The sequence below is a fragment of the Caballeronia sp. ATUFL_F1_KS39 genome (assembly GCF_023630985.1).
In the GTDB taxonomy this organism is placed as follows: Bacteria; Pseudomonadota; Gammaproteobacteria; order Burkholderiales; family Burkholderiaceae; genus Caballeronia; species Caballeronia zhejiangensis.
In genome coordinates this window covers 172,169-227,148 of record NZ_JALQDZ010000017.1, presented here as the reverse complement: position 1 = coordinate 227,148, position 54,980 = coordinate 172,169, and the positions used below count along the sequence as shown (strand labels likewise).

At 63.7% G+C, this 54,980-nt stretch carries 54 protein-coding genes (1 of these 54 cut by a window edge); 29 read left to right on the top strand and 25 right to left on the bottom strand.

Features of this window, described 5'->3' with window-relative positions:
- Positions 1-10: 10 nt before the first annotated feature.
- On the top strand, positions 11-637 hold the full coding sequence (plsY, locus tag NCR93_RS11110) for a glycerol-3-phosphate 1-O-acyltransferase PlsY (protein WP_008342743.1): 627 nt from the start codon (positions 11-13) through the stop codon (positions 635-637).
- 60 nt (positions 638-697) lie between these two features.
- Here plsY and NCR93_RS11105 read toward each other — a convergent pair whose 3' ends face one another.
- Entirely contained in the window at positions 698-1,183 is a 486-nt protein-coding gene (locus tag NCR93_RS11105) for a YajQ family cyclic di-GMP-binding protein (protein ID WP_008342740.1), read from the bottom strand.
- A 103-nt stretch (positions 1,184-1,286) separates the two neighbouring features.
- On the opposite strand from NCR93_RS11105, the gene murB reads away from it, so the two are divergent.
- Entirely contained in the window at positions 1,287-2,303 is a 1,017-nt protein-coding gene (gene murB / locus NCR93_RS11100) for a UDP-N-acetylmuramate dehydrogenase (RefSeq protein ID WP_008342739.1), read from the top strand.
- Between the two features lie 55 nt (positions 2,304-2,358).
- Here the strand turns inward: murB and NCR93_RS11095 are convergent, their stop codons facing one another.
- Both NCR93_RS11095 and argF read right to left on the bottom strand, forming a co-directional pair.
- On the bottom strand, positions 2,359-3,588 hold the full coding sequence (locus tag NCR93_RS11095) for an argininosuccinate synthase (RefSeq protein WP_008342738.1): 1,230 nt from the start codon (positions 3,586-3,588) through the stop codon (positions 2,359-2,361).
- Between the two features lie 163 nt (positions 3,589-3,751).
- A complete protein-coding gene (gene argF / locus NCR93_RS11090) occupies positions 3,752-4,681 on the bottom strand; it encodes an ornithine carbamoyltransferase (protein WP_175980455.1) in 930 nt (309 codons plus the stop codon).
- Positions 4,682-5,198: 517 nt separating this feature from the next.
- On the opposite strand from argF, the gene NCR93_RS11085 reads away from it, so the two are divergent.
- Complete coding sequence (locus tag NCR93_RS11085) at positions 5,199-5,537, top strand: DUF3579 domain-containing protein (protein ID WP_008342735.1); 339 nt, start codon at positions 5,199-5,201, stop codon at positions 5,535-5,537.
- A gap of 163 nt (positions 5,538-5,700) precedes the next feature.
- Here NCR93_RS11085 and rpsT read toward each other — a convergent pair whose 3' ends face one another.
- Complete coding sequence (rpsT, locus tag NCR93_RS11080) at positions 5,701-5,979, bottom strand: 30S ribosomal protein S20 (RefSeq protein WP_008342733.1); 279 nt, start codon at positions 5,977-5,979, stop codon at positions 5,701-5,703.
- Between the two features lie 369 nt (positions 5,980-6,348).
- On the opposite strand from rpsT, the gene murJ reads away from it, so the two are divergent.
- Both murJ and NCR93_RS11070 read left to right on the top strand, forming a co-directional pair.
- Positions 6,349-7,899 carry a murein biosynthesis integral membrane protein MurJ gene (gene murJ / locus NCR93_RS11075; RefSeq protein WP_008342730.1) on the top strand — a complete coding sequence of 517 codons (1,551 nt, stop codon included), beginning with the start codon at positions 6,349-6,351 and terminating at the stop codon, positions 7,897-7,899.
- Positions 7,899-8,741, top strand: a complete 843-nt coding sequence (locus NCR93_RS11070; RefSeq protein ID WP_008342728.1) for a SirB1 family protein — start codon at positions 7,899-7,901, stop codon at positions 8,739-8,741. Before murJ ends, NCR93_RS11070 begins: the two co-directional genes overlap by 1 nt.
- Positions 8,742-8,768: 27 nt before the next feature.
- On the opposite strand, the gene NCR93_RS11065 is transcribed toward NCR93_RS11070, so the two are convergent.
- The 5 genes from NCR93_RS11065 to lpxK all read right to left on the bottom strand — a co-directional run bounded on the left by NCR93_RS11065 (position 8,769) and on the right by lpxK (position 12,693).
- Entirely contained in the window at positions 8,769-9,527 is a 759-nt protein-coding gene (locus NCR93_RS11065) for a 3-hydroxyacyl-CoA dehydrogenase (protein WP_008342727.1), read from the bottom strand.
- A 198-nt stretch (positions 9,528-9,725) separates the two neighbouring features.
- Positions 9,726-10,391 carry an adenylate kinase gene (gene adk / locus NCR93_RS11060; protein WP_008342724.1) on the bottom strand — a complete coding sequence of 222 codons (666 nt, stop codon included), beginning with the start codon at positions 10,389-10,391 and terminating at the stop codon, positions 9,726-9,728.
- A 296-nt stretch (positions 10,392-10,687) separates the two neighbouring features.
- Positions 10,688-11,479 (bottom strand): 3-deoxy-manno-octulosonate cytidylyltransferase, encoded by a 792-nt coding sequence (gene kdsB, locus NCR93_RS11055; RefSeq protein WP_008342722.1) that lies wholly within the window; start codon positions 11,477-11,479, stop codon positions 10,688-10,690.
- A 10-nt stretch (positions 11,480-11,489) separates the two neighbouring features.
- Entirely contained in the window at positions 11,490-11,696 is a 207-nt protein-coding gene (locus NCR93_RS11050; protein ID WP_008342720.1) for a Trm112 family protein, read from the bottom strand.
- Complete coding sequence (gene lpxK / locus NCR93_RS11045; protein WP_008342717.1) at positions 11,677-12,693, bottom strand: tetraacyldisaccharide 4'-kinase; 1,017 nt, start codon at positions 12,691-12,693, stop codon at positions 11,677-11,679. Before lpxK ends, NCR93_RS11050 begins: the two co-directional genes overlap by 20 nt.
- A gap of 494 nt (positions 12,694-13,187) precedes the next feature.
- On the opposite strand from lpxK, the gene xseA reads away from it, so the two are divergent.
- The 4 genes from xseA to NCR93_RS11025 all read left to right on the top strand — a co-directional run bounded on the left by xseA (position 13,188) and on the right by NCR93_RS11025 (position 16,926).
- Positions 13,188-14,555 carry an exodeoxyribonuclease VII large subunit gene (xseA, locus tag NCR93_RS11040; RefSeq protein ID WP_175980453.1) on the top strand — a complete coding sequence of 456 codons (1,368 nt, stop codon included), beginning with the start codon at positions 13,188-13,190 and terminating at the stop codon, positions 14,553-14,555.
- Positions 14,556-14,764: 209 nt separating this feature from the next.
- Positions 14,765-15,346, top strand: coding sequence for a superoxide dismutase [Fe] (gene sodB, locus NCR93_RS11035; protein WP_175980452.1), 582 nt, complete (start codon positions 14,765-14,767; stop codon positions 15,344-15,346).
- Between the two features lie 217 nt (positions 15,347-15,563).
- The gene (locus tag NCR93_RS11030; RefSeq protein WP_008342712.1) at positions 15,564-16,694 is read left to right on the top strand and encodes an acyltransferase family protein; all 1,131 of its coding nucleotides are present in this window, start codon (positions 15,564-15,566) and stop codon (positions 16,692-16,694) included.
- 79 nt (positions 16,695-16,773) lie between these two features.
- Positions 16,774-16,926 carry a hypothetical protein gene (locus NCR93_RS11025; RefSeq protein WP_033537310.1) on the top strand — a complete coding sequence of 51 codons (153 nt, stop codon included), beginning with the start codon at positions 16,774-16,776 and terminating at the stop codon, positions 16,924-16,926.
- 1 nt (position 16,927) lies between these two features.
- Here the strand turns inward: NCR93_RS11025 and NCR93_RS11020 are convergent, their stop codons facing one another.
- The 4 genes from NCR93_RS11020 to NCR93_RS11005 form a co-directional block, all read right to left on the bottom strand.
- Positions 16,928-18,199, bottom strand: coding sequence for an EAL domain-containing protein (locus NCR93_RS11020; RefSeq protein WP_175980451.1), 1,272 nt, complete (start codon positions 18,197-18,199; stop codon positions 16,928-16,930).
- A gap of 227 nt (positions 18,200-18,426) precedes the next feature.
- Positions 18,427-19,860, bottom strand: a complete 1,434-nt coding sequence (mdtD, locus tag NCR93_RS11015) for a multidrug transporter subunit MdtD (RefSeq protein ID WP_175980450.1) — start codon at positions 19,858-19,860, stop codon at positions 18,427-18,429.
- A gap of 8 nt (positions 19,861-19,868) precedes the next feature.
- Positions 19,869-20,615, bottom strand: a complete 747-nt coding sequence (locus NCR93_RS11010) for a GntR family transcriptional regulator (RefSeq protein WP_008342704.1) — start codon at positions 20,613-20,615, stop codon at positions 19,869-19,871.
- A 224-nt stretch (positions 20,616-20,839) separates the two neighbouring features.
- The gene (locus NCR93_RS11005) at positions 20,840-22,054 is read right to left on the bottom strand and encodes an MFS transporter (protein WP_250518304.1); all 1,215 of its coding nucleotides are present in this window, start codon (positions 22,052-22,054) and stop codon (positions 20,840-20,842) included.
- Positions 22,055-22,389: 335 nt separating this feature from the next.
- Between NCR93_RS11005 and xdhA the strand changes: the two genes are divergently transcribed.
- From xdhA to xdhC, 3 genes are read left to right on the top strand one after another with little or no spacing between them, the layout of a single operon-like run.
- Positions 22,390-23,913: a xanthine dehydrogenase small subunit gene (gene xdhA, locus NCR93_RS11000; protein WP_008342701.1), complete on the top strand. Its 1,524-nt coding sequence runs from the start codon at positions 22,390-22,392 to the stop codon at positions 23,911-23,913.
- A gap of 18 nt (positions 23,914-23,931) precedes the next feature.
- Positions 23,932-26,295 (top strand): xanthine dehydrogenase molybdopterin binding subunit, encoded by a 2,364-nt coding sequence (gene xdhB, locus NCR93_RS10995; RefSeq protein WP_250518303.1) that lies wholly within the window; start codon positions 23,932-23,934, stop codon positions 26,293-26,295.
- A complete protein-coding gene (xdhC, locus tag NCR93_RS10990; RefSeq protein ID WP_008342699.1) occupies positions 26,292-26,798 on the top strand; it encodes a xanthine dehydrogenase accessory protein XdhC in 507 nt (168 codons plus the stop codon). The genes xdhB and xdhC overlap by 4 nt, the downstream gene beginning before the upstream one ends.
- Positions 26,799-26,812: 14 nt before the next feature.
- On the opposite strand, the gene NCR93_RS10985 is transcribed toward xdhC, so the two are convergent.
- From NCR93_RS10985 to NCR93_RS10970, 4 genes are all read right to left on the bottom strand, one after another.
- Positions 26,813-27,733 (bottom strand): AraC family transcriptional regulator, encoded by a 921-nt coding sequence (locus NCR93_RS10985; RefSeq protein ID WP_250532215.1) that lies wholly within the window; start codon positions 27,731-27,733, stop codon positions 26,813-26,815.
- A gap of 58 nt (positions 27,734-27,791) precedes the next feature.
- A complete protein-coding gene (locus NCR93_RS10980) occupies positions 27,792-28,778 on the bottom strand; it encodes a LysR family transcriptional regulator (protein WP_008342697.1) in 987 nt (328 codons plus the stop codon).
- A 133-nt stretch (positions 28,779-28,911) separates the two neighbouring features.
- Positions 28,912-29,571: a 2-hydroxychromene-2-carboxylate isomerase gene (locus NCR93_RS10975; RefSeq protein ID WP_008342696.1), complete on the bottom strand. Its 660-nt coding sequence runs from the start codon at positions 29,569-29,571 to the stop codon at positions 28,912-28,914.
- A 140-nt stretch (positions 29,572-29,711) separates the two neighbouring features.
- Positions 29,712-31,187 carry a TAXI family TRAP transporter solute-binding subunit gene (locus NCR93_RS10970; protein WP_250479432.1) on the bottom strand — a complete coding sequence of 492 codons (1,476 nt, stop codon included), beginning with the start codon at positions 31,185-31,187 and terminating at the stop codon, positions 29,712-29,714.
- Between the two features lie 627 nt (positions 31,188-31,814).
- On the opposite strand from NCR93_RS10970, the gene NCR93_RS10965 reads away from it, so the two are divergent.
- Both NCR93_RS10965 and NCR93_RS10960 read left to right on the top strand, forming a co-directional pair.
- On the top strand, positions 31,815-32,186 hold the full coding sequence (locus NCR93_RS10965; protein WP_008342692.1) for a BON domain-containing protein: 372 nt from the start codon (positions 31,815-31,817) through the stop codon (positions 32,184-32,186).
- Between the two features lie 225 nt (positions 32,187-32,411).
- Positions 32,412-34,556, top strand: coding sequence for a D-(-)-3-hydroxybutyrate oligomer hydrolase (locus NCR93_RS10960; RefSeq protein ID WP_250479431.1), 2,145 nt, complete (start codon positions 32,412-32,414; stop codon positions 34,554-34,556).
- 4 nt (positions 34,557-34,560) lie between these two features.
- Here NCR93_RS10960 and NCR93_RS10955 read toward each other — a convergent pair whose 3' ends face one another.
- Both NCR93_RS10955 and NCR93_RS10950 read right to left on the bottom strand, forming a co-directional pair.
- Positions 34,561-35,325, bottom strand: coding sequence for a DUF2242 domain-containing protein (locus tag NCR93_RS10955; protein WP_034471610.1), 765 nt, complete (start codon positions 35,323-35,325; stop codon positions 34,561-34,563).
- 171 nt (positions 35,326-35,496) lie between these two features.
- Entirely contained in the window at positions 35,497-35,847 is a 351-nt protein-coding gene (locus NCR93_RS10950; protein WP_250532214.1) for a DUF4148 domain-containing protein, read from the bottom strand.
- 384 nt (positions 35,848-36,231) lie between these two features.
- On the opposite strand from NCR93_RS10950, the gene NCR93_RS10945 reads away from it, so the two are divergent.
- Entirely contained in the window at positions 36,232-36,522 is a 291-nt protein-coding gene (locus tag NCR93_RS10945; RefSeq protein WP_006999126.1) for a co-chaperone GroES, read from the top strand.
- 96 nt (positions 36,523-36,618) lie between these two features.
- On the top strand, positions 36,619-38,259 hold the full coding sequence (gene groL / locus NCR93_RS10940) for a chaperonin GroEL (protein WP_008342681.1): 1,641 nt from the start codon (positions 36,619-36,621) through the stop codon (positions 38,257-38,259).
- Between the two features lie 98 nt (positions 38,260-38,357).
- Here the strand turns inward: groL and NCR93_RS10935 are convergent, their stop codons facing one another.
- From NCR93_RS10935 to thiD, 3 genes are read right to left on the bottom strand one after another with little or no spacing between them, the layout of a single operon-like run.
- The gene (locus NCR93_RS10935; protein ID WP_175980444.1) at positions 38,358-38,750 is read right to left on the bottom strand and encodes a hypothetical protein; all 393 of its coding nucleotides are present in this window, start codon (positions 38,748-38,750) and stop codon (positions 38,358-38,360) included.
- A gap of 24 nt (positions 38,751-38,774) precedes the next feature.
- Positions 38,775-39,554 (bottom strand): DUF72 domain-containing protein, encoded by a 780-nt coding sequence (locus NCR93_RS10930; protein WP_250518299.1) that lies wholly within the window; start codon positions 39,552-39,554, stop codon positions 38,775-38,777.
- A gap of 31 nt (positions 39,555-39,585) precedes the next feature.
- The gene (thiD, locus tag NCR93_RS10925; protein WP_250518298.1) at positions 39,586-40,461 is read right to left on the bottom strand and encodes a bifunctional hydroxymethylpyrimidine kinase/phosphomethylpyrimidine kinase; all 876 of its coding nucleotides are present in this window, start codon (positions 40,459-40,461) and stop codon (positions 39,586-39,588) included.
- A 309-nt stretch (positions 40,462-40,770) separates the two neighbouring features.
- On the opposite strand from thiD, the gene NCR93_RS10920 reads away from it, so the two are divergent.
- Together NCR93_RS10920 and NCR93_RS10915 are read left to right on the top strand one after the other, a co-directional pair.
- Positions 40,771-40,941, top strand: a complete 171-nt coding sequence (locus NCR93_RS10920) for a rubredoxin (RefSeq protein WP_008342674.1) — start codon at positions 40,771-40,773, stop codon at positions 40,939-40,941.
- A 352-nt stretch (positions 40,942-41,293) separates the two neighbouring features.
- Positions 41,294-42,688, top strand: a complete 1,395-nt coding sequence (locus NCR93_RS10915) for a hypothetical protein (protein WP_175980442.1) — start codon at positions 41,294-41,296, stop codon at positions 42,686-42,688.
- Here the strand turns inward: NCR93_RS10915 and NCR93_RS10910 are convergent.
- Positions 42,685-44,181: a cryptochrome/photolyase family protein gene (locus NCR93_RS10910; protein ID WP_250481603.1), complete on the bottom strand. Its 1,497-nt coding sequence runs from the start codon at positions 44,179-44,181 to the stop codon at positions 42,685-42,687. The two genes, NCR93_RS10915 and NCR93_RS10910, sit on opposite strands and share 4 nt — an antisense overlap.
- Before the next feature lie 30 nt (positions 44,182-44,211).
- Here NCR93_RS10910 and NCR93_RS10905 point away from each other — a divergent pair, with 30 nt between their 5' ends.
- From NCR93_RS10905 to NCR93_RS10880, 6 genes are read left to right on the top strand one after another with little or no spacing between them, the layout of a single operon-like run.
- On the top strand, positions 44,212-44,790 hold the full coding sequence (locus NCR93_RS10905) for a YqgE/AlgH family protein (RefSeq protein WP_008342667.1): 579 nt from the start codon (positions 44,212-44,214) through the stop codon (positions 44,788-44,790).
- Positions 44,787-45,233 carry a Holliday junction resolvase RuvX gene (ruvX, locus tag NCR93_RS10900; protein WP_244807555.1) on the top strand — a complete coding sequence of 149 codons (447 nt, stop codon included), beginning with the start codon at positions 44,787-44,789 and terminating at the stop codon, positions 45,231-45,233. The genes NCR93_RS10905 and ruvX overlap by 4 nt, the downstream gene beginning before the upstream one ends.
- Positions 45,220-45,735, top strand: coding sequence for a bifunctional pyr operon transcriptional regulator/uracil phosphoribosyltransferase PyrR (gene pyrR, locus NCR93_RS10895; RefSeq protein WP_244807554.1), 516 nt, complete (start codon positions 45,220-45,222; stop codon positions 45,733-45,735). Before ruvX ends, pyrR begins: the two co-directional genes overlap by 14 nt.
- Positions 45,736-45,778: 43 nt before the next feature.
- Positions 45,779-46,789, top strand: a complete 1,011-nt coding sequence (locus tag NCR93_RS10890) for an aspartate carbamoyltransferase catalytic subunit (RefSeq protein ID WP_008342662.1) — start codon at positions 45,779-45,781, stop codon at positions 46,787-46,789.
- Between the two features lie 10 nt (positions 46,790-46,799).
- On the top strand, positions 46,800-48,077 hold the full coding sequence (locus NCR93_RS10885) for a dihydroorotase (RefSeq protein ID WP_250518297.1): 1,278 nt from the start codon (positions 46,800-46,802) through the stop codon (positions 48,075-48,077).
- A 2-nt stretch (positions 48,078-48,079) separates the two neighbouring features.
- Complete coding sequence (locus tag NCR93_RS10880) at positions 48,080-48,880, top strand: lysophospholipid acyltransferase family protein (protein ID WP_250518296.1); 801 nt, start codon at positions 48,080-48,082, stop codon at positions 48,878-48,880.
- Here NCR93_RS10880 and NCR93_RS10875 read toward each other — a convergent pair.
- A complete protein-coding gene (locus NCR93_RS10875) occupies positions 48,849-49,685 on the bottom strand; it encodes a symmetrical bis(5'-nucleosyl)-tetraphosphatase (RefSeq protein ID WP_250518295.1) in 837 nt (278 codons plus the stop codon). The two genes, NCR93_RS10880 and NCR93_RS10875, sit on opposite strands and share 32 nt — an antisense overlap.
- 342 nt (positions 49,686-50,027) lie before the next feature.
- Between NCR93_RS10875 and rfbB the strand changes: the two genes are divergently transcribed.
- From rfbB to rfbD, 4 genes are read left to right on the top strand one after another with little or no spacing between them, the layout of a single operon-like run.
- Positions 50,028-51,089 carry a dTDP-glucose 4,6-dehydratase gene (gene rfbB / locus NCR93_RS10870; RefSeq protein ID WP_250440132.1) on the top strand — a complete coding sequence of 354 codons (1,062 nt, stop codon included), beginning with the start codon at positions 50,028-50,030 and terminating at the stop codon, positions 51,087-51,089.
- Between the two features lie 11 nt (positions 51,090-51,100).
- Entirely contained in the window at positions 51,101-51,994 is an 894-nt protein-coding gene (gene rfbA / locus NCR93_RS10865; RefSeq protein ID WP_250435059.1) for a glucose-1-phosphate thymidylyltransferase RfbA, read from the top strand.
- Positions 51,979-52,530, top strand: coding sequence for a dTDP-4-dehydrorhamnose 3,5-epimerase (gene rfbC, locus NCR93_RS10860; RefSeq protein ID WP_250440130.1), 552 nt, complete (start codon positions 51,979-51,981; stop codon positions 52,528-52,530). Before rfbA ends, rfbC begins: the two co-directional genes overlap by 16 nt.
- A gap of 7 nt (positions 52,531-52,537) precedes the next feature.
- Positions 52,538-53,422 carry a dTDP-4-dehydrorhamnose reductase gene (gene rfbD, locus NCR93_RS10855; protein ID WP_250440128.1) on the top strand — a complete coding sequence of 295 codons (885 nt, stop codon included), beginning with the start codon at positions 52,538-52,540 and terminating at the stop codon, positions 53,420-53,422.
- Between the two features lie 51 nt (positions 53,423-53,473).
- Here the strand turns inward: rfbD and NCR93_RS10850 are convergent, their stop codons facing one another.
- Positions 53,474-54,370 carry a glycosyltransferase family 2 protein gene (locus NCR93_RS10850; RefSeq protein WP_250518294.1) on the bottom strand — a complete coding sequence of 299 codons (897 nt, stop codon included), beginning with the start codon at positions 54,368-54,370 and terminating at the stop codon, positions 53,474-53,476.
- Between the two features lie 103 nt (positions 54,371-54,473).
- On the opposite strand from NCR93_RS10850, the gene NCR93_RS10845 reads away from it, so the two are divergent.
- Positions 54,474-54,980, top strand: partial view of a glycosyltransferase family protein gene (locus NCR93_RS10845; protein WP_250518293.1) — the beginning only. It continues 2,049 nt past the right edge of the window; 507 of the gene's 2,556 nt are visible here — the first part of the coding sequence; its start codon is at positions 54,474-54,476; its stop codon lies off the right edge, out of view.

The following is a 54,980-nucleotide window of genomic DNA, read 5'->3' as shown; positions in this document are numbered from 1 at the left end:
AAAAGACACCATGATTTTTCTGCTCGTCGCCGTCGCGTCCTATCTGATCGGATCGATTTCGTTTGCCGTCGTCGTGAGTCACGCGATGGGACTGGCCGATCCGCGCTCGTACGGCTCGGGCAATCCCGGCGCGACGAACGTGCTGCGCACCGGCAACAAGAAGGCTGCGATCCTGACGCTGATCGGCGATGCGTTCAAGGGCTGGCTGCCCGTGTGGATCGTCGCGCACTTCGGCGCGAGCTTCGGCTGGGATCAAACGGGCATCAACACGGCGACGGCGCTCGCGGCCATCGCCGTGTTCCTCGGGCATCTGTACCCGGTTTTCTTCAAGTTCCAGGGCGGCAAGGGCGTCGCGACGGCGGCGGGCGTGCTGCTCGCGATTCATCCGGCGCTCGGTATCGCGACGCTGCTCACGTGGCTCATCATCGCGTTCTTCTTCCGCTATTCGTCGCTCGCGGCGCTCGTCGCGGCCGTGTTCGCACCGTTCTTTCAGGTGTTTCTGTTCGGGCCGAGCCGCATCTCGCTCGCCGTGCTGGCGATGAGCCTGCTGCTCATCTGGCGGCATCGCGCGAATATTTCGAAGCTGCTGGCCGGCAAGGAAAGTCGCATCGGCGAGAAAAAGAAGGTCGCCGAATAATGCAAAAAGCCGTTCGGGCGCAAACCGGAACGGCTTTTTCGTTTCTGAAGCAATCAGGAATCAGTCGCGGAAGTTGTTGAAGTCGAGCGGCGTGTCCGTGACTTCCTTCTTGAGCAGCGCGATGGCGCTTTGCAGGTCGTCACGCTTCGCGCCTTGCACGCGCACAGCGTCGCCCTGAATGCTCGCCTGAACCTTGATCTTGCTGTCCTTCACGATCTTGACGATCTTCTTCGCCAGATCGCCCGACACGCCTTTTTTCACCGTGACGACTTGCTTCAATTTGTCGCCGCCGATTTTCTCCTGCTTGCCGTAGTCGAGGAAACGCACGTCGACGCCGCGCTTGGCCATCTTGTTCAGCAGAACGTCCTTCACCTGGCCGAGCTTGAAGTCGTCGTCGGCGTAGAGCGTGAGTTCGCGCTCCTTCTGCTCGACGCGTGAATCCGAACCCTTGAAGTCGAAGCGCGTCGAGATTTCCTTGTTCGATTGCTCGATCGCGTTCTTCACTTCGATCATGTTTGCTTCGCTGACGACGTCAAACGATGGCATCTGTCTTTCTCCTTCATTGAGGCGACGAGCGCGCCGGGCAGGCGTGGCTCGCGCAATCGCTATAATCACGGACCTGTCGTCATTCTACCGACGCGCTTCGTTCATGTCGCTCCAGCTCCTCTCCGATTTCTCTCTGCTCGCCCACAACACGTTCGGCTTCGACGCGCGCGCGCGTCACGCGATGCGTATCGATTCCGTCGATGCGGCCGCCGCGCTCGCCACCGATGCGCGCATCGCAAACATGCCGCAACTCGTGCTCGGCGGCGGCAGCAATATCGTGCTGACGCGCGATTTCGACGGCGTCGCGCTGATCGTCGGCATTCGCGGCAAACGCGTGATCGGCGAAGACGACGATGCGTGGCTCGTCGAAGCCGGCGCGGGCGAGAACTGGCACGATTTCGTCGCGTGGACGCTCGCGCAGGGCATGCCGGGGCTCGAAAACCTCGCGCTGATTCCCGGCACGGTCGGCGCGGCGCCGATTCAGAACATCGGCGCGTACGGGCTGGAAATGGGCGAGCGCTTCGAGCGGCTGACGGCGGTAGAACTCGCGACCGGCGCACGCGCGAAATTCGATCGCGCCGCGTGCGCCTTCGGTTATCGCGACAGCTTCTTCAAGCGGGCAGGGCGCGGGCGCTTCATGATTACGTCGGTCACGTTCCGGCTGCCGAAAGCGTGGACGCCGCGCGCGGATTACGCCGACGTCGCCCGCGCGCTCGACGGCGCCACGACGCCGGATGCGCAAGCCATTTTCGATGCGGTCGTCGCCGTGCGCCGCGCCAAGCTGCCCGACTGGACCGCGCTCGGCAACGCGGGCAGCTTCTTCAAGAATCCGGTCGTGAGTGCGCAGGCGTTCGAGGCGCTCAAGCGGCGCGAACCGGGCGTCGTTTCGTATCCGCAAGCCGACGGGCAAGTGAAGCTCGCGGCGGGCTGGCTGATCGACCAGTGCGGATGGAAAGGGCGCGGCATCGGCGGCGCGGCGGTGCACGATCGTCAGGCGCTCGTGCTCGTGAATCGCGGCGGCGCGACGGGCGCGCAGGTGCTCGAACTCGCCGAAGCCATCAGGCGCGACGTGCTAGCACGTTTCAATGTCGAACTGGAGATGGAGCCGGTGCGCGTCTGAAAACGAAAAAACCCGCCGCGGCGGGTTTTTTCTCGAGCCTGATTCCAACGAAAGATCAGTCCCCGCGCTGACGGCGCGCGTTCTCCGCGATACGCATGCGCAGTGCGTTCAGCTTGATGAAGCCGCCGGCATCGGCCTGGTTGTAGGCGCCGCCGTCGTCATCGAACGTCGCGATGGTCTTGTCGAACAGCGTTTCCTTCGAATCGCGAGCGACGACCGACACGCCGCCCTTGTAGAGCTTCACGCGCACCCAGCCGTTGACCTTCTCCTGCGTGTGGTCGATCAGCACCTGCAGCGCGCGGCGCTCCGGGCTCCACCAGTAGCCGTTGTAGATCAGCGATGCGTAACGCGGCATCAGATCGTCCTTGAGGTGCGCCACTTCGCGGTCGAGCGTGATCGACTCGATACCCCGATGCGCCTTCAGCATGATCGTGCCGCCCGGCGTTTCATAGCAGCCGCGCGACTTCATGCCGACGTAACGGTTCTCGACCAGATCCAGACGGCCGATGCCATGCTTGCCGCCGAGACGGTTCAGCTCGGTCAGCATCTCGGCGGGCGACAGGGGCTTGCCGTTCAGCGCGACCGGATCGCCCTTCTCGAATTCGATATCGACATATTCCGCCTGATCCGGCGCCTCTTCCGGCGACACGGTCCAGCGCCACATTTCGGCTTCGGCCTCGGCCTTCGGGTCTTCCAGATGGCGGCCTTCGAACGAGATGTGCAGCAGGTTCGCGTCCATCGAGTAGGGCGCGCCGCCTTGCTTGTGCTTCATTTCGATCGGAATGCCGGCCTTTTCCGCATACGCGAGCAGCTTTTCGCGCGAGAGGAGGTCCCATTCGCGCCACGGCGCGATCACCTTGATGCCGGGTTCGAGCGAGTAGTAACCGAGCTCGAAGCGCACCTGATCGTTGCCCTTGCCGGTCGCGCCGTGCGAGACGGCCTGCGCGCCGGTCGCGCGCGCGATCTCGATCTGGCGCTTCGCGATCAGCGGACGCGCGATCGACGTGCCGAGCAGATACTCGCCTTCGTAGATGGTGTTCGCGCGGAACATCGGGAACACGAAATCGCGGACGAACTCTTCACGCAGGTCTTCGATGAAGATGTTTTCCTGCTTGATGCCGAGCTGGAGCGCCTTCTTGCGCGCGGGCTCCAGCTCCTCGCCCTGACCGATGTCGGCGGTGAAGGTCACGACTTCGGCGTCGTAGTTGTCCTGCAACCATTTCAGGATGACGGAGGTGTCGAGACCGCCCGAATAGGCGAGCACGACTTTCTTGATATCGCTCATGGTGAACTCGTGTGCGGAAAAGCCGGTGCGGCGGTTGTGCGCCGCTTCGCGTCCGCCGGGCGCGCGACGGGCATGAAGTGCGCGGAAAAACTACTATTCTGACATTAAAAAGCCGCGCCTTCGCAAATTTGGGATGCGCGGCGAATCGGCAGCGCAGATTCGCTCAGTGATTCAGCTTGCCGAGCAGGAGATACTCCATCAGCGCCTTCTGCACGTGCAGACGGTTCTCCGCCTCGTCCCATACGACGCTTTGCGGACCGTCGATGACTTCCGCGCTCACTTCCTCGCCGCGATGCGCGGGCAGGCAGTGCATGAAGAGCGCATCGGGATGGGCGCGCGCCATCATCTCGGCATCGACGCAGTAGTCGGCGAACGCCTTCATGCGCGCTTCGTTCTCGGCTTCGTAGCCCATGCTGGTCCAGACGTCCGTCGTGACGAGATCGGCGCCGGCGCAGGCTTCGTTCGGATCGTCGAATTCTTGAAAAAACGGCTTGCTTTCCCCGGCAACCAGCGCGGGATCGAGCTTGTAGCCGAGCGGCGTGGAAAGACGCAGTTTGAAGCCGAGAATCTGCGCCGCTTCGATCCACGTGTACAGCATGTTGTTCGCGTCCCCGACCCACGCGACGGTCTTGCCGGAAATCGGACCGCGATGCTCGTAGAACGTGAAGATGTCCGCGAGCACCTGACACGGGTGATATTCGTTGGTCAGCCCGTTGATGACCGGCACGCGCGAGCTTTCCGCAAAACGCCGGATGATGTCCTGGCCGAACGTGCGGATCATGATGATGTCCACCATGCGCGAGATGACCTGCGCCGAATCCTCGATCGGCTCGCCGCGGCCGAGTTGCGTATCACGCGTGTTCATGAACACCGCATGGCCGCCGAGCTGGAAAATGCCCGCTTCGAACGAAAGGCGCGTGCGCGTCGAGCTCTTCTCGAAGATCATCGCGAGCGTGCGATCGTGCAGCGGATGATAAGTCTCGTAGTTCTTGAACTTGCGCTTCAGGATGCGCGCGCGTTCGAGCACGTACTCATAGTCGTCGAGGGAAAAATCCTTGAACTGAAGATAGTGGCGAATTTTCTTGGCGGTCATGAAACGCAAGCGGCGGCTTCGAACCGGCCGCCGCGCATCAGCGTCGAGGCCGGACGGCGCCGCCGTCGGGAGTGGGTATCGCTTTTGAGCATAAAGGATTTTGCGATGTTTGACGAGGCTGGCCAAAAGGACGAGGATGCGCGCGCAGGCCCGTCTCACGGCCTCGGGCTGTCCCTGATGGACGCATCCCATGTCTGTGTGCGCTGCGGAAAACAGGCCGCTGCGGTATAATCACGCTCGCTCGTTTCAACAGTTCTGCAACATTCAGCACCGTTTCACGCGCTTCTGCGGCGAAGGGTTCGCAAGAATCCGGTCGGCGTGACTTTGCGCGTTCCGATTTCGCGGTGGATTGCCCAGTGCTGTCGAGTCCGCCATTTCCTGTCGCGGGCGCGGACGATTCCGCCAGAATCGACCCGCGCAAGACCGCCCGGCGCTTTTCGCTAGCCGGCTCCTGCGGTTCCTGCGTCAGGCATGTGCGTTCCGGTGCGCGTCACCGGCCGTCAAAAGGTATTGCTACATGGCTGAATCATCCCCTACCGAGTACTTCATTCAAGGCATCACCAAGAGCGGGAGGAAATTTCGGCCGAGCGACTGGTCCGAGCGTCTCGCCGGCGTGATGTCGGGCTTCGGCCCAAAGGCGAAAGGGCCCAACGCCCGCCTGCAATATTCCATCTACGTGCGTCCGACGATGATCGGCGACATCAAGGTCGTGATTGTCGATTCCCGCCTGCGCGACATTGAACCGATGGCGTTCGACTTCGTTCTGAACTTCGCAAAAGACAATGATCTGGTCGTGACCGAGGCGTGCGAATTGCCGCCGCATCACGGCACGCAGACGCAGCAGCCTCAGTCCTGACCTCCGCGCGACGAAAGCCACAGACGAAAAGCGACAGACGCAAAAAAGCCCGCCGAAGCGGGCTTTTTCGTTACTGCGCAGCGGAAACAGGAAGCTGCTTCGGCGAACGCCCCGAACGCGAAACTCGCGAAACCGGAATGCGCCCGCCGGAAGCGAGCCGGAATTACTGGGCAGCGGGGGCTTGCAGGCCCTTGATGGCTGCAGCCAGGCGGCTCTTGTGACGAGCTGCCTTGTTCTTGTGGACGATCTTCTTGTCCGCGATGATGTCGAGCGTCTTGACCGACGTCTTGAACACTTCGGCGGCCTTGGCCTGATCGCCGGCTTCGATAGCCTTGCGAACTGCCTTGATGGCCGTGCGGAACTTCGAGCGCAGCGCCGAGTTGTGCGAGTTGGCTTTGGCGGCCTGACGGGCGCGCTTGCGAGCTTGTGCGGAATTTGCCATGACGGTTTCCCTTTTCCTGTTTCGCTGTTACTTGTCCGGAGCGCGCGGGGCCGGCGAAGGCCATGAAAGCCCTGACGCGGGCGATCGAGCGCGCTGCCTTTGATCTGAAATCCCGGGAACGATTGCCCGAGAACCTCTAAAACATCGCCGGCCGGGGCCGGAAAAGACGCGAAGCCGCAAAATCGGAGCGATTTTTGGGGCTTCGAAACCCGCGATTATAGCAAGGGAATATGAGACATGACAAGCGCGGCGTGGATCGCGCCGGCACGGGGCGGCTGCCTTGTCATCGGTCAAACGTGCGGCATTGGCCGCCAGCATTGCCCCGAGTCTCGTGGGCGCGCCGCTCGCGGCCCGTATAATAAGCGCCCCATGAATCTATTCCGAGCCCTGCTGACGGTCAGCGGCTTCACGCTGCTGTCGCGCGTGACCGGCCTGATCCGCGAAACGCTGATCGCCCGAGCCTTCGGCGCCAGTATCTATACCGACGCGTTCTACGTCGCGTTCCGAATCCCCAACCTGCTGCGGCGTCTCTCCGCGGAAGGCGCGTTCGCGCAGGCGTTCGTGCCGATCCTCGCCGAGTTCAAGAACAGCAAGGGCCACGATCCGACCAAGGCGCTCGTCGACGCGATGTCGACGGTCCTCACCTGGTTCCTCGTCGTGCTGTCGCTTTTCGGCATGCTGGGCGCGAGCTGGGTCGTGTACGCGGTCGCGTCGGGGTTGTCGCACGAGGGCGCGGCGTACGGCCTCGCCGTCTCGATGACGCGCATCATGTTCCCGTACATCGTCCTCATTTCGATGACGACGCTCGCCTCGGGCGTGCTCAACACGTACAAGCAGTTCTCGCTGCCCGCGTTCGCGCCCGTGCTGCTGAACGTGTCGTTCATTGCCGCGGCGGTGTTCGTCGCGCCGCATCTGAAGATTCCGGTTTATGCGCTCGCGTATGCGGTGATCGTCGGCGGCGTGCTGCAATTGCTCGTGCAACTGCCCGGCCTGAAGAAGATCGACATGACGCCGCGCATCGGGCTGAACTTCCGCGCCGCGCTCGCGCATCCCGGCGTCAAGCGCGTGCTGCTGAAAATGGTCCCGGCGATGTTCGCAGTGTCGGTCGGGCAACTGAGCCTCATCATCAACACGAATATCGCGTCGAACATCGGGGCGGGCGCGGTGTCGTGGATCAACTACGCCGACCGGCTGATGGAATTCCCGACCGCGCTGCTCGGCGCGGCGCTCGGCACGATCCTGCTGCCGAGCCTCTCGAAAGCGCACGTCGACGCCAATCACGACGAATACTCCGCGCTGCTCGACTGGGGCCTGCGCATCACGTTCCTGCTGGCCGCGCCGAGCGCGATCGCGCTGTTTTTCTTCGCCGAGCCGCTCACCGCGACGCTCTTTCACTACGGCAAGTTCGACAATCATTCGGTCGTGATGGTCGGCCGCGCGCTGTCGGCATACGGGATCGGGCTGATCGGCCTCATCCTCATCAAGATTCTCGCGCCGGGCTTCTACGCGAAGCAGGACATCAAGACGCCGGTGAAGATCGCGATCTTCGTGCTCGTCATGACTCAGGTGAGCAACTACATCTTCGTGCCGATTTTTTCTCACGCGGGCCTGACGCTCTCGATCGGCCTCGGCGCGCTCGCCAACGCGCTGCTGCTGTTCGCGGGGCTGCGCCGCCGCAAGATCTATGAGCCTTCGGCGGGCTGGCTGCGCTTTTTCGTGCAACTGATCGGCGCGTGCCTGATTCTTGCGGGGACGATGCATTGGGTGGCGATCAACTTCGACTGGATCGGCATGCGCGCGACGCCGGTCCTGCGCATCGCGCTTCTCGGTGCAAGTCTCGTCGTGTTCGCCGCGTTATATTTCGGTATTCTTGCCGCGATGGGCTTCAAGTACGCCTATTTCAAGAGACGCACGCTTTGATGACGACAACGCGTATCCTCGACTACTTCTCCTCGCTGATGGCGGACGACGACAGTCTTCCGCTCACGGAAGCCGCCTTGTCGCTCGCGCAGGACGCGTATCCCGATCTCGACATGCAGGCCGCGCTCGCGGAGATCGACGAACTCGTCGTGCGCGCCCGTCGCCGCATGCCCGACGACGCCGACGCGAAGCAGAAAGTCGATGCGCTGAATCGCTACTTTTTTCGCGAGCTGGGCTTCTCCAGCAATCTCAACGATTACTACGATCCGGATAACAGCCATCTGAATGTGGTGCTGCGTCGCCGGCGCGGCATTCCGATCTCGCTTGCCGTCATCTATTTGGAAATGGCCGAGCAACTCGGCCTGCCGGTGCGCGGGGTATCGTTTCCGGGGCATTTCCTTTTGCGCGTCGCGACGCCCGGCCACGATCTGATGCTCGATCCGACGACCGGCCAGACGCTCTCCGAAGCGCAGATGGTCGAGATGCTGGAGCCGTATGTGCAGCGCGTGGGCGAGTCGATCGGCAGCGCATTGCGCGTGCTGTTGCAGCCCGCGACGCGGCGCGAAATCGTCGCGCGCATGCTGCGCAATCTGAAGGGTATCTATCTGCAAACGGAGCGGTGGCAGCGTCTGCTCGCCGTTCAGCAGCGGCTGGTGATCGCGTTGCCGAACAGCATCGAGGAAGTGCGCGATCGCGGTTTCGCTTATGCGCGGCTCGATTATCTGCGACCGGCGCTGGAAGATTTGCAGCGATACATCGAGATTCGTCCGGATGCCGAGGACGCGACCGTCGTCGAAACCGAGCTGCACGAGTTGCGGCAGCGCACGCAGCAAGGCGACTGAACCAAGCCGCGCGCGCCGTGCAGAGCGTTACTTAGGCTGCATGCGGATCGCGCCGTCGAGGCGGATCACTTCGCCGTTGAGCATCGGGTTATCGAAAATCGACTTGACGAGCAGAGCGTACTCGTCGGGCTTGCCGAGGCGCGGCGGGAACGGCACCATCGCGCCGAGCGCGTCCTGAACTTCCTTCGGCATGCCGAGCAGCATCGGCGTTTCGAAGAGGCCCGGCGCGATCGTCATCACACGGATGCCGCTCTTGCTCAGATCGCGCGCGATCGGCAGCGTCATGCCCGCGACGCCGCTCTTCGATGCCGCATAGGCCGCCTGGCCGATCTGCCCGTCATAAGCCGCCACCGACGCCGTGTTCACGATCACGCCACGTTCGCCCGCCGCGTTCGCTTCGTTCTTCGACATCGCGTGCGCCGCGAGCCGGATCATGTTGAACGTGCCGATGAGATTCACCGACACCACCTTCGAGAAGAGATCGAGCGCGTGCGGACCGTCGCGGCCGACCGTCTTCGCCGCCGGCGCGATGCCCGCGCAATTCACGAGGCCGCGCAATGTGCCGAGACTCAACGCGGCATCGACGGCGCGTTGGCCATCGCTTTCCTGGCTCACGTCGCATTTGACGAACGCGCCCGACAGCTCTTTCGCGAGCGCTTCGCCTGCCGCGTCGTTCATGTCGGCGAGCACGACCTTGCCGCCTTGCGCCGCGATGAGCCGCGCGGTCGCCGCGCCGAGGCCCGACGCACCGCCCGTGATCAGAAAGGTGTTGCCTTGCATCTCCATGTCTCTTCTCCTTTTGTGCGATTCGTGCGCGCGAGAGCAGGGTTGAGCCGCTCGCGCCGATGTCATTCCTTTTGGGAAACGCGTCGATTGTAGCGAAGCCGCATGCTGCAAATTCGCACGACGGTCATGCGATTTCACGGACATAAAAAACCCGCTCACATGGAGCGGGTTTTCGTCGAACGCGAATCAGGCAGCGCGTTACTTGAGCGCGTCGAACACGCGCGTGCGGATTTCATCGACGGCGCCGAGGCCCGAAATCTTGCGATATTCCGGCGCCTTCAGGCCGTTCGGCGCTGCGCCGCTCTTCGCCCAGTCGTTGTAATACGCGATCAGCGGCTTGGTCTGCGCGACATACACGTCGAGACGCTTCTTCACGGTCTCTTCCTTGTCGTCGTCGCGCTGGATTAGCGGCTCGCCGGTGACGTCGTCGGTCATGTCGACCTTCGGCGGATTGAACTTGACGTGATACGTGCGGCCCGATGCCGCATGCACGCGACGACCGCTCATGCGCGTGATGATTTCGTCGAAGGGCACATCGATTTCGAGCACGTAGTCGATCGCCACGCCGGCGTCTTTCATGGCTTCGGCTTGCGGCAGCGTGCGCGGGAAGCCGTCGAAGAGATAGCCGTTCTTGCAGTCGTCGGCCTGCAGGCGTTCCTTCACGAGATTGATGATGAGCGAATCCGGCACCAGCTCGCCCGCATCCATGAAGCGCTTCGCCTCGACGCCGAGCGGCGAGCCTGCCTTGACGGCCGCGCGCAGCATGTCGCCGGTCGAAATCTGCGGAATGCCGAATTTCTCCTTGATGAAGTTTGCCTGGGTGCCCTTGCCCGCACCGGGTGCGCCCAACAGGATCAAACGCATGGTGATCTCTCCGAATCGTCTATAAACCGCTTCAAGCCGCGAGGCTGATTTGACATCCGGTGGCCAGGCTCGTGCGGCGTCGACGACAGGGCGCGCAGCCGAAAAGGAGACGGCGGGCACCTGCGGACAGCGGCGCAACGTTGAGCGTGGCGCTGACCGGAAGGCTCGCGCAATCGCTTGATTATGCCACGCCGCTTTACGATTGCGACCGTAATAACGCGGATAGAAAACGCCAGAAACCCCGCCGAATGGGCCATCCGGCGGGGTTTACACGGGTTGTCGAACAGAGATAGAGATCAGTCCGCTTCCGGGAAGAGCGCCTGAACGCGCGTGAGATCGGCGGGCGTGTCGACACCGGGCGGCGGTGCGTCTTGCGTCACGCGCACCGCGATGCGTTCGCCGTGCCACAGCGCGCGCAGTTGTTCGAGCGCTTCGGCTTCTTCGATCGGCGCTTGCGCGAGGTTCGGGAAGTCGCGCAGGAATTTCGCGCGATAGGCGTAGAGGCCGATATGCCGCAGCACGTTCTTCGGCACGGACGGCAGTGCCCCAAGCGCGGCGACGTCCGGCCAGTGCGGTTGCCAGAGATCGCGCGTCCACGGAATCGGCGCGCGCGAGAAGTAGAGCGCGCGGCTCTGCGCATCGAGCACGGCCTTCACGACGTTCGGATTGAACACGTCGGCGGGATCGTGAATCGGATGCGCGGCCGTCGCGATCGCGCATTCGGGATGCGCCGCGAGGTGATCGGCGACATCGCGCACGAGCTGCGGATCGATTAGCGGCTCGTCGCCCTGAACGTTGACGACGATGGCTTCGTCGGCCCAGTTCATACGCGTCGCGACCTCGGCGAGCCGATCCGTGCCTGTGGGGTGATCCGAGCGCGTCAACATGACTTCGACGCCGTGATCGCGCGCGGCCTCGACCACGCGGTCGGAGTCGGTCGCGACGAGCACTTGCGAAGCGCCCGATTCGCGCGCGCGCTCGGCGACGCGCACGACCATCGGCTTGCCGCCGATATCGGCGAGCGGCTTGTTCGGCAGGCGCGTGGAAGCGAGGCGCGCGGGAATGACCGCGATGAACGGAACGGACATTTCAGCGTGCTCAGGCGTCGCCGACGGGTTTGAGCGGCTCGACGGGCGTGCCCTCGACGGTCTGACGCGCTTCGTCGACGAGCATCACGGGAATGCCGTCGCGGATCGGATAGGCGAGTTTGTCCGCGCTGCAGACGAGTTCCTGCGCGGCGCGATCGTAACTGAGCGGGCCTTTGCAAATCGGGCAAACGAGGATTTCAAGCAGACGTGCGTCCACGGAGTTTCTCCACAACAAGAGCGATGAGGCGCGGCCGCAGCACGGCTTGCACCGGAACGACCCAGATGCGTGCATCGCGCCAGGCGCCCAATTTTACTGCATCCTTTTCGGTGATCAGGATGGCATCGGCGTCGACGCCGGCGAACGGATTCTCGCGATACGCGTAGTGATCGGGAAAAGCGCGCGTCGCCGGCGCGATGCCCGCCGCGCGCAGCGTCGCGAAGAAGCGTTCAGGCGAGCCGATGCCCGCCGCCGCGACCACTTTCTCGCCGGCGAACTGATCGAGCGGGCGGCGCTGATGCGGATCGTCGAGCAGCCACGCGTCGCCGGATTCGAGTTCGAGCGCGAACGTGTTCGGCCACGGCGGCAGCGTGCGCTCGTAGGGACTGTTGATGAGCGTCGCGTCGCGGCGGCGCGACATCGGCTCGCGCAACGGACCCGCGGGCAGCAGAAAGCCGTTGCCGCCGAGACGGTCGTCGAACACGACTAGCTCGAACGCGCGCGCGAGGCGATAGTGCTGCAGGCCGTCGTCGGAAACGAGGACATCGACGTTCGGATGCGCTTCGATCAGCGCCTTCGCCGCCGCGACGCGGTCCGGGCAGACGAATACCGGCGCGTGCGTGCGCCGCGCGATCAACAGCGGTTCGTCGCCGACCTGCTCGGCGGCGAAGCTTGCCGTGACGCTCGTCGGCTTGGCGATCTTCGCGCCGTAACCGCGCGAGATCACGCCGGGCTGGAATCCGGCGGCGCGCAACGCCTCGACGAGCGCGATGACGGTCGGCGTCTTGCCCGTTCCGCCGACGGTCACGTTGCCCACGACGACCACCGGCGCGCCCACTTCGACGCGCTTCATCCAGCCGAGGTCGTAGAAGGCGCGCCGCGTGGCAGCGATCGCGCCGAAGATGCACGCGAAAGGCGTCAGCGCCCACGCGACGGGGCCGCGCCGGCGCCATTCGCGGGCGAGGAAGTTTTCGAGCGGCGGTTTGAAATCAGACATGGACCGCCTTCGCGATGAACGCTGGCGGGCGGCAAGTCGGGTACGGCATGGCGTGCAACGGCAGCTCCTTGGATGACGGTCGGCGTTGGACGATGCCCGGCTTTTCGCGGCCCGGGACAAGCAGGTTTCGGCCGCGCCAGCCGGTGCTGGAACCCGGCACTCTAGCGCGCGCGGGGCGTGGGCGCCAGTCAGGAGCGCGGGAGAAAGGGCGACGCCATCCGATCCGCACGCCTGTGGATAACTCTGTGAAGAACTTCCCGCCGCCACACCGCGATCGCGCGTCAGGAAAGAGTTGCTCCGGGGCTGACAGTATCCATAAAAATTTAACGTCGAAAAATCAATGGCTTGAAACGAACTCACCAGCCTCTGGCGATGCCGCTCCGCACGCGGCGGTAAGTCTTTCTGTGTGGACACTTGTTACACTTGCGTACCTCGTTCAGCGGCGTTTGTCCATCGCGCACAGCGCCGCGCCTGAAGATTTTTCTCGTCCAGCCATGACTCACGATTCACTGCAGTCGCAAAGCGGCGATGCCGTCATCCCCGTTTCCGCGCTCAATCGCGCGATCAGTTCGATGCTCGAACGGTCATTTCCGCTCGTGTGGGTATCGGGCGAAGTGTCGAATTTCACGCGCGCGGCGAGCGGCCATTGGTACTTCTCGATCAAGGACGCGAACGCGCAAATGCGCTGCGTGATGTTCCGCGGCCGCGCGCAATACGCCGAGTTCACGCCGCGCGAGGGCGACAAGATCGAAGTGCGCGCGCTCGTCACGATGTACGAGCCGCGCGGCGAACTGCAGCTCAACGTGGAAGCGGTGCGGCGCACGGGGCAGGGCCGGCTCTACGAAGCGTTTCTGCGGCTGAAGGCGCAGCTCGAAAGCGAAGGGCTCTTCGCGGCCGAGCGAAAGCGCGCGTTGCCTTCGCATCCGCGCGGCATCGGGATCGTGACGTCGTTGCAGGCGGCCGCATTGCGCGATGTCCTCACGACGCTCGCGCGCCGCGCGCCGCATGTGCCGATCGTCGTGTATCCGGCGCCGGTGCAGGGCGCGGGCGTCGGCGCGAAGCTGGCGGCGATGGTCGAAGCCGCGAACGCGCGCCGCGAGGTCGATGTGCTGATCGTGTGCCGCGGCGGCGGCTCGATCGAGGATCTCTGGGCGTTCAACGAGGAAGTGCTCGCACGCGCGATCGCGGCGAGCGCGGTGCCGGTGGTGAGCGGCGTCGGGCATGAGACGGATTTCACCATCGCCGATTTCGCCGCCGACGTGCGCGCGCCGACGCCGACCGCCGCCGCTGAGCTCGTCAGTCCGCAGCGCGTGCTGCTGTTGCGCGAGCTCGATCATCGACATGCGGCGCTCGCGCGCGGCTTCGGCCGGATGATGGAGCGCCGCGCGCAGCAGCTCGACTGGCTCGCGCGCCGGCTCGTGAGCCCCGCGGAACGGCTGGCGCGGCAGCGCGCGCATCTGCGGCAACTGGCAAGCCGGCTCGCCGCGGCGGGCGCGCGGCCCGTGCGCGATGCGCGCGCGCACTTCGCGCTGGTGCACTACCGCTGGCAGCGCAGACGTCCGAATGTGGCCGCCGAGCGCGAGCATCTGTTGCGGCTCGCGCAGCGTATCGGCAGCGCGCATGAGCGGCGCGCCGACCGTGAGAAAGCGTGCATTTCGGAACTGGCAGCGCGCTTGCAGGTGCTGAGCCCGCAGCGCACACTCGAACGCGGTTATGCCGCATTGATCGACGCGCAGACGGGCCGCGCCGTGCGTGCACCGAACGCATTGAAACCGAAGCGGCCGCTGACGGTGCATCTCGCGGAAGGATCGGCGGATGTGCTGCTCGCCGATGTCCAGGCGCGTCTGTCAGACGAATTCTGAGCCCGGCGCGGCGCGCGGAATCGGCGTACATTTGACGTGCCTGACGAGGCTCCTCAGAGCACTTTTTACGCCGCGTGAGGCGATTGGAAAGCAATCTTGCTCATAAAGAGCACACGGTTTGCTGGGTTATCCCAACTCGCCTACAATCCAGTGCTCCACTGCTGGACGCCACACAATCCCACAATCCACATAGAAAGGAAGCTCGCATCATGGAACATACGCTCCCGCCGCTGCCGTTCGACAAGAACGCGCTCGCTCCGCACATGTCGGAAGAAACGCTCGAGTATCACTATGGCAAGCACCACCAGACCTATGTGACGAACCTGAACAAGCTGATCCCCGGCACCGAGTTCGAAAACCTGCCGCTGGAAGAAATCGTCAAGAAGTCGTCGGGCGGCGTGTTCAACAACTCGGCGCAAGTATGGAATCACACGTTCTTCTGGAACAGCCTGTCGCCGAACGGCGGCGGCACTCCGACCGGCGCGCTGGCTGATGCGATCAACGCAAAGTACGGTTCCTACGACAAGTTCAAGGAAGAATTCGCCAAGGTCGCGACCGGCACGTTCGGCTCGGGCTGGACGTGGCTCGTGAAGAAGACCGACGGCACCGTCGATATCGTGTCGACGAGCAACGCCGCCACGCCGCTCACGACGGACGCGAAGGCGCTCCTGACCATCGACGTGTGGGAGCATGCGTATTACATCGACTATCGCAATGCGCGTCCGAAGTTCATTGAGGCTTACTGGAATATCGTCAACTGGGATTTCGCGTCGAAGAATTTCGGTGCGTAAGTAAGCGCGCGTGAAACTGGATTGCCGCATTTCGATATGAGTTCCGAATGCCGCAATCAGAATGAAAGCCCTCGCGAGAGGGCTTTTTTCGTTGAAGCGTCCGGCGTGAGCTATTTTTGGGGAACGTCGAAGTCTCACTTGGTCTAACGGGATTCTGGTCGCCCAATCGGCTTCCGATTTCCATGTTGGCGTTGCCAACACAGACGCGAGCTGAATAATGACGACACGGTATCATCAACTGGATTCGCTGCGCGGCATTGCCGCTTTGACAGTCGTATTCAGTCACTATTCACAGATCACCCTCACGCATTGGCTGCAGCACGTTCCATGGCGCGCAATCGCCGAAGGGCATTCCGCCGTGATCCTGTTCTTTGCGCTGAGCGGTTTCGCCTTGGCCATGCAGGTTACCGGCGATAGTAAACCCGGCTTCGCCGAGTTCATCGTGAAGCGCGTGTGCCGTATCTACATCCCATATCTCATCGCGGTTCTGGCCGCTTATACCGCGTATTGCTTGCTTTACCGGTCGAATCTCTCTTGGACCGGCGAATGGGTCAATCAGGCATGGCACGCGGGCATCGATCGGCGTGATTTGCTGGATCACCTCTACTTTGTGATTCCGTTCAGCAACAGCACGCTCGATCCGGTGCTCTGGTCGCTCGTCTACGAGATGCGTATCTCGCTGATCTTCCCGATTCTCGTCGTCGTGGTATTTGCCACGCCCGTCTGGTTTTCCGTAGCACTAAGCATGTGTTTCTCTCTTGCTGCATTCGGCTATTACCATCATTTGCAGCGGACCCTCCTGGACGCGAGCATTCAGGGCGAATGGATGCCGACCATCCATTACATGTCGATGTTCGTTCTCGGCGCGTTGATTGCGCGGTATCGCGAAGCCATTTCGTCGAAACTCGGCGCCTATTCCGCGCGAACGCTTTTCGGCGCATTGCTGATTTGTCTCGCCCTTTACGTCCTCGTCGGTTCGATCACTCGCCATTCGATATCCAACGACGTGCTGCGCAGTTTCGCCGACGACTGGATCATTCTTCCAGCCGTGACCGGCATTCTCGTTCTGGCGATTGCGCTCAGGCCGTTCGCCGCGTTTCTGACCGCGCGGCCATTGATTTTCCTCGGCGAGATTTCATTCAGCCTGTATCTGCTGCATTGCATCGTGTTGCTGGGCGTGCTGCATTATTTTGGCGAAACCTATCAAGGCATGTCGCTGATCATTGCCGCCGTGCTGATTCTTCCCGTCAGCATCGCGGGATATTACGCGGTCGAAAAGCCGTCGATTCGACTGGGACGATATCTGACGCGCGGAAAACAGCGGAGCAGAGTGACGCAGCGTGCGTGACGATAAGCCGTCGCTGCGCGCATCGGAGCGCGAGCCTAAAATATCGGCTCGCCGCAACGATCGAAATCGCATCGCCATCATGAAACGCTTCGCAGGCCTGTGCCTCGCGGCCTGGTCGGCCGCCGCATTGCTCTACTTCGGCCGCCATTCCGCCGCGCTCATCGTGCTCTCCGGCGTGCTCGTGCTTGCCGGCTTCGATCTGCTCCGTCCGGAATCCGAAAACAGCGCGTAGCCTACCGCTGCTTCGCGCCTTCCCAGTTGATATCGACGCACAGCACCTGTAAGCCATAAGGCGTCTGCGCGGCGATCGACGCCGTCACGCAAAGGTGCGCCTCGTTGATCGACAGATATGGCGCCGTCAGATGCATGCGCCCCGGCGCGCGCAGCGCCTCGATGAAGTACGGCCGGCGCTCCCAGCTTGCGCCCTCCGAATGCAGCAGCGGACTGAAGCGCTTCGCGCGCTGCGATGTACGCACGATCGGCACGACGTTGTCGCCGATCTGCCGCCCGGCCTGATCGAGCAGGAAGCAGCGCGCGGTGTCGGTGAGTTGTAGCAGTTCGCTCGTCGCGGCCGTGAGCGTCTCGCCTTCCATCAGCTTGACCGACGCGCGCTCCAGCCCGCTTACATACGGCTCGAGGCGCGCGACTTGCGCCCGTTCGCGGCCCGCGACGCGTTCGCGCGATGCTGCCGACAACGCATCCATCACGCCAGCGGCGACTTCGCTGTGCACCGCCTCGACGCTCGGCTGCGCGAAGTACGCGCCCTGCACGAAATCGACATTGCACTCCAGCGCGATGAGCGCGTCGCGTTCGGTCGCGAGGCCGCCCATCAAGACGAGCTGGCCGGACTCATGGAGCAGCGAGACGAGGCGCGGCAGCACGCGCTCGATATGCGAATGCTCGGTCGCCTGCTGAAGGATGCAGCGGTCGAGCGTCACGATATCCGGCCGCAGATGCCACACGCGATCGATGTTCGAATGCTTCACGCCGAAGCCGTCGAGCGCGATCAGAAAGCCCGACTTGCGCAGCGAATCGATGATTTCAGCGAAACGTGTCGTCTCGCCGCCCGCCTGCTCGGGCACTTCGAGCACGACGCGCTGCGGCGACAGACCGATGTCCTTCAGCGACGCGAGCAGCGCATCGCCGTAGCTCGTGTCCATCAGCGCGGCGGGGTGCAGGCTCAGGAAGAGCCATTCGTCGTGGCTGTCGAACGCATTGAAGTTGCCCAGATGCAGCGATTCCGCGAGCCGGCCGAGTTCGAGCAGATCGCCGCGCCGCGCGGCCTGCGTGAATACCTCGTGCGACGGCACGTGACGATGTGAGTCGTCGCGCGCGCGCAAGGACGCGTGATAGCCGATCGCGCGCCGGTGCGACACCGAAAACACGGGCTGGAACACGCTGAAAACGGTGTACTCGCCGTACAACACGGTGCGACGCGATCCATCGTCACCGGCGACGGGGCGCGGCGGCTGGAAGCGGGGTGGGTCGAGATCAACCATGCTCATGGTGTCGGGGCGCAGGGCAAGTAACTTTATCGAGATAGTTTACCGGATCGGCACTCGAGCGTTCGAGCAAAAAGCGTGCAAATTCAATATCCAAGCGGCGCTCGCCGGGTATCGCGCGCTTCGTTGCGCCTATTCGTGTGCGGATTGGACGCCGCATGCCGCAGACGCGGGAGCGCGCGCCGTCCAAACGTGCGTGCGGGCACCGGCGCGGTGCGTCGGCCGGGTTCTTAGTTCGATTCGGACGGATCGGGCTTTCTCGCGACCGCGCGCACTTCCGGCGCGAGCTGTCCGAAGATCCACGCCGTCGCGGCCGTGATGATGCCGACGCATAGGAACGTCGCGTGGAAGGCGGGCAGCGAGTTCGTCTCCGTGACCTGCGGCAGCAGTCCTGTAAACGTCGACAGGATCGCGCCCGCGACGGTCACGCCGAGGCTCATTGACAGCATTTGCACGAGCGAGAACAGGCTGTTGCCGCTGCTCGCGCCGCCGGTGCCGAGGTCCTTCAGCGTGAGCGTGTTCATCGCGGTGAACTGCATCGAATTGAAGGCGCCGAAGATCGCGAGCTGCACGAGCCGCAGCCAGAGCGGCTGATGCGCGCTCACGAGCGCGAAGCTCGCCATCATCAGCCCGACGAGCACCGTGTTCACGACCAGCACGCGCCGATAACCGTGCTTTTCGATGAGCCGCGTGACGACGCGCTTGGACGCCATGCCCGCGGCCGCGACGGGCAGCATCATCATGCCGGCCTGAAAAGGCGTGTAGCCGAGGCTCACTTGCAGCAGGAGCGGAATCAGATAAGGCATCGCGCCGCTGCCGATGCGCGCGAAGAGATTGCCCAGCAAGCCGACGCTGAAGGTGTGGATCTTGAAGAGATCGAGCGAGAAGATCGGCTGGGCGGCGCGCGTCGCGTGCAGACCGTAGGCGACGAAGCAGCCGAACGAGAGCACGAGCAGCACGATCACGATCGCGTGCGCGAGGCCGAGATCGGCGAGTCCGTCGAGCGAAATCGTGAGCGCGACCATGCCGATCGCGAGCAGCAGGTAGCCCGCCAGATCGAAGCGCGCGGTCGCCGGATTGCGGCTGTCGGGCATGTACAGGTTCGTCGCGATGCAGCCGATCACGCCGACCGGCACGTTGATCAGAAAAATCCAGTGCCACGACGCGATCTGCACGAGCCAGCCGCCGAGCGTCGGGCCGATGAGCGGGCCGATCAGCCCCGGAATCGCGACGAACGCGAGCGCGGAAAGATAGCGCTCCGCCGGGAACACGCGCAGCACGGCGAGGCGTCCGACCGGCAAGAGCATCGCGCCGCCGACGCCCTGCACGACGCGATACGCGACGAGCGCCGTCAGCGATTGCGCGTTCGCGCAGAGCAGCGAGCCGATCGTGAACACGAGGATCGCGCTGAAGAACACGCGCTTCGTGCCGAGCTTGTCGGCGAGCCAGCCGGAGACGGGGATCATCATCGCCATCGTCAGCGAGTAGGCGATCACGACGCCCTGCATGCGCAGCGGCGCCTCGCCCAGACTTCGCGCCATCGCGGGGAGCGCGGTGTTGACGATCGTCGAGTCGAGCGTCTGCATGAAGAAGCCCGTGGCGACGAGCCACAGCATGATGGAGAGCGATCGGTCGGACGTCTGGGCTGTGGGCGTGTCGGTCATTGGGCGGGTTACTTTCGCAGCTCGGCGACGAAGTCGTAGTAGTCGTTGCGGCAGTAGGTATCGGTGAGCTCGATGGCGCGCTGATCGGCCGTGTAGCCGACGCGCGTGATGAGCAGCAGCGCGTCGTGCGGCGCGATGCCCATCTGCTCGGCAATCTCCGGGCTCGCGTTCACCGCGCGGAAATGCTGAAGCGCGCGCACGATCGAAAGCCCGCGTGCATCGAGATAGCTGTAGAGCGAATCGCCGATGGTCTGCGGATCGGGAATGCACGACGCCGGAAAGGTGGAATTCTCGACGGCCATGACGATGTCATCGGCGAGACGCAGGCGTTTGAGGCGCGTGACGGTCGCGGCGGGCGAGAGGCCGAGCTGGATGACTTCCTCGCGATTGGCCGGCTCGATGCTGCGCGAGAGCCATTTGGAACTCGGTTTGAAGCCGCGGCGCCGGAGCATTTCGGAGAAGCTCGACAGACGCGAGAGCGGGTCTTCGTAGCGCGGCGTGATGAAGCTGCCCGCGCCTTGTTCGCGGCGGATGAGCCCTTGTTCGACGAGCAGCGCGATCGCTTTTCGCGAGGTGATCCGCGAGACGCCGAGTGCTTCCGACAGCACGCGCTCGGAGGGCAGCGCTTCGCCTGCGTTCCAGCGATTGTCGTGGATCGCGTTGGCGAGCTTGCGGGCGAGTTGAAGGTAGAGCGGAGTGTCGCTGTCCGGGTCCGGGCGCAAATCGCGCCAGCGGTCTTCCGAGGTCGGGTTCATAAAGCGGACGCTAATGGGCCAAGCGGGGATTTTAAGACAAACGCTGAAGGGGGGCGCTCCGTGTTTCGCTTTGAGGCGGGTTTTGGTTGCTTGGCCTTTTCTCGTCGGATCCCGTTTTCTTGGTGGTCCATTAGCGTAGCCCCGACAGGGGCAGTGCTGATAGACCGACACGAAAACGGGACCCGGTAAAACGCGCCCGACGCGATGCTACGAAAGCGCTGAGTTCAAGCCGTAGCCGCCCCACCCACCCCACGTCCACCGCGCATATATAGCGCCACCGACAACGCCACCGCCGCCGCTGCGGCCAGCGCGGCAAACAGAAACACTGACCCGTACCCCAGCTCCCCCGCGACATATCCAGCGAGCGGCCCGGTCAATCCGAGCGACAAATCCAGAAACACCGAATACGCCGACAAAGCCGCGCCCCGGCTGGCCGGCGGCACGAGCCCGACCGCCTCGACGCCGAGCGCCGGAAACACGAGCGCGAATCCGAAGCCGGTCAGCGCCGCGCCCGCGAGCGCGAAAGTCGGCTCGGCGGCGAGCCACAGCATCAGCAGACCCGCGCATTCGAACGCAAACGACACGATCGCCACGCGAAACCCGCCATACGCCTTGATCGTGTTGGCGAACAGAAGCCGCGCGCCGATGAACATCGTGCCGAACACCGTGAGCGAAAGCGCCGCATTCGGCCAGTTGTGCGCGGCATAGTAAAGCGTGATGAACGTCGCGATGGAGCCGAATCCCGCCGATCCGAGCGCGAGTCCCAGTCCATGCGGCAACACGCGGAAGAACACGCTCCGATACGACATGCGCTCGCCGTGCACGATCGGCACGCTCGCCATGCGCGTCGCGAGCCAGTAGCCGAAGCCGCCGAGCGCGATCACGATCAGCCCGAGTGACGCGAATCCCAGCGAATGATCGATCGCGACGCCGAGCGGCGCGCCGATTGCGAGCGCGCCGTAAGTGGCGATGCCGTTCCACGAAATCACCTTCGCGTTGTTGTTCACGCCGACGCGCCCGATGCCCCATGTGATCGATCCCGTGCCGACCCAGCTCTCGCCGAAGCCGAGCACGAGCCGCGCGATCACCAGCAGCACGAGACTCACCGCGTGCCACTGCGCGGCGAGCGCCGAGGCGAGCAGCAGCACGCCGCTTGCCGCGCACGCCGCGAGACCGTAGAGCACGGTTTTCTTGGGGCCGAGCGTATCGGCGGTGCGGCCCGCCAGCGGCCGCGACACGAGCGTCGCGAAGTACTGGACGCTGATCGCCGCGCCCGCCATCACCGAGCCGTAGCCGAGATCCGTGTGCACGAAGCCCGGCAGCACCGCGAGCGGAATGCCGATCGTCAGGTAGCAAAGGAACGTGTACATCACGACGGGCAGAATCCGCAGCGTGACGGCGAAGTCGCTTTGCGGCTTGATGCGGGACTCGGTGGACATAGGGAAATTGCGGGGTTGAATTCGGCGCGAAGGCGTGATTGTCCCATATGTTGCGGCGCAACGTCGCAGTCGTTTTGTAACCAGCTAGGACAAATCGCCTGTCCGAATCATCGGGCGCCGCCGAGGGAACCCTTGCTGGATAAGGCTCTCAGCACATATCGGACGAAGAATATGTCGTTCATGCAATGCCGCCTATGGGTTATCGATTTTGGCGGTGATAGCTTTTGAACCATCGAAGCGACAGGACTAATCTGAAAAGGTCCGAAATCGCGAATGCCACCGGCTGCGCATCCCGCGCAACCAGCGAAAAAGCATCGAAGAGCCCCGAGACATCCATGACTGAGCCGATCCGCTTCTATCACCGCAACGCGATCCAGGAAGTGAGCGGCGCGTCGACGACGCGCACCGTCCTGCAATATCTGCGCGAAGACGCGCGCTGCACCGGCACCAAGGAAGGCTGCGCGGAAGGCGACTGCGGCGCGTGCACGGTCGTCATCGGCGAGCCGGACGGCGCGGGCGGCGTCGCGTTCAAGGCCGTCAACGCGTGCGTGCAGTTTCTGCCGACGCTCGACGGCCGCGCGCTCTTCACCGTCGAAGACCTGCGCCAGCCGGACGGCACGCTGCATCCGGTGCAGCAGGCGCTCGTAGATTGTCACGGCTCGCAATGCGGCTTCTGCACGCCCGGCTTCGCGATGTCGATGTTCGCGCTCTACGAAAAGCACGGTCATGCGACGACCGGCTGCCCGGGAACGTGCGAGAAGACGAAGCCCTCGCGCCAGGAGATCAGCGATGCGCTGACGGGCAATCTGTGCCGCTGCACGGGTTATCGGCCGATCATCGACGCTGCCGAGCAGATGTTCGACCGCGCGCCGCTCGCGCCCGTCAACGTGCCGGCGCTCACGCGCACGCTCGAAAGCCTGAAGCGCGACGACACGTTCCACTACGAGCACGCCGGCCGCCAGTTCGACGCGCCGCGCACGACCGAAGCGCTCGCCGCGATCAAGGACAAAAACCCGAACGTGCGGATTCTCGCAGGCAGCACGGACGTCGGTTTGTGGGTGACGAAGCAGTTGCGCGATCTGGGCGATATCGTCTATGTCGGGCAGATCGACTCGTTCAAGCACGTCGAGACGACGGACGAATGGATCGAGATCGGCGCGGGCGTGTCGGTCGAGCGCGCGTACGACGAACTCGTGAAGCTCTATCCCGAACTCGAAGAGACGCGTCTGCGTTTCGCGTCGCTGCCGATCCGCAACGCCGGCACGCTCGGCGGCAACGTCGCGAACGGCTCGCCGATCGGCGATTCGATGCCCGGCCTCATCGCGCTGAATGCGCGCGTCGTCCTGCAAAGCGTCGATGGTCTGCGCGAGATGCCGCTAGAGGATCTGTACATCGCGTATCAGAAGAAGGACATGCGCGAGAACGAGTTCGTCGCCGCGATCCGCGTGCCGACGCGCACGGGCAAACGCGCGAACCTTAAGTTCCGCGCGTACAAGCTGTCGAAGCGTTTCGACTCCGATATTTCCGCCGTCTACGCCGCGTTCAGTTTCATCGCCGATGGCGACACGATCCGCGAGCCGCGCCTCGCTTACGGCGGCATGGCCGCGACGCCGAAGCGCGCGGAACACGCCGAAGCCATTCTCAACGATGCGCTTTGGCACGAAGCCACCGCGCAGGCCGCGATGATCGCGCTTTCCAAGGATTACCAGCCGCTCACCGACATGCGCGCGAGCAGCGACTATCGCCTCGACACCGCAAAGAGCCTCTTGTATCGCTTCTGGCTGGAGACGCGCCCGCACGATCCGCTGGACAAATCGAAGCTGGATGTGCGCGCAATCGAACTCGTCGAAGCGAAGTAAGCGAAGGAGCAAAAGAACATGAATCAGCAAGCAGAAGCATTCATCGCCGACGCTCAGTCGCTCGCGAACGAAATCGACGCTTTCAAGCAGGTCCACGTATCGCGTCCGCATGAGTCGGCGCATCTGCACGTGAGCGGGCGCGCGAGCTATACCGACGACATTCCGCTCGTCGCGGGCACGCTGCACGCCGCGCTCGGCACAAGCCCAAAGGCGCACGCGAAGATCGTATCGATGAACTTCGACGCCGTGCGCGCGACGCCAGGCGTGGTCGCCGTCTTCACCGCCGAGGACATTCCCGGCGTGAACGATTGCGGCCCGATCATCCACGACGATCCGGTGCTGGCTCAGGGCATCGTGCAGTTCGTCGGCCAGCCGATGTTCATCGTCGTCGCGACGTCGCACGATACGGCGCGCTTGGCCGCGCGTCGCGCGACCATCGAATTCGAAGACCTCGTGCCGATTCTCACGCCCGAAGACGCGCGCAAAGCGGAATCGTACGTGCTCAATCCGCTGAAGCTCTCGCGCGGCGACGCCGAAAGCCGCATGTCGAAAGCCGCGCATCACGAGCGCGGCGCGATGAAGCTCGGCGGCCAGGAACAGTTCTATCTCGAAGGCCAAATCGCCTATGCCGTGCCGAAGGAGGATGACGGCATGCACGTCTACTGCTCGACGCAGCATCCGACGGAAATGCAGCATCTCGTCGCGCACGTGCTGAATGTGCATTCGCATAACGTGCTGGTCGAATGCCGTCGTATGGGCGGCGGATTCGGCGGCAAGGAATCGCAGTCGGGCATTTTCGCGTGCTGCGCGGCGCTCGCCGCATGGAAGTTGCTGTGCCCGGTCAAGCTGCGTCCGGACCGCGACGACGACATGATGATCACCGGCAAGCGTCACGACTTCGTGTACGACTTCGAAGTCGGCTACGACGATGACGGCAAGATCGAAGGCGTGTCCGTCGACATGACGTCGCGCTGCGGTTTCTCCGCGGATTTGTCGGGCCCGGTCATGACGCGCGCCGTATGCCATTTCGACAACGCGTACTGGCTCTCGGATGTGAAGATCGCAGGCTATTGCGGCAAGACCAACACGCAGTCGAACACCGCGTTTCGCGGCTTCGGCGGGCCGCAGGGCGCGTTCGCGATCGAATACATTCTGGATAACGTCGCGCGTGCGGTCGGGAAGGATTCGCTCGACGTGCGCCGCGCGAATCTCTACGGCAAGACGGAGAACAACAAGACGCCTTACGGCCAGACGGTCGAGGACAACGTCATCCACGAACTGATCGCCGAACTCGAAGAGACGAGCGAGTATCGCAAGCGCCGCGCGGCCATCGACGAATTCAACGCGAACAACGCAATTCTGAAGAAGGGCCTCGCACTGACGCCGGTGAAGTTCGGCATCGCGTTCAACGTGACGCACTTCAACCAGGCGGGTGCGCTGGTTCACATCTACACCGACGGCTCGATGCTCGTGAATCACGGCGGCACCGAAATGGGCCAGGGCCTGAACACGAAGGTCGCGCAAGTGGTTGCGCACGAACTCGGCGTGAACTTCGAGCGCGTGCGCGTGACGGCGACGGATACGAGCAAGGTCGCGAATACATCGGCGACGGCGGCATCGACCGGCACCGATCTCAACGGCAAGGCCGCGCAGGACGCCGCGCGCCAGTTGCGCGAGCGGCTCGCGAAGTTCGCGGCGGAGAAGTTCGGCGGCGGCAAGGTCACGCCGGCGCAAGTGCGCTTCGCGAACGACCGCGTGATCGTCGGCGACGATGCCATTCCGTTCGGCGAAGTCGTCCAGAAGGCATATCTCGCGCGCGTGCAGTTGTGGTCCGACGGCTTCTACGCGACGCCCAAGCTCCACTGGGATGCCGCGACGATGCAAGGCCGTCCGTTCTACTACTACTCGTATGGCGCGGCAGTGTCGGAAGTAGTGATCGACACGCTCACCGGCGAAATGCGCGTGCTGCGCGCGGATGCGTTGCATGACGTGGGCGCGTCGCTGAATCCGGCGCTCGACAAGGGTCAGGTGGAAGGCGCCTTCGTGCAGGGCATGGGCTGGCTGACGACGGAAGAGCTGTGGTGGGACGACAACGGCAAGCTGATGACGCACGCGCCGTCGACCTACAAGATTCCGACGACCAACGACATGCCCGCCGATTTCCGCGTCGATCTCTTCAAGAATCGCAACGTGGAGGATAGCATCCATCGTTCGAAGGCCGTCGGCGAACCGCCGTTGCTGCTGCCGTTCTCGGTGTTCTTCGCGATCCGCGATGCCGTTTCCGCTGTCGGCGATCACAAGATCAATCCGCCGCTCAACGCGCCCGCGACGGCCGAAGAAATCCTGAAGGCGGTGAATGCGGTGCGGAGCGCGCGCTCATGATGCACGTCGTCCTGTTCGGCGCGGGCCACGTCGGCCATGCGCTCGTGAAGGTGCTCGGCACGTTGCCGTGCGTCGTGCAATGGGTCGATGCGCGCGACGAACTTTTCCCCGACGAAGTGCCGCCGAACGTGCAGATCGAAGCGACCGATCTGCCCGACGCGATCGTCGACGAAGCGCCGCCGGGCGCGTATTTCATCGTGATGACGCACGATCATTCGCTCGACTTTTCGCTGACGCAACGCATCATGCGGCGCGACGACTTCGCTTACTTCGGGCTGATCGGCTCGAAGACGAAGCGCGTCAAGTTCGAGCGGCGATTGATGGAGCGCGGTGTGGCGGCGGATCGGCTGCCGGAGATCACGTGTCCGATCGGCGTGGAAGGGATCGTCGACAAGGCGCCGTGGTCGATCGGGCTCGCCGTTGCCGCGCAACTGCTGCGCGTGCGGGAGGTGACGGCGAGGTTCGGAACGCCGGCGGTGAACGCAGCGCATCTTTCCGCCTGAGCCACAATGACGCTTCAAGCGATGCCGTTGGTCTGCCTGAAGCGTCCCGGCGCGACGCCATAAAGCTCCTTGAACCGCTTCGAAAACGCCGCTTCGGACTGATACCCCACATCGGCCGCGACATCCGCGATGCTCTTTTTCGTATGCGTGAGCATCGTGCTGGCGAGCTGCATCCGCACGTGACTCAGCAACGCGAGCGGCGAGCTGTCCGAATGCGCCGAGAACGCGCGCATGAACGTGGCGCGCGACATCGCCGCTTCCTTGGCGAGCATCTCCAGCGTCCACGGTTCGGCAGGGCGCTCGAGCATCGCGATGATCGATGCGCCCAGCCGCCGGTTCGCCAGCAAGCCGAGCACGCCCGCCAATGACGGCTGTCCGTCGAGCCACGCGCGCAGCACCATCGTGAAGAGCGCGGTCGATAGCGCCGTGACGATCGACGGCGCGCCCAGTTGCGCATCTTCCGCTTCGCGGCGCATCGTCTGGACGAGCGGCGCGAGATAGGACGCCGACGCGTTCGAGAACGATACGTGCACGACATCCGGCAGGACGTCGATCAGAAGCGCGCGCGGCGCGTAGAGAAAGCGCCCGCACAGCAAGTCCACGCCCGGCGGCTGCCCGCCGCAATTGCTTCTTACCGTGACCGCGCCGTTGTCGCGCGCTTCCATCTCGACTTTGGACGAGCCGCCTTCGCGCGCCTTGATGCTCAGCACATGCGGGTCTCCGCGCGGCAGAAAGAAAATGTCGCCCGCCGTCAGTTCGAGCGGCGCGTGACCTTTGCGCACGACGGTGCACGCGCCGTCGAGCACGACGTGATACACCGCTTCGCCGGCGGGCGCGGGCGCGTGATCCAGTTCCAGCGGGCCGCTCAGCAGGCAGCGCAGATCGAGCGCGCCGGCAAGGCTCGCAAGCTGAATCAGTTTGTCGAGAGCATCCATGTGAGCGGGCGGGCAGAAGGTGTCGTTCGGATAGTACCGAAGTCCCGCCGCGCGTGCGTTACTTCGCGGCTTCGCCCAGTTCGGCGGTTTCATCGCCCGATGCCGCCGCCGCGACTTGCTTCCTGCCCGTGAGCGAGTCGGATACGGTCGACATCAGCGTGCGAAGCCAGGCGATATCCGTCGGCTGATCGGGCTGCGGCACGGAAAGCTGGTAGCACTTGATGCGCGGAAACGGTATCGGCGAGTCGAGCACGGCGAGCGGCAGCATCGCCGCATAGTGCTGGGCGAAGCGGCGCGGCGCGGTGAAGATGAGGTCCGACTGCAACAGCACCTGCGGCACGAGGCCGAAGTACGGAATCGTCGTGACGATGCGCCTTTCGATGCCCGCGCGCGCGAGCCCGATGTCGATCGGATGACGCCGGCCGCCGCTATACGGCGTCGGCGCGAGGTGCGCGGCGAGCGCGTAGCGTTCCGCCGTCAGCGGTTCGCGCGCGAGCGGATGATTCGCACGCATCAGGCAGACGAATACGTCGCTGAAAAGATCCTGGCGTTCGAAGCGCGGCTCGGGCTTCGTCCAGTTCGCGACCATCAGATCGATTTCGCCTTCGTCGAGCATGCGCTCGTGATCGCGCATCGGATTGAGCGACTCGATCTCCAGACGCGCATTGGGCGCGGCGTCGCGAAAAGCGGCGACGAGCGTCGGCATGAAGAAATCGTTCAGATAATCAGGCGCGGCCACGCGGAACGTGCGGCGCGAGCTTTGCGGGTCGAAATCGCCGTGCGGCGTCGCGACGAATTCCACTTCGCGCAATGCGCGTTGCGCGGGCGCGAGCAGCGATTCGCCGTATTCGGTCGGCACCATGCCCTGTTTGCCGCGCACGAGAATCGGGTCGTTCAGGATCTCGCGCAGACGGCGCAGCGCGGTGCTGATCGCCGGTTGCGTCTGGTTCAGCCGCTGCGCGGTCTGCGTCACGCTGCGCTCCAGCAGCAAGGTGCGCAGCACGCGGATGAGCCAGATGTCGAGTGAGTCGGCGGGATCGTTCATGGCAAGCAAGTGAATTCAGGACGCGCGGGCGCGAACTCGCGAGCCCTAAAGCCGAAGTAAACCGCTTATCCAATTTTGACGCCATAGCAGGCGCGCTATGCACGGCATAGGCGCGTCCGCCATCCGGCCGCCGTCAGCTGAAATCGGCGTCTTTCGGCGCGATCGGCAGCGCGCTGATGCGTTTCACTTCCGCGCCGTCGAGCCAGTTCGGCGAGCGCGCGACGTAGAGCACCATCGGCAGCGTGTCTTCGCCCCAGAAGATCTGATCGTTGACGAGGAAAGTCGGCACGCCGAACACGCCCATCGCTACGGCGCGGTCGTTGTTGTCGCGCAGCTTCGCCTTGACGTCCTCATCCTCGATGCGCGTCACGGCCTCCGGCATGCCGACGTGCTCGCACAACGCCTTGAAGCCTTCCGGCGTCGCGGGATCGCGCCCTTCGCGCCAGATGTAGCGGAAGATTTCGCGCACGCGGGCGATGTCGCCGTCGGCGAGCACGGCAAGACGCAGCGCCTTGCTCGTATCGAACGGATGGGCGGGCGGCATCTTGAACGGAATGCCGAGCTGCTCCGCGCGAAACAGCGCGTGCCGGTAGGTGAAGACGCGCTTGGACGGAATCGTCGCGGCGTGCGGCTGGCCCCAGCGGTCGAGCAGCTTCATCAACTGGACGGGCACGAGCTCGAACGGCATGTCGGGCCACTTTTCATGCTGCTCCAGCAGCAAATACGAAAACGGCGATATGAAGTCGAAGAAAAAGTACGGATGACCGGTGCTGGTCGAATGCGGGGCACTCATGTTCCCTTCTCCCTGAGATTCCGTGGCTTTGCTCGCGCGGCGGCGCGCTCTGAGCCGCATCTGTTCGTTTTTTGTCGTGTCCTGCATGACGGATGCAGCGCGCGGCGTCGCATCCTTTTTTAACGTTTCTCCAACAGATATTACGTGCTGCCTTGCTCCGTGTCTGCTTGGCGAACGACACCGGCCGCATGCTGTTGCGCCATGTCGCGCGCGCGGGTTTGGTCGGCCGGGGCGACCGGCGCGTGCGCGAGACGCTCCCGCACGAAACCGATGTGCTCGCGCAGCACGTAGAACTGATCGGCGAACGCGAGCGGCATCTTCATGCGATTGACGGCCGTTTCGATCGCGTCGATGCGGTCGAGCAGGGCGTCGCGCTGCTCGGTGTCGGGGCCGCTGATCGCTTCCCGCTCTATCGCAATCAGCGCGCCATACCAGCGGTAGATGCGCGATTTCACGCGCCATCGATACAGCCCCGGCACGAGCCGCAAGCCCGGAATCAGCACGACGATCAGCGGCACCAGCACGACCAGCACGCGATCCGCGAGACTCGCGACCCAGAACGGCAGCGAACGGTACAGAAAGCTCTTGCCCGATTTGTAATAGCGCTCCGCGTTGTCGCTGATGCGGAATTCGTGCACGAGCGGCGCGGGGAATTCGTTCGCCCGCTGCAGCAGATTCGCGCGCCCGTGCACCTCGCGCGCGGCTTCGATCAGCAGATCGGAGAGCGCCGGATGCAGGCTGTCGCGCGCGACCAGTTCGGCGGTCGGCGCGATCATGTGGACCGCGCGCGGTGGCAGGTTGCGGGCGAAATCGAAGGCGCCCATCGGCAAGTCGATTTCCGTCAGATACGGAAAGCGGCGCGCGTAGGCGTCGGCCTGGGCGAAATCCATGAAGCGGATGCCGGACGTGCGCAGGAGCTTCGCCATCGTCGGCGGCTGCGCGGAGTCGCCGGTCAGAAAGGCTGCGTCGATCTGGCCGTCTTCGAGCGCTTTCGCGGCTTCGTCGCCGGCGAGCGGCAGCAGTTCCGTGTCGCCGCCCGGCTCGATGCCGTTCGCCTTCAGCAGATTCAGCGCGAGCACGCGCGTGCCGCTGCCTTCCGCGCCGATCGCGAGCCGCTTGCCCTTCAGCTCCGACAATCGGCTGATGACCGTCGCGCCGCGATAGAAGACCGCGAGCGGCACGTAGGACACGCTACCGAGCGATTCCAGATTGTCGTGCGTCGCGCCCGGCTTGGTCAGGCCGCCCTGCACGAAGCCGACGTCGACGTTCGATTTCGGGTCTTCGAGGCGCGTCAGGTTATCGAGCGAGCCTTGCGTCTCGAGGATGTTCAGCGTTACGCGGTTGCGCGCGAGGATCGTCTTGTATTTCTGCGCGCTCGTCCAGAACGAGCTGCCTTTCGGGCCGGCGGCGATGGTCAGCGTGCTCGGCGGCGCGGGCTGGATCAGCCGCACGGCGGCATAGAGCGCGGCCGCGCACACGAGCAGGATCGGGCCGAAGGTGAGCGCGAGATCGCGCCATGAGATCGCGACGAAGCGCGCGCCGATTCTCGGCAGGGGCTTGCGTTTGGGCGGGACGTCCGGATCGTGGCCCGGATTGTTTCCTGAAGGGTGGGTCATCTCGTCGGTAATCTTGAAACTTCGTGCGTGCGAGCTTACCCGATCGCGATGCGCCCACGTCTGCCCGAACGTGTTCGGCGAGGCGCGCGAGCGGCGCGTCCGGACGGCCGGCATGGCGTCGATGGTACATGAGATCGCGCGTCGCCCGGATGACCGCGGGCCCGGCGCGCCGTGTGACAGGCGTGTGTAGAAAGCGCGCGCGCTGTTGCTTGCGAACGGCGTCGCATATGGCCGCATTGTTAAATGCTTTGCGCTAATGGCCGCGCTGGGCTAAATTGACGTTCGCCGCCGCACGACAAGGCTCCTCGCGCGCCGCAGCCCGGAATGTGGGTGCGCGGACTGCCAAGCAGGGACCATGCGGCAGGTCATATTCGAGCCGGCGGGCGTCATCGCCCGAAAAAACCGGCCGTGATTTGTTTCGATCGCCAGTCTCTCGCAGCACCGTGAGCCGCATCCGCCGGCTTGCCGCCGCTATTCCCGCGTCAGTTTCAGGCGCCGGGCGCGCGCGGTCACGGTCAGCCGCTCGATGTCGTTGCCCAGCCGCTGGGAATGCGGCCCGCTTTTGAAGTGCAAAACGAGCGAAGTAGCAACTGTGCGAAGTCAACAAGCGAAACAAAAGGAGAAATCATGAAAGCAGTCGATCTGTTGAAGGCGCTGGGCGTGGTGGTGTGCGTGGCCGTGGCATCGAGCGCCTATGCGCAATCGAGCGACGCGGCGGCCACGAGCACCGACTCGGCAGCGGCGGCCAAGGCTCAGAAATCCGCGACCAAGAAAACCGATCGCAAGCTCGGCTACGACGTGCGCCGCGCGCTGTCGAAGGCGCAGGGCTTCGACGTGTCGAACGTGTTCGTGCGCGCGCGCAGCGGCGCAGTCACGCTGACCGGCACGGTGCCGGAAGGCGGCCAGATCGCCCAGGCTGAAGAAGTGGCGAAGGGCGTGCCGGGCGTGAAGTCGGTTTCCAACAAGCTCACGCTCGGCGTTCAAGGCGGCGGGCAATAATACGCGTCACAGGCAGTGGGCGGCATCCGTGATGCCGCAAGCTTCGCTCGTCTGGCGGGCGTTTGAACGGGCTCCGGCGTCTCCGCCGGGGCCCGTTGTCGTTTGGCGCTTTTATCGCCGGCGCGCATGAAATCAGGTGTAACTGGCGTTCGATCGGCGCGATACTCGCATTGTCGATCGCTTGAAAATCGCATCACTCAATCGGAACGGATGGCGGAGATTCAAATGAAAAGACTCGCGCGTTTCCCGAGGTTGCAGGCTTTGCAGGATGTGGCGCGAACGGCCGCGCTCGGCGCGCTGGCGTTGCTGGCGGCGGCGACACTAGCCGCATGCCACGGCGGCGATGACGACAACGGCGGCGGCCAGCCGGCCAACAGCTTGCCGAGCTTCATCTCGGGCTCAGTGAACACCCAGACTTACGATGGCGTCTCCGACGATTTGCTCACGGCCGGTCTCGGCAAGACGGGCCTCGCGTCGGCGACCGCGCCGACGTTCGCGAAGCCCGCCGCGCCGACGGCAGCCGAATTGCGACGTCTGGCGATCTATTCGAACTACCGCGCGCTCGTCGACATGTCGGCGAACGGCGGCTACGGCCGCTTCTGGGGGCCGAATATCGATCTGAACGGCAACGACTCGCTTGGCGAAGGCAAGATCGCGGGCAAGGAGTACATCGCCTACGCGGACGATGGCAGCGGCAGGCAGAACGTGAGCCTGCTCGTGCAGATCCCGACGAGCTTCAATCCGGACCAGCCGTGCATCGTCACGGCGACGTCATCGGGATCGCGCGGCGTCTACGGTGCGATTTCGGCGGCGGGCGAGTGGGGCCTCAAGCGCGGCTGCGCGGTCGCCTACACGGACAAGGGCAGCGGCAACGGCGCGCAGGAAATTTCGACGACGCTCGTGACGCTCATCGACGGCACGCTCGCCAGTGCGGACATCGCCGGAACCAAGGCGATTTTTAAGGCGAACGTGAGCGCGTCGGCGCTGTCGTCGTTCAATTCGGCGTTCCCGAATCGCTACGCGTACAAGCACGCGCATTCGCAGCAAAACCCGGAGCAGGACTGGGGCAAGAACACGCTGCAGGCGATCCAGTTCGCGTACTGGGCGCTCAACGACATGTTCGGGCCGGTCAGCGGATCGACGCATCAGGTGCGCTACAGCAAGGGCAGCATCACGACGATCGCGGCATCGGTGAGCAACGGCGGCGGCGCATCGCTGGCGGCGGCGGAACAGGACACCGATGGCTGGATCACGGCGGTCGTCGTCGGCGAGCCGCAGATCAATCTGAATCTGCCGTCGCAGGTTTCGGTGCGGCAGGGCGGCGTGCCGGTCGGCTCGTTCGGCAGGCCGCTCGCGGATTACATGACGCTCGCGAACCTGCTGCAGCCGTGCGCGGCGCTCGCGCCCGCTGCGGCAGGCGCGCCGTATCTGACGACGCTTCTGCCCGCCACGACCAACGCGATCCGCACGGCGCGCTGTGCGACGCTTGCCGCCAACGGCTTCGTCTCGGGCGGCACGACGACGGAGCAGGCGACCGATGCGCTGAACCGTCTGCATCAGGCAGGCTACGAGAGCGATTCCGACACGCTGCACGCGCCGATGTGGGATTCGCAGGCGGTGCCGGCCGTCGCTGTGACTTACGCCGATGCGTACATGAAAGCGAGCGTGCTCGACAATCTCTGCGAGTTCAGCTTCGGCACGACCAGCGCGGCGACGGGCGCGGCCGGCGTCACGCCGCTCGTCTCGCCGATGCCGACGATCTTCGGCAACGGCAACGGCGTGCCGCCGACCAACGGCATCAACCTGGTCTACAACGCGGGAACGACGGGCGCGGCGGATCATCGGCTGGCGACGCCCGATGCGAGCTACGCGGGCGCCGCCTGCCTGCGCGCGTTATGGACGAACGGCAACGCGACGATGGCGGGCAGCGTCAATGCGATCCGCGTGAACGCGAATCTGCGCGGCAAGCCCGCGATCATCGTGCAGGGCCGGGCGGATGCGCTCGTGCCGATCAATCATGCGTCGCGGCCGTATCTGGGTGCGAATCGCGTGGCGGAGGGAAGCAAGAGCCAGCTTTCGCTGTATGAGATCACGAACGGTCAGCACTTCGACGCGTTCCTGAGCGTGGCAGGCTTCGACACGCGCTTCATTCCGGTCCACTACTACGACATTCAGGCGCTCAACCTGATGTGGAACCACCTGAAGAACAACGCGCCGCTGCCGCCGTCGCAGGTGGTGCGGACGGTCGCGCGCGGCGGCAAGGCGGGTTCGGCGCCCGCCCTCACGACGTCGAATCTGCCGCCCATCGCGACCGATCCCGGCGCGAACGCGATCTCGGTGGCGGGCGGCATCGTCAACGTGCCGAACTGACGGTTCAGTGCGTCACGGTGGCCGCGGGCACTGCGGCCGCCGACGCCGCCGGGACTTCCGATGCGCCAGCCGCAGCCGCAGGCGCATCCGCATCCGGCCTCTGGATCGCGGTCGCGGCGGCGGGCGCCTGCACGACGATGGGCGTCGGCGTCAGCTCGGGCGAGCTCACGATGATCGACGGCGCGAGCGGCTTGCTTTTCACTTCGTCGCCGGCGACGGGCGCGCTGCGCGGCACCGTGTTCAGATAGTGGCCCATCAGACCGAAGAATCGGTCATAGAACTTGCCGGCGGGCACGGTCTCGCTGGAAATCTTGACCATCGCGTCGCTGTTCGAGCGGATCGGCAGCGACAGCGAGCCGAGCACGCTCAAGCCCACGCTCGCGGACGTGTCGCTCTTCTTGAGCGCATAGCCGTCCTGCACGGCGTTCACGTACGCGATGCTCTGGTTCGTCGCGTTTTCGCCGGGCGTGCAAACGACGTGGAACGACACGACGACGTGCGTTTCGGCGCTCGGCTGGAAATTCTTGGTCGCGTCGACGGTGTCGGGCTGGCCCATCGTCGTGAGAAAGCCTTGCGACAGCAGCGCACGCCGCGCGGCCTCGCAGGTTTCGTTGACGGTGGCGTCGAAATTGTGGGCGAACGGGCTCACGCCGGTGCTGAACAGCTCCTGCTGATAGCTCGGCGTGGTGGCGGCGCGGCCGCCGCACCCGACAAGGGCGGTCAGCGCGAGCGACACGAACACGAGACGCGACGATGCGAGAGATGACATGAGCGGCTTAAGACGGAGAGCGAGAGGAACGAAGAGAGGCAGGTGAAGATTGTAGTGCCAGCGGTATCACCGACGAAAAAGCGTGGGTCTTAGTTCCTTCAGCAAGTGAAAAGCCCGGCACGCGAGGCCGGGCTTCGTCGGATGCGGCGTCGCGCGCCGCTTTGCGTTCGCTTACGGACGATTGAAGTCGACCGGATTGGCATCGGCGGCGGGGCGGACGATACGGCTCAAAAAGCCGACGCGCGCCGGTTTCCCCGATGCCGACGCGCCATCGCTCACGCCGCCAAACGACGCGTTCGATGCGCTTTGTTGCGCGGCCACGCGCGCTTCGGCAGCCTGAATCTCGGCGGGATACGTGGCTTGATCGGCCATCGGCTTGTAGCCGGCGCGTTCGAGTTGAACGAGTTGGGCGCGCACTTGCGCACGGGTGGCAGGGCCGTCTTCGCGCGCTTGCGCGAAAGCCGGCGCGGCGAGTACGGCTGCAATGGCGATGGCGGGAACGATTGATTTGAACTTGAACATGATGACCTCCGGATGCTGTTTTCAGGAACGCCGCGGCGGAGTGTGTGTCTTTCCGTTGCTTCGTCGTTGAGATGCAGTCTAGGCTCCGGACGACCTAGGAAAAACCCTAATCTGACGAAATCACTTTTGTCGAATCGGCATTAATTCTGTCAATCGATTCTAAGTTTCGATTGATCTGATTTCCGCCTGTGGACGCAGTGCCGTTTTTCAAGAGCCAAGCTGCTTAAGCGTTTTCCCGGCCTTCGCGTCCTTGAAATTGTCAAAGCCGCTCCATATAATTGGCACTCACTGCACGAGAGTGCTAACAAGATTGCCGTCCGGCGAGTTTCTTCTCAAAGGACGGGTTTTCCCGCGTTTTCAGTCTCAATCAAGAGAGGAGTGTGTATGAACCTTCGTCCTTTGCACGATCGCGTCATCGTCAAACGTCTGGACCAGGAAACCAAGACCGCATCGGGCATCGTGATCCCTGAAGCAGCCGCTGAGAAGCCGGATCAAGGCGAAGTCCTGGCCATCGGCCCGGGCAAGCGCGATGACAAGGGCGCGCAAATCGCCCTCGACGTGAAGGTCGGCGACCGTGTTCTGTTCGGCAAGTACGCTGGCCAGACCGTCAAGGTCGACGGGCAAGAACTGCTCGTCATGCGCGAAGAAGACATCATGGCCGTTCTGGTCAAGTAAAGCATCCTTCCTGCACGTTCGGCTTCGTCTGCCTGAGCCGCTCGTCCGAGCGCCGCAGCGAAGCCAGCAAACCGAATCGAATCAAGGAGTTTGGATATGGCAGCTAAAGAAGTCACTTTTGGCGATTCCGCACGCGCCAAGATGGTCGAAGGCGTGAACATCCTGGCCAACGCGGTCAAGGTCACGCTGGGTCCGAAGGGCCGCAACGTCGTGCTCGAGCGCTCTTTCGGCGGCCCGACGGTCACGAAGGACGGTGTGTCGGTCGCGAAGGAAATCGAACTGAAGGACAAGCTTCAGAACATGGGCGCGCAAATGGTCAAGGAAGTTGCTTCCAAGACCAGCGACAACGCAGGTGACGGCACCACGACCGCTACCGTGCTCGCGCAATCCATCGTTCGCGAAGGCATGAAGTACGTCGCATCGGGCATGAACCCGATGGACCTTAAGCGCGGCATCGACAAGGCCGTGGCTGCAGCAATCGAAGAACTGCGCAAGATCAGCAAGCCCTGCACGACGAACAAGGAAATCGCGCAAGTCGGCTCGATCTCGGCGAACAGCGACACGTCGATCGGCGAGCGCATCGCTGAAGCGATGGACAAGGTCGGCAAGGAAGGCGTCATCACCGTCGAAGACGGCAAGTCGCTGCAAGACGAGCTGGACGTTGTCGAAGGTATGCAATTCGACCGCGGCTACCTGTCGCCGTACTTCATCAACAACCCGGACAAGCAAGTCGCCGTCCTCGAAAACCCGTTCGTGCTGCTGCACGACAAGAAGGTTTCGAACATCCGCGATCTGCTGCCGGTTCTGGAACAAGTCGCGAAGGCTGGCCGTCCGCTGCTGATCATCGCTGAAGACGTCGAAGGCGAAGCGCTGGCTACCCTGGTCGTCAACAACATCCGCGGCATCCTGAAGACGGTTGCTGTCAAGGCTCCGGGCTTCGGCGACCGCCGCAAGGCCATGCTGGAAGACATCGCGATCCTGACCGGCGGTCAAGTCGTCGCGGAAGAAACCGGCCTGACACTCGAGAAGGCAACGCTGGCTGAACTGGGCCAGGCGAAGCGCATCGAAGTGGGCAAGGAAAACACGACGATCATCGACGGCGCTGGCGAAGCCGTGAACATCGAAGCTCGCGTGAAGCAAGTGCGCAAGCAGATCGAAGAAGCGACGTCGGACTACGACCGTGAAAAGCTGCAAGAGCGCGTGGCCAAGCTGGCCGGCGGCGTTGCGGTGATCAAGGTCGGCGCTGCGACCGAAGTCGAAATGAAGGAAAAGAAGGCACGTGTCGAAGACGCACTGCACGCAACGCGCGCAGCTGTGGAAGAAGGCATCGTGGCAGGCGGCGGCGTTGCGCTGATCCGCGCTCGCAAGGCGATCGACGGCCTGAAGGGCGCGAACGCAGACCAGGACGCTGGTATCAAGATCGTCCTGCGCGCAATGGAAGAGCCGCTGCGCCAGATCGTCACGAACGGCGGCGAAGAAGCTTCGGTCGTGGTGGCAGCAGTTGCTCAGGGTACGGGCAACTACGGCTATAACGCGGCAACCGGCGAGTATGGTGACCTGGTGGAAGCCGGTGTCGTCGACCCGACGAAGGTGACGCGCACGGCGCTGCAAAACGCGGCATCGGTGGCTGGCCTGCTGCTGACGACCGACGCAGCTGTCGCCGAACTGCCCAAGGAAGATGCTCCGATGCCTGGCGGCATGCCCGGCGGCATGGGCGGCATGGGCATGGACATGTAATCTGGCGAAAGCCGATTACATCGGCGCGGGCTTCGAAAGAGGCTCGCGTCATGCCGAAAGAAGAAACCCGCAGCGATGCGGGTTTTTTTTCGTCCGGATTATTTGTTCATTTCCTCGCGCAACTTCTGCGCGGCGGCCTTGTAGTCGTACGTCGGATAGAACTCCGTCCGATATCCGCCCCATGCTGTGCTTTCGATCGCGCGGTTGACTTCGCGCAACCGGTCGGCGGGTACGCGCAACGTGACGACCTGACCGATTCCCATCATCACGTACCACGACACTACTTCGACGCCCGGCGGCGGAAACTGCTTGAAGTAGCCTTGCTCCTTCAACTGCTGATTGATCTGGGGCAGCGTCTTCGATTCGTCGTGCTTGAGGAAGATCGTCAGCAGGAACGTGCCATCGCCGGCGGGCGTGGCGTTCTGAGCGTGTGCCGGCGTGGCCGTGAAAATGCAAGACGCGGCGAGCGTGGCCGCAAGCAGCTTGAGCATCTGAGGAAGCCTCCAAAAAGAACTTCAGACCTTGTGATGAATCCGCAGCCGCTCCATCAGATGCAGCGCGTTGGGCTGCGCGTGGCCCTCGGCGGTGTTGTCGAAGATGCACCAGACTTCGGCCGTCTTCTTCGCGCGGTTGTGCAGCGTGCGCGCGAGTTCGTCGAGATACGTGTAGTCGTACGAAGACCTGTATAACTCGGGCGAGCCGTGCAGCCGCACATACACGAGCGATGTGTCCGCGCGATGCTTGATCTCGCATTCGTCGGGAATCGGGTCGGCGTCGACGTATGCAATGTGATGCGACTTCAGCAACGCTGCCGCGTGCGTCGTGAACCAGCTATGTTCGCGCGCCTCGCACGCGACCGGCAACGTCGTGCGCTCGCGCAGCGCCTTGAAAAACGCGTCGGCGATGTCGTGATTGAACGGCAGGCTCGGCGGCAATTGCACGAGCCAGCATCCGAGCTTGTCGCCGAGTTGGCCGGCCGCGCGGAGGAAGTCGTCGAGCAGCGATTCGATATCGACGAGACGCGCGTCGTGCGTGATCGCCTTCGGCAGCTTGACCGAGAACCGGAATGACTCGGGCACGCTGTGCGCCCAGTTCGCGTAGGTCTGCTCGCGATGCGGCTTGTGGAAACTGGAGTTGATCTCGACGCACGTCAGAACGTGCGAGTAGCGTTCGAGATGAGTGCCTTCATGCGGAAAGCTCGCGGAGGCACCGCTCGACAGGCCCCAGCCCGCGCAGCCGATGCGGATCGCGCCTTGCGGGCCGGGCTTGTGCAGATGGGGCAGTCGGTATGGCATGCGCTCGCGTCGCCTCCCTTCTTGTTGTGTGTCAGTGTCGGGCTTCTCCGGGCAATCCCGTTGGATCGTCGGGCAGCGCGGATGCGTCGCCTTCTTCGTCTGCATCGTTCGAGCGCGCCCAGAAAAAGCGATCCGGCAGATACGCGCCCATGCCGGGCCGGAACGCGGCGCGCGCGGCCTGAAACACATACTCTTGCGCCTCACGCGCGGCATCGGCAGGTTCCTGACCGTTGGCGAGCAGGGCGGCGACTGCCGAGCCGAGCGTATCGGTCAGGCCCATGATGCGTTGCACGCTGCGCTCCCACGTGTCCTGTCGCACGAGCCCTTCTTCGCTGTAGAGCGTGTTGACGTGACGATGCGTGCCGGTTTCCATCGCGAGCACGTACTCGCAGCCCTGCGCCAGAATGTGGGAAATCGCGGAATCGAGCGTCGGCGATTCCGCGTCGCTGTCGGGCTGCGCGAGTTGCAGTAGCGTGGCGTGATCGGCAATCAGCATGGTGGTCTGCGGCACGAGCAGATCGGCGAGCGATTCGCGCAGTTCATCGGCGGACAGGACGTGTTCGTCGTCGAGCGTGAAATCGGGCGCGAGGATCAGCGGCACGTCGTCGTAATCGGAGACGACTTCGGCGATGGCGGACACGAGCTCCGCGCGCGTCGCCGCGCCGATCTTGAAGGCGGCGATCGGCATGTCCTCTAGCAACATGCGCGCCTGCGTCGCGACGGTGTCCGGATCGAGGCCCGTCACTTCATCGCAGGTCGCGGAATCGCGCACCGCGTAGCCCGTCAGCACGGTCGCGCCGTGACAGCCCATGCTGGCGAGCGTCAGCAAGTCGGCCTGCAGGCCGGAGCCGCCCGTCGGGTCGGAAAGGCCGAAGGTGAGTACGATCGGAGGGGAATCGCCGGTCATGGCAAAAACGGACATTATGGTATTGGATTGCTTGAATGGACGATCGGCTCTAAGCGAACTCGTGCGCGCCTCGGCGCGTGAGCGAATGCCCGCTCGGTCATGTCTGATTATGCGGCCTAACGCCGCCAGGAATCTTTCTTTGCGCACTTTTTTCCGGTGCGCTAGCCTTCTTCACCGGACCCGGCGTGACGGCCGTTTCGACCGATGTCACGATGCGCGCACCGCAGGCGGGCGGCTTGCTAGGCATCGGCACGGCAACACGGTACCATCATGTCCTATTTTTAAACGACCAATCGACTCGGCATAAGTATGGAATACAGAAGCTGGATGTGCCTGATCTGCGGCTGGATCTACGACGAGGAGGCGGGATTGCCTGACGAGGGCATCGCGCCGGGCACGCGCTGGGAGGACGTTCCGATCAACTGGACCTGTCCCGAATGCGGAGCCCGCAAGGAAGATTTCGAGATGGTCCAGATCTGATCTTGTCGTTCTGCCGCGCCGCATGACTCGCGTCATGCGGCGCGCGTTTTTTGCGGACCGCGTACGTCGCTGACGGCGCGTGCCGCGCATGGGCCGCCGTCGGGCGGCCCGTCCGATTTTTCGGATTTTGCAGAGTCAGATAAGTTCGTTGCGGCGATTCCGGCGTCGACCGACGTTGGCGAACAAAGATGCGGGAAGCCTTTGCAGGTTCGGTTCCCGCACTGGCCCGTTAAGGCATACGCTTGAAGCAGGCGCGGCGACGCCGTCTCCCGCCTGTCGACGACGCATTTAAACGGCGGGTGACGATGGCCCTCCATCGCCGCGCCCGCGAACCGGCTTGTGAGCGCTTGTTATGACATCTCGTCCCGATCTGCCCGTTCCGTACGAAGCCTTGCCCAATCCGCGCGGCGGATCGGTGCGACTCGCAGAAATGGCGCTGACCGACGCGCTGCACGCGTTCCAGCGTCAGGGCGAAACCGGGGCGGCGCTCAAGCGCGCGATCGCCGCGTTGCATTCGGCGGGCTGGCTTCCCGCGCAGCGCTTCGCCGAGGCGCTGACGCTCGTCGCGCCGCTCGGCGAGGAATCGGAAGGCAGCCACGCGCGCATCGCCGATGCGATCGCGGTTTTTCGCGGTGCGGTCGAGCGGCGCAATCTGCGCGAACTCTCCTGCTCGACGGCGCTCTTCGATCACTATCGCGGCCTGCATGCGTTGCTTGCATCGCATACGCGCATCGCGCCGGTTTCCTACGATGACCTCGCCCTCGCGGGCCGCGCGATCGCGCCGGCGACGCTGCGCGGCGTCGCGCCCGAGCGGCTCGCGCACACGCGCGCGCGCTATGAGGAAACGTTGCTGAAACTCTTGCGCGGACCGGCCGAAGGCTCCGCCGACACCTTCGCGCGCCTCGACGCCTGTCTCGACGAACTTCGCGGCCCGGATCCCTACGATTTCTGGCGGCTCGCGTCGTCGGCGGTCGTGGCGCTGCGCGAGCGCGCGCAGCGCACCGGCGGCGAGCTGGACTACATCGCCGACGTCAAGCGTCTCTACGCGCGCTTCAACCTCGTGCTGGCGGATCAGGCGCACGCGCTGTCGTACGCGCCGCGCTCGCTCGTGCGCGCGACGCTCGCGCTGCTGTGGCGCGATTTCGCGCTGTACGGCGCGCGGCCGGAAGATGCCGACCACGTCGATGTTTTGCGCGATTACGGCCTGACGGTCGCGTGGCACGTCGCCGCGACGCCCGAATCGGAAGCGGCGTGGGAAGAGAGCGCCGCGCAGGCGGGCGAGGAAGCCTCGCGCGACGCCGCGACGCGCGATCTCGGCGTGCTGCGCGTGAACGCGAGTGCTTACGAGGACTTCCTGCAGAGCGCGGAAACGTCGATCGATGCGCTCGTCGAGCGCGGCGCGCAGGCGAACGAAACCGGCATGGTCGACGAAGCGGCGGCGCTGTCGGCGGCGGACGCGTCGCATCGGCTGGGCGCGGCGGCTTGCGCGCTGGGCCTCGGGCATGTCGCGCTCTTGGCGGATACGCTCGGCCTCGCGTGGCGGCGCGTCGCGCATCACGGCGAAACGCACGCCGATGGCGCCGAAGGCGCGACACGCGGCATCGACGCGACCGTGCCCGAGCGCGCCGCGCAAATGCTGCGTTCGATGCTGCATCAGGCGGCGGCCGGCATTGCGCCTTCAGAAGGGCGCGGATCGATCGTCGCGCTGACGTCGATGATCGAAAAACCTGCGCCGTTTGCGCGCTAGTCTTCGCCGCCGTCGTCGGGCGGAAGCTGCTTCGGGCCCGGCGCGCGCACGACGTCATAACGCATGAGCGTGCGTTTTCTGGCGGCTTCGTGATCGACGATCGGCTGCGGATAATCCGCGCCGAGCGAGATCTTCGCCGCTTTCAGCGCATCCGGTTTTGCAAGCCACGGCGCGTGGATATCGCGATCGGAAAGAGCCGCGATCTCTGGCACGTAATGACGGATGAACTTGCCCGCCGAATCGAATTTCCGTGACTGCGTGACCGGATTGAAGATGCGAAAGTACGGTTGCGCATCGCAGCCGCTCGACGCGGCCCATTGCCATCCGCCGTTGTTGTTCGAGAGCTCGAAGTCGTTCAGATGCGCTTCGAAGTACGCCTCGCCGCGTCGCCAGTCGATGCCGAGATCCTTTGTCAGAAAACTCGCCACAACCATGCGCAGACGGTTATGCATGTATCCCGACGCGTTGATCTGCCGCATCGCCGCATCGACGAGCGGATAGCCCGTCTGACCCGCGCACCACGCGGCGAAATTCGCGTCGGCGGCATCGCCCGTTTCCCAGCCGATGCGGTCGTACTCCGGCTTGAACGCGCGATGATCGCCGGTCACGCCGACGTGCGGAAAATGGTGCAGCACGGAGAAATAGAACTCCCGCCAGATAAGCTCGCCTAGCCACGTTTCGGCGCCCTTGTCGCCGTGACGCTGCGCATCGTGGGCGCTGCGGGCGAGCGCGCGGATCGACATCGTGCCGTGCCGCAGATGAACGCCGAGATAGCTCGGCCCTTTTAGCGCGGGGAAATCGCGCGTGCGGCCGTAGTCGATCATGCGGTCCCGGAAATCGTCGAAGAGTTCATAGGCGCCGCGCGTGCCGGCGGGAAACGCAGGCGCGGGTGCATCGCCGAAACCGAGCGCATCGAGCGATGGAATCGCATGCTTCACGTTCGACGGCGGCTTGGCGAGCGCGTCCAGATGTTCTTCGGATGCGTAGGGCGCAAGCGCATCGGGCGTGAGCGTCGCGAGCCACTTGCGCTTGTACGGCGTGAAGACGGTGTAGGGCTTTGCGGCGCCTGTCATCACATCGTCGTGATCGAAGACGGCCTGATCCTTGAAAGAGAAGAACGCGATGTCCTGACTCGCGAGCTTCTGCGCGACGGCTTCGTCGCGCGCCTTCGCCGCCGGCTCGTAATCGCGATTGACGAACACGGCGTTCGCGCCGCATTCGCGTGCGAGCGAAGGAATATCGTGCACGGGGTGCCCGTGCCGCACGATCAACGCGCCGCCCGCCTCGCGCAGCGTGCGATCCAGCTCGACGACGCTCGCGTGAATAAACGGCACGCGCCGGTCTTTTTTGTCGAGCGGCGCAAGAATATCGCGATCGAAAACGAAGGCGCACAGCACCCGACGGCACCTTGTAAGCGCGTGATAGAGTGCAGCATTGTCTGCCGCGCGCAGATCCCGCCGAAACCAGACCAGACCCACATCAAAGTCGGCCATCTCGCAGCGCCTTTGTTAAAATTCTGAATTATGTCCAAGACTTCCGATCGCATCAATTTGACGAATCAGTTCCTGATCGCCATGCCCAACATGGCCGATCCGACGTTTTCAGGAACGGTGGTCTACCTTTGCGATCACACGGAGAAGGGCGCGCTCGGTCTCGTCATCAACCGGCCGACCGACATCGACCTTCAATCGCTCTTCAATCGCATCGATCTCAAGCTCGAAATCGAGCCGCTCGTCCATTTGCCCGTTTATTTCGGCGGTCCCGTGCAGACCGAGCGTGGCTTCGTGCTGCACGAAGCGGGCGAGGGCGAACCCTATAGCTCGTCGATGAGCGTGCCCGGCGGCCTTGCCATGACCACGTCGAAGGACGTGCTCGAAGCAGTCGCGAGCGGCAAGGGCCCCGAGCGCTTCCTGCTCACGCTCGGTCATGCCGGCTGGGGCGCGGGCCAGCTCGAAGAGGAAATCTCGAAGAACGGCTGGCTGACCGTCGAAGCCGATCCGCGCATCATCTTCGACGTACCAGCCGAAGACCGCCTCGAAGCGGCGCTCTCGCTGCTCGGCGTGTCGCGCTCGATGTTGTCCGGCGAAGCAGGGCACGCATGAGCCGCGAAGCCACGCTGCTGGCATTCGATTACGGCGAGAAACGCATTGGTGTCGCCGTCGGCAATACGCTCACCCGCCACGCGCGCGCGCTCGTCACGCTGGAAAACCGCAATCGCGAATATCGCTTCGTCGAAGTGGGCAAACTGCTCGACGAGTGGAAGCCCGACGCCATCGTCGTCGGCATGCCAATGCATCCCGACGGCACGCCGCACGAAATGAGCGCGCTCGCCAAGCGCTTCGGCAATCAGGTGAACGGACGTTTCAACGTGCCGGTGCAATGGGTGGACGAGCGCTACTCGTCCGTCGACGCCAAAGCCGATTTGCGCGAGCGCGGCGTGCGCGCCAATGCGCGGGGCCGCTTCGACGAAATCGACGCCGAAGCCGCGCGCGTCATCCTTCAACAATATCTCGACGGACTTGCCGACGATCATGAGTTCCATTGACGCCGAGGCGCTGTATCGCGCGCTCGTCGACCAGATTCGCGCTGCCTACGGACAATCGCTCGCCGCGCCCGACGGCGCCGTTCTCGCGGGCATTTTCAGCGGCGGCGTGTGGCTTGCCGAGCGGCTCGCGAAGGATCTTAACGCGCCGCGCTTCGGCGTGGTGAACGTGGCGCTGCATCGCGACGACTACGCGAAGAAAGGCCTGCACAGCCAGGCGAGCCCGACCTCGCTCCCCTTCGAGGTGAACGGCCGCCGCATCATCCTGGTCGACGACGTGCTGTCCACGGGGCGCACCGTGCGCGCGGCGATCAACGAGCTGTACGACTATGGCCGTCCGGCATCGATCGATCTCGCGGTGCTCGCCGATCGCGGCGGGCGCGAAATGCCGATCGGCGCGCGTTTCACCGGCGCGACGCTCGATGTGCCCGCGAATCAGAATCTCGTGCTCGCGCGTCGCGAAGACGGCGCATTCGACTTCAGGACGGAAGCGCGCGCCAGCTGAAGCGAGCGCTTCGACGTCTTTTCAAAGTACATCCGGGATCGACATGAATACCGCCACCGAAGGCGCCGCCGCGCCCGACACCTTTCGCTACGGCTTTCTCAAGGGCAATCCGCAGCTGACGAAGAACGGCGAGCTGAAGCACCTGTTGAGCATCGAAGGATTGCCGCGCTCGATCGTCACGCACATCCTCGATACCGCCGAGCAGTTCGTCAGCGTGACCGATCGCGAAGTGAAGAAGGTGCCGCTTTTGCGCGGCAAGTCGGTGTTCAATCTCTTCTTCGAGAACTCGACACGCACGCGCACCACGTTCGAGATCGCGGCGAAGCGTCTTTCGGCCGACGTGCTGAATCTGAACATCAACGCATCGTCGACGAGCAAAGGTGAATCGCTGCTCGACACGATCAACAATCTCTCCGCGATGCACGCCGACATGTTCGTCGTGCGTCACGCATCGAGCGGCGCGCCGTATCTGATCGCCGAGCATTGCGCGCCGCACGTGCACGTCATCAATGCGGGCGATGGCCGTCACGCGCATCCGACGCAGGGCCTGCTCGACATGTACACGATCCGCCATTACAAGCGCGACTTCACGAAGCTGCGCGTGGCGATCGTCGGCGACATCCTGCATTCGCGCGTCGCGCGCTCCGACATTCACGCGCTGACGACGCTCGGCGTGCCCGAAGTGCGCGCGATCGGACCGCGCACGCTGTTGCCGGGCAATCTCGATCAGATGGGCGTGCACGTCTATCACAATCTCGACGAAGGGCTGAAGGGCGTCGACGTCATCATCATGCTGCGCCTGCAGAACGAGCGCATGAGCGGCGCGCTCTTGCCGTCCGCGCAGGAGTACTTCAAGAGCTGGGGATTGACGCCCGAGCGTCTCGCGCTCGCCGCGCCCGATGCGATCGTCATGCATCCCGGCCCGATGAATCGCGGCGTGGAAATCGACTCGCAAGTGGCCGACGGCCCGCAGTCGGTCATCCTGAATCAGGTGACTTTCGGCATCGCCGTGCGCATGGCGGTGATGGGCATCGTGGCCGGCAACACTGACTGACAAAGACGACATGAAGATCCAGATTCAGAACGGCACGATCATCGATCCGGCGGCCGGCACGGAAGAGCGCAAGGACGTGTTCATCGCGGCGGGCAGGATCGTCGGCATCGGCGAGGCGCCCGCGGATTTCAACGCGGCCAAGGTCATCGACGCTTCGGGGCTTTACGTCGCGCCGGGTTTCGTCGATTTGTCGGCGCGTCTGCGCGAACCGGGCTTCGAACACAAGGCGACGCTCGAATCCGAGATGGCCGCCGCGATGGCGGGCGGCGTGACGAGTCTCGTGTGCCCGCCCGACACCGATCCGACGCTCGACGAACCCGGTCTTGTCGAAATGCTCAAGTTTCGCGCGCAGAAGCTGCATCTCGCGCACGTGTATCCGCTCGGCGCGCTGACGGTCGGACTCAAAGGCGAGACCATCACCGAGATGGTCGAGCTGACTGAAGCGGGCTGCGTTGGCTTTTCGCAGGCGGATAACCCGATCGTCGATACGCGCACGCTGCAACGCGCGCTGCAGTACGCGACCACGTACGGCTATACCGTGTGGCTGCGTCCGCAGGATGCGTACATGTCGAAGGGCGGCGTGGCGGCGAGCGGCGCGGTGGCGTCGCGGCTCGGGCTGTCGGGCGTGCCGGTGTCGGCGGAAACGATCGCGCTGCATACCATTTTCGAACTGATGCGCGTGACGGGCGCGCGCGTGCATTTGTCGCATCTGTCGTCGGCGGCGGGCGTCGCGCTCGTGCGCGCGGCGAAGGCCGAAGGAATCGCCGTGTCGTGCGACGTGACCATCAATCACGTGCATCTGACGGACATCGACATCGGCTATTTCGATTCGCAATTTCGCCTCGATCCGCCGCTGCGTCAGCAACGCGACCGCGATGCGATCCGCGCGGGTCTCGCCGACGGCACCATCGACGCGATCTGCTCCGATCACACGCCGCTCGACGACGACGAAAAGCTGCTGCCCTTCGCCGAAGCGACGCCCGGCGCGACCGGCCTCGAATTGCTGCTGTCGCTGACGGTGAAGTGGGCGCGCGAAGCGAACGTGCCACTCGCGAAGGCGCTGTCGCGCATCACGTCCGCGCCCGCCGACGTGCTGAAGCTCCCCGCCGGCCGCATTGCGACGGGCGCGCTCGCCGATCTGTGCGTGTTCGATGCGGCGAGCGAATGGCGCGTCGATCCGCTGAAGCTGAAGAGCCAGGGCCGCAACACGCCGTTTCGTGGCTACGAATTGCCGGCGCGCGTGCGTGCGACGGTGGTCGGCGGTCACGTCGCTTACGAGAGCCGCTGAACATGCGCTTCGCATGGCGCAAGCTGCGGCTCGTCGCGCATCTGTTATACGGCATGTGGATCGTCGCGACGCACTTTGCCCGCGTGTCGGCGGCCGAACGCGCCGAGATGAACCGACTGTGGTCGCTCGAAATGCTGCGGCTGTCGGGGATGAAGCTCGTCGTGCATAACGACGAGGCGCGGCTCGATAGCGGCGTGCTCGTCGTCGGCAATCACATCTCGTGGATCGATATCTACGTCATCAACGCGTGGCGTCCGACGCCGTTCGTGTCGAAGGCCGAGATCCGCAAATGGCCGGTGGTCGGCTGGCTTGCGCATCAACTGGATACCGTGTTCGTGCAGCGCGAGAAGCGCAGCGACGCGAAGCGCATCATGCACGAGCTCGCGGATCGTCTGCTCGCCGGCGAAAAGATGTGCGTGTTTCCGGAAGGCACGACCTCGGACGGGCAAGCGCTGCTGCCCTTTCACGCGAACATGTTTCAGGCGGCGGTGTCGGCGTCGTGCCCGGTGCAGCCGATCTGCCTGATGTACGAGGATGCGCGCGGAAGGCAATCGACCGCGCCGGCGTATATCGGCGATATGTCGCTCAACGATTCGCTCAATGCGCTCTTGCGCGCGCGGCCGCTTACCGCGCATCTGTACGTGTGTGACGCGCTCGCACCGGGCGTGGATCGGCGGCTGCTCGCGTGCGAGGCCCAGGCTTCCGTCGATGCAGCGCTTCAGCGCATGCGCGGCTTGTCGGCCGCCGCCGATGCGATGCCGGAGGTGCCGTTCACTTCTTCATCGCGCAGCTCACCTGCGTGACGACGCGCTGTGCGGGATCGGCCGTAAGGCGCACCGCCGACAGCTTGTTGCCCCACACGCAGCCCGAATCGAGGCAAAGAACGTCGTCGCGGATCATCAGACCGAGCGCGGCCCAGTGGCCGAAGACGATTGTCACGTCCCGCGTGCGGCGGTCCCGCACGTCGAACCACGGCATATAGCCGGGCGGCGCGGCGTCGGGGCCGCCGTTGTTGGCGAACTCCATCGAGCCCTCCGGCGTGCAGAAGCGGATCCGCGACAGCGCGTTATAGATCACGCGCAGCCGGTCGGCACCCTTCAATGAATCGTCCCAGCGATGCGGCTCGTTGCCGTAGAGCGACGCGAGCGTTTCCCTCCAGTTCGGTGCGCGCAGTGCTTGCTCAAGCTCGTGCGCGAGTTCCATCGTCATCGTCGCGTCCCATTGCGGCAACACGCCCGCGTGAACCATCAGCACATTGTTTTCGAAGTGCGCGACCGGCTTGTGACGCACCCACTCGATGAGATCGGCGGCGTCGGGCGCGGCGAGGATTTCATCGAGCGTGTCGCCTTTTTTCGGCTTGCGCAGGCCGGCGGCGACGGAGAGCAGATTCAGATCGTGATTGCCAAGCACGACAGTTGCGCGCGAGCCGAGGGCGATGATCTCGCGCAATGTCTGCAAGGACTTCGGACCACGGTTGATGAGATCGCCCGCGAACCAGAGCGGTGTGTCGGGTGATGGCGCGGCTTTTTTGAGGAGGCGCTGGAAGGGATCGCAGCAGCCCTGGAGATCGCCGAAGACGAGGGGAGCGGGGGAGATGGCGATGGTCATCTGGGAGACTTGTTGTCAGGCTTCTAAGAGGAAATCCGGGTGAGCGAAGATTATGGAACAGCGGGCAAACACTGTGTCTTCATCCGACGGATGCACAGGCTGGCATTACCTGCTGCCACCTGTGCAACCATAAATCGCGAGCTGTATCAAGTTGTTATTCGTCTAGTTTTCGAATGGCGGAGCCTTATAATTCGGGGTTGACCAAACCGGGCCGGGAATGGACGAAAATCGGCCATATCTTCCGATTCTGCTTTCGTCCACCGCAACTGTCGCAATTTTTTCGCATATTCGAGCTTTCGCGCGGCGTAATAACCCGACGGAAAGCTATAAAGAGGGCCACGTATGATTCTCGTGACGGGCGGCGCCGGTTTCATCGGCGCCAATTTTGTGCTGGATTGGCTCAATGGTTCGGACGAACCCGTGCTCAACGTCGACAAGCTGACGTATGCGGGCAATCTGGGAACGCTCAAGTCTCTGAAGGACGATCCCCGCCACATCTTCGAGCGCGCCGATATTTGCGACCGCGCCGCGATCGATGCGCTGCTGGCCAAACACAAGCCGCGCGCCATTCTGCACTTCGCCGCCGAGAGCCACGTCGATCGCTCGATCCACGGCCCGGCCGATTTCGTGCAGACGAACGTCGTCGGCACGTTCACGCTGCTCGAAGCCGCGCGGATGTACTGGAGCAAGCTTCCCGAAGACGAGAAGCAGGCGTTCCGCTTCCTGCACGTATCGACCGACGAAGTGTACGGCTCGCTTTCGGCCACCGATCCGCAGTTCTCCGAGACCACGCCGTACGCGCCGAACAGCCCGTATTCCGCGACCAAGGCCGGCTCCGACCATCTCGTTCGCGCGTATCACCACACGTACGGACTGCCGGTCCTGACCACGAATTGCTCGAACAATTACGGTCCGTATCAATTCCCAGAAAAGCTGATTCCGCTGATGATCGCCAACGCGCTCGGCGGCAAGCCGCTGCCGGTCTACGGCGATGGCCAGAACGTGCGCGATTGGCTGTACGTGGGCGATCACTGCTCCGCGATCCGTGAGGTGCTCGCACGCGGCGTGCCCGGCGAGACGTATAACGTCGGCGGCTGGAACGAGAAAAAGAATCTCGAAGTCGTGCACACGCTGTGTGACTTGCTCGATCGCGCGAAGCCGAAGTCGAGCGGTTCGTATCGCGATCAGATCACATATGTAAAGGACCGTCCGGGCCACGACCGCCGCTACGCCATCGACGCGCGCAAGCTCGAGCGCGAACTCGGCTGGAAGCCTGCGGAGACCTTCGAGACGGGTCTTGCGAAGACGGTTCAGTGGTATCTGGACAACCAGGCGTGGGCCGACGAAGTGGCTTCCGGCGACTACCGGAAATGGGTCGAGACGAACTACGCGCAGCGCGCGTGAGGGGCTGAATCATGGCGCGCAAGGGCATTATTCTGGCCGGCGGGTCCGGCACGCGGCTTTACCCGATCACGCACGCGGTGTCGAAGCAGCTTCTGCCGGTCTACGACAAGCCGATGATCTACTACCCGCTGTCGACGCTGATGATCGCCGGCATCCGCGATGTGCTTATCATCTCGACGCCGCAAGACACGCCGCGCTTCGAGTCGATGCTCGGCGACGGCAGCCAGTGGGGCATGAACATTCAGTACGCGGTGCAGCCGTCGCCGGACGGGCTTGCGCAGGCGTTCATCATCGGGCGGGAATTCGTTGGCAATGATCCGTCGGCGTTGATTCTCGGCGACAACATCTTCTACGGACACGATCTCGTCAAGCAGTTGGACGCGGCCAGTGCCCGTACCGATGGCGCAACGGTGTTCGCCTATCACGTGCAGGATCCCGAGCGTTATGGCGTGGTCGAGTTCGATCAGCAATTCAGAGCGCTGTCGATCGAAGAAAAGCCCGCGAAGCCCCGCTCGAACTACGCGGTGACGGGTCTTTACTTCTACGACAATCAGGTGTGCGACATCGCGGCGGATATCAAGCCGTCCCCGCGCGGCGAACTCGAAATTACGGATGTGAACTCTCGCTATCTGGCGGAGAAGCGGCTCAATGTCGAAATCATGGGGCGTGGCTATGCGTGGCTCGACACCGGTACGCACGATTCGCTGATCGACGCGGCCACGTTCATCGCGACGTTGCAGAAGCGTCAGGGGCTGGTGGTGGCGTGTCCCGAGGAAATCGCGTATCGCAAGAAGTGGATCGGCGACGAGCAACTGCTCGAACTCGCGAAGCCGCTTTCGAAGAACGCCTACGGTCAATATCTGCTCAATCTTCCGAAGGACCAAGTCGCATGGCCATCCAAGTAACCGCTACGGCGTTGCCCGAAGTCAAGATCATCGAGCCGAAGGTGTTCGGCGATGCGCGCGGGTATTTCTATGAAAGCTTCAACGCTCGCGAGTTTGCCGAGCACGTCGAGGCGGGCGTCGAATTCGTGCAGGACAACCACTCGCGCTCGGCGAAGGGCGTGCTGCGCGGTCTGCATTATCAGATTCAGCACGCGCAGGGCAAACTCGTGCGCGTGGTGGAAGGCGAAGTGTTCGATGTCGCCGTCGACGTCCGCAAGAGTTCGCCGAACTTTGGCAAGTGGGTTGGCGTGAATCTGTCGGCGGAGAATCATCGGCAATTGTGGGTGCCGCCGGGGTTTGCGCACGGTTTCGTCGTGCTGTCGGATGCGGCGCAGTTCCTCTACAAGACGACGGACTACTGGTTTCCCGAGTTCGAACGCAGCATCGTGTGGAACGACAAGGAGATCGGCATCGAATGGCCGATCGATTTCGAGCCGATGCTCGCGGCGAAGGACGCGGCGGGGAAGAAGCTGTCGGAAGCCGAAGTATTCGCCTGAGGCTCGCATGACGATGGAACGCAACATTCTTGTCACAGGCGTCAACGGCCAGGTTGGGTTCGAACTGGCGCGTTCGCTACAGGGGCTGGGACGGGTGGTCGCGCTGGATCGGCAGCAGTTCGATCTGTCCGATCTCGATCAGATTCGCCGGGTGATCCGCGAGTCGAAGCCGGCCTTGATCGTGAATCCGGCCGCGTACACAGCGGTGGATCAGGCGGAACAGGAAGTGGACCTCGCCATGCGGATCAATGGCGAAGCGCCCGGTGTCATCGCCGAGGAAGCGCGCAGCCTTGGTGCGGCACTTGTGCATTTCTCGACCGATTACGTTTTCGACGGTACCAAAGCCGGCGCATACGTCGAAACCGACGCGACGAATCCTCAGAATGTGTATGGCTCGAGCAAGCTCGCCGGCGAACAGGCGATCGCTCAGGTCGGCTGCGCATCGCTCGTGCTGCGCACGAGCTGGGTCTACGGCCTGCGCGGCAAGAACTTCTTGCTGACTATGCTCCGCCTTGCAGCGGACAAACCGTCCCTGCGCATCGTGGGCGATCAGCATGGCGCGCCCACCTGGAGCAAGACAATAGCAACGCTCGTCGCGCACATCGCGGCGCAAGGCGGGATCGAGGGGAATGACTGGTGGCGCGCCAAGTCGGGCGTGTATCACTTGTGCGCGGGAGGATCGACGACGTGGGCTGACTTTGCACGCGCGATTTTCGATACGTCCGCACTCGAAAAGAAGCCCTCTGTCGAGCCGATTCCCGCAAGCGAGTACGCTACGCCGGCGAAACGGCCCGCCAACTCCCGTATGTCGTGTGGCAAGCTGGAAGCCGCGTTCGGGTTGAAGGTTCCGCAATGGGACGACGCCTTGCGGCTCTGTCTCGCGGAGCGTTGATGCCGCGAGTTCGAAGGGCGCACTGCACATGTACGGTGCGGTGCGCCCGGTTCACTGATACTTGCCGGTTACGCCGCGCAACCCGTCGCGAATGCCTCGCGTCATCATGACGAAGTCCTCCCGGCGGCGTTTCGACATCGTGCTGAAAATCAGGAACTTGATGCCGAGCCGCGTCATTTCGCTGATTTTCCACGCCAGCGAAATGTACGGACGTCGGCACAGCAGCACGGCGTTGCGATAGTAGTAGTAGCGGCGCACCGGCTTATGTACGGCAAGCCGGAATCCTGCAACGTCCAGCGCCTCTTCGCCGATGCGGTGTTCCATGCGCACGTCGAACGCGCCATAACTTTGAAAGCCGGCCGCCCGGGCGCGCAGTCCCCATTCAATGTCGACGTAATCAATGAAGAGCGATTCGTCCATGTTGCCGATCTTCTTCAGCGCGTCGAGCGACAGGAGCGCCCCGGAGGAGATCAGATAATCGGCGGTTGTCCACGTGCCGTTGCCGGGATCGCGTTTGCGTCTTGGAATGCCGAGCTTGAATTCGATGAACGGCAGAAAAATGCCGCGATTGTGCTCGAAGAAATATGGGCCGATTTGCGCGACCGGTCCCCGCTGCGAGAGACGGTCATGATGCTGTTCGAGGGATTCGATCATCCGGTCCGAAGGCGCGCTGTCCTGGTCGAAGATGGCGCAGAAGTCGAGATCGGCTTCGGCTTCTGCGGCGACCAGCCCGCGGTTCAGCGCGGCGGCGATGCCTTCGTTGCTCGTCATCCGGATGACGCGGCAATCGGCAGAAAGAAGGAGGTGTTGCCATTGCTCGATATTCGTCGATGCATTGTCAACGATATATATCGTTCGTACCTGCGGGGAAAGCGACCGAATCAGTCGGGCCAGCGGTTCGGGCTCGGGCTCATATGTGACAATGACGGCGGCAGTGCGGCGAGACAAGTGACTGGATCCGAGTGAATAGTTCGGCCTAAGGGTAATCGAACAGACAGTTGCCGGTCAATGAAACGGATTCGAGCACTCGAGCGCGATCATCTGGAACAACATGAAAAATCGTAAATATCGGGTCTTGCTACTCGACACCAAGTTTCGTAACCCCAATCACTATATTTGCATTGCACTGCGCGAGGCGCTTGCGCGTTCGGGCGAAGTCGAATTCGTGATCGAGGCGGATGCGCTGGATGCAATCGAACTGGCTTATCGCAATCAGTGCGATCTCTTCATCGCATTCGATGGAGAAGAACTCGACGCCGTCTTGTGCACCCGGCTCGCGCACGCGTGCGGACGCTCAATTCTCTGGGTGACCGAAGATCCCTACGAGATCTCGGTCAACAAGCGCAATGCGGCAATCTTCGACCTTGTTTTCACCAACGATTCCTCGAGCGTCGCCGAATACGGTTCGAAAGGACGTCATTTGCCGCTGGCGGGCGCCGTCGAATTTCACAGTCTTCCGGTGCTCCCGGCTGACAAGCCGTTGCGTTACGACCTTTTTTTCGCGGGCACGGCGTGGCCTAACCGCACCGCGTTCGTTCGTTCCATACTCGGCGATATG

Excerpts from the sequence above, each read along its gene's own strand:
- NCR93_RS11030 (WP_008342712.1), top strand. The coding sequence starts at position 15,564 with ATGACGACACGGTATCATCAACTGGATTCGCTGCGCGGCATTGCCGCT.
- xdhC (WP_008342699.1), top strand. The coding sequence starts at position 26,292 with ATGATGCACGTCGTCCTGTTCGGCGCGGGCCACGTCGGCCATGCGCTC.
- groL (WP_008342681.1), top strand. The coding sequence starts at position 36,619 with ATGGCAGCTAAAGAAGTCACTTTTGGCGATTCCGCACGCGCCAAGATG.
- plsY (WP_008342743.1), top strand. The coding sequence starts at position 11 with ATGATTTTTCTGCTCGTCGCCGTCGCGTCCTATCTGATCGGATCGATT.
- sodB (WP_175980452.1), top strand. The coding sequence starts at position 14,765 with ATGGAACATACGCTCCCGCCGCTGCCGTTCGACAAGAACGCGCTCGCT.
- NCR93_RS11005 (WP_250518304.1), bottom strand. The coding sequence starts at position 22,054 with ATGTCCACCGAGTCCCGCATCAAGCCGCAAAGCGACTTCGCCGTCACG.
- NCR93_RS11085 (WP_008342735.1), top strand. The coding sequence starts at position 5,199 with ATGGCTGAATCATCCCCTACCGAGTACTTCATTCAAGGCATCACCAAG.
- rfbC (WP_250440130.1), top strand. The coding sequence starts at position 51,979 with ATGGCCATCCAAGTAACCGCTACGGCGTTGCCCGAAGTCAAGATCATC.
- mdtD (WP_175980450.1), bottom strand. The coding sequence starts at position 19,860 with ATGACCGACACGCCCACAGCCCAGACGTCCGACCGATCGCTCTCCATC.
- NCR93_RS11020 (WP_175980451.1), bottom strand. The coding sequence starts at position 18,199 with ATGAGCATGGTTGATCTCGACCCACCCCGCTTCCAGCCGCCGCGCCCC.
- rpsT (WP_008342733.1), bottom strand. The coding sequence starts at position 5,979 with ATGGCAAATTCCGCACAAGCTCGCAAGCGCGCCCGTCAGGCCGCCAAA.
- NCR93_RS10920 (WP_008342674.1), top strand. The coding sequence starts at position 40,771 with ATGGAATACAGAAGCTGGATGTGCCTGATCTGCGGCTGGATCTACGAC.
- lpxK (WP_008342717.1), bottom strand. The coding sequence starts at position 12,693 with ATGTCTGATTTCAAACCGCCGCTCGAAAACTTCCTCGCCCGCGAATGG.
- NCR93_RS10965 (WP_008342692.1), top strand. The coding sequence starts at position 31,815 with ATGAAAGCAGTCGATCTGTTGAAGGCGCTGGGCGTGGTGGTGTGCGTG.
- xseA (WP_175980453.1), top strand. The coding sequence starts at position 13,188 with ATGACTCACGATTCACTGCAGTCGCAAAGCGGCGATGCCGTCATCCCC.
- kdsB (WP_008342722.1), bottom strand. The coding sequence starts at position 11,479 with ATGTCCGTTCCGTTCATCGCGGTCATTCCCGCGCGCCTCGCTTCCACG.
- ruvX (WP_244807555.1), top strand. The coding sequence starts at position 44,787 with ATGAGCCGCGAAGCCACGCTGCTGGCATTCGATTACGGCGAGAAACGC.
- NCR93_RS11070 (WP_008342728.1), top strand. The coding sequence starts at position 7,899 with ATGACGACAACGCGTATCCTCGACTACTTCTCCTCGCTGATGGCGGAC.
- NCR93_RS10880 (WP_250518296.1), top strand. The coding sequence starts at position 48,080 with ATGCGCTTCGCATGGCGCAAGCTGCGGCTCGTCGCGCATCTGTTATAC.
- argF (WP_175980455.1), bottom strand. The coding sequence starts at position 4,681 with ATGACCGCCAAGAAAATTCGCCACTATCTTCAGTTCAAGGATTTTTCC.
- NCR93_RS11105 (WP_008342740.1), bottom strand. The coding sequence starts at position 1,183 with ATGCCATCGTTTGACGTCGTCAGCGAAGCAAACATGATCGAAGTGAAG.
- NCR93_RS10910 (WP_250481603.1), bottom strand. The coding sequence starts at position 44,181 with ATGGCCGACTTTGATGTGGGTCTGGTCTGGTTTCGGCGGGATCTGCGC.
- NCR93_RS10915 (WP_175980442.1), top strand. The coding sequence starts at position 41,294 with ATGACATCTCGTCCCGATCTGCCCGTTCCGTACGAAGCCTTGCCCAAT.
- rfbA (WP_250435059.1), top strand. The coding sequence starts at position 51,101 with ATGGCGCGCAAGGGCATTATTCTGGCCGGCGGGTCCGGCACGCGGCTT.
- rfbD (WP_250440128.1), top strand. The coding sequence starts at position 52,538 with ATGACGATGGAACGCAACATTCTTGTCACAGGCGTCAACGGCCAGGTT.
- adk (WP_008342724.1), bottom strand. The coding sequence starts at position 10,391 with ATGCGTTTGATCCTGTTGGGCGCACCCGGTGCGGGCAAGGGCACCCAG.
- xdhA (WP_008342701.1), top strand. The coding sequence starts at position 22,390 with ATGACTGAGCCGATCCGCTTCTATCACCGCAACGCGATCCAGGAAGTG.
- rfbB (WP_250440132.1), top strand. The coding sequence starts at position 50,028 with ATGATTCTCGTGACGGGCGGCGCCGGTTTCATCGGCGCCAATTTTGTG.
- NCR93_RS10950 (WP_250532214.1), bottom strand. The coding sequence starts at position 35,847 with ATGTTCAAGTTCAAATCAATCGTTCCCGCCATCGCCATTGCAGCCGTA.
- NCR93_RS10890 (WP_008342662.1), top strand. The coding sequence starts at position 45,779 with ATGAATACCGCCACCGAAGGCGCCGCCGCGCCCGACACCTTTCGCTAC.
- NCR93_RS11095 (WP_008342738.1), bottom strand. The coding sequence starts at position 3,588 with ATGAGCGATATCAAGAAAGTCGTGCTCGCCTATTCGGGCGGTCTCGAC.
- murB (WP_008342739.1), top strand. The coding sequence starts at position 1,287 with ATGTCGCTCCAGCTCCTCTCCGATTTCTCTCTGCTCGCCCACAACACG.
- thiD (WP_250518298.1), bottom strand. The coding sequence starts at position 40,461 with ATGACCGGCGATTCCCCTCCGATCGTACTCACCTTCGGCCTTTCCGAC.
- NCR93_RS10975 (WP_008342696.1), bottom strand. The coding sequence starts at position 29,571 with ATGAGTGCCCCGCATTCGACCAGCACCGGTCATCCGTACTTTTTCTTC.
- xdhB (WP_250518303.1), top strand. The coding sequence starts at position 23,932 with ATGAATCAGCAAGCAGAAGCATTCATCGCCGACGCTCAGTCGCTCGCG.
- NCR93_RS10875 (WP_250518295.1), bottom strand. The coding sequence starts at position 49,685 with ATGACCATCGCCATCTCCCCCGCTCCCCTCGTCTTCGGCGATCTCCAG.
- murJ (WP_008342730.1), top strand. The coding sequence starts at position 6,349 with ATGAATCTATTCCGAGCCCTGCTGACGGTCAGCGGCTTCACGCTGCTG.
- pyrR (WP_244807554.1), top strand. The coding sequence starts at position 45,220 with ATGAGTTCCATTGACGCCGAGGCGCTGTATCGCGCGCTCGTCGACCAG.
- NCR93_RS11010 (WP_008342704.1), bottom strand. The coding sequence starts at position 20,615 with ATGAACCCGACCTCGGAAGACCGCTGGCGCGATTTGCGCCCGGACCCG.
- NCR93_RS10985 (WP_250532215.1), bottom strand. The coding sequence starts at position 27,733 with ATGGATGCTCTCGACAAACTGATTCAGCTTGCGAGCCTTGCCGGCGCG.
- NCR93_RS10955 (WP_034471610.1), bottom strand. The coding sequence starts at position 35,325 with ATGTCATCTCTCGCATCGTCGCGTCTCGTGTTCGTGTCGCTCGCGCTG.
- NCR93_RS10945 (WP_006999126.1), top strand. The coding sequence starts at position 36,232 with ATGAACCTTCGTCCTTTGCACGATCGCGTCATCGTCAAACGTCTGGAC.
- NCR93_RS10970 (WP_250479432.1), bottom strand. The coding sequence starts at position 31,187 with ATGACCCACCCTTCAGGAAACAATCCGGGCCACGATCCGGACGTCCCG.
- NCR93_RS10960 (WP_250479431.1), top strand. The coding sequence starts at position 32,412 with ATGAAAAGACTCGCGCGTTTCCCGAGGTTGCAGGCTTTGCAGGATGTG.
- NCR93_RS10935 (WP_175980444.1), bottom strand. The coding sequence starts at position 38,750 with ATGCTCAAGCTGCTTGCGGCCACGCTCGCCGCGTCTTGCATTTTCACG.
- NCR93_RS11065 (WP_008342727.1), bottom strand. The coding sequence starts at position 9,527 with ATGGAGATGCAAGGCAACACCTTTCTGATCACGGGCGGTGCGTCGGGC.
- NCR93_RS10980 (WP_008342697.1), bottom strand. The coding sequence starts at position 28,778 with ATGAACGATCCCGCCGACTCACTCGACATCTGGCTCATCCGCGTGCTG.
- NCR93_RS10930 (WP_250518299.1), bottom strand. The coding sequence starts at position 39,554 with ATGCCATACCGACTGCCCCATCTGCACAAGCCCGGCCCGCAAGGCGCG.
- NCR93_RS10905 (WP_008342667.1), top strand. The coding sequence starts at position 44,212 with ATGTCCAAGACTTCCGATCGCATCAATTTGACGAATCAGTTCCTGATC.
- NCR93_RS10885 (WP_250518297.1), top strand. The coding sequence starts at position 46,800 with ATGAAGATCCAGATTCAGAACGGCACGATCATCGATCCGGCGGCCGGC.
- NCR93_RS11025 (WP_033537310.1), top strand. The coding sequence starts at position 16,774 with ATGAAACGCTTCGCAGGCCTGTGCCTCGCGGCCTGGTCGGCCGCCGCA.